This is a genomic window from uncultured Campylobacter sp. (assembly GCF_938039245.1).
Taxonomy (GTDB): Bacteria; Campylobacterota; Campylobacteria; order Campylobacterales; family Campylobacteraceae; genus Campylobacter_A.
The window spans coordinates 1-48,230 of the sequence record NZ_CALHVN010000067.1; the positions used below are offsets into that span (position 1 = coordinate 1).

Consider the following 48,230-nt stretch of genomic DNA (forward strand, 5'->3'; position numbering starts at 1 on the left):
CGAAGCGTCGCCCCTTCCACCCCCAAACCCCCACCAACCCCACTGCACGTGAGATGTTGCTGCGCTATGCGCATGTTTATTTGGCGCTATCGCGCTGCACGTTTTAAATTTACGACAGAATTAAATTTAGCGTCATCAGGTTGCGGGTCTCGGCGACTCAAATTTGAAAATTTAACTTCAAACTTGAACATAAAAAGTTAAGGCGCAGTATTTTGAGATGGATTTGAATATTGTGAAGCAAAAATGAGCAAGGCTAACCAAATAGGTTGCCGCAGCGATATTTTTGCAAACTCATTCAAAGACGCTCAAAAGACAAGCCGTTACTCGCCAAAATTATATAGGCAAGGCGTAGAAGCTAAACCCCTCCTGCTCAAACCCGCTCGCAAATACCTGAAATTCGTCAAATTCGGCGCCGTTAAACTCCGCCCGCCAGATCGCGCCCTCCTCGTTAAATTCTCGCTCAAAGCTTAAATTTCGCTTTTCAAAATAGTGCTCAAAGCGCGAGCCAAGCGCGTACGGCGTAAAAAACAGGCAAAGCGATTTTATCTCAAATTTAACTAATGCGCCGCAGCCAGCAGCCTCCTCTATCGCCGCATTTACCGCTGCGCCATAAGCTCTCACGAGTCCGCCCGTGCCTAGCTTTATCCCGCCAAAATACCGAACGATGAGCGCGCCCGCGTTTACAAGCTGGGCGCCTCTAAGCGCGTTTAGCGAGGGCTGCCCGCTCGTGCCCTTTGGCTCGCCGTCGTCGCTTTGATTTTCTACTATCTGGCCGTAGCCGTTTCGCTCGCGCAGCGCCCACACGACGTGCGCGGCCTTTGGATGCTCGGCCTTTAGGCGCTCGTGCAAGGCCTTAAACTCCGAAATAGGACACAAAAAGCATAAAAACGTCGATTTTTTGGCTTCAGTTTTGGTCGATACGACCCGCAAAACCGTTTGCAAATTTCTCCTTTAAATAAAGCCCGATTTTAGCGAAATTTTAAAAACATTCTTATAAAATGGCGGCTAAAATGAAATAAGCTCTCAAAAAAGAATGAAAATGTTTAAAAAAATCTCGAAAAAAACTTTTTGGCAAATCATCGCTATGATCGTATCTAGCGCCGTTTTTAGCGGCTCGGGGATCCTCATCCTAGCCTTTATCAACAAATACCTCTTAAATTTAAAAGAACAAGACGCTCAAATTTTGCTCACGTTTTTCGCACTTTTGATTTTGTTTTTGGGCTTTTCGGTGCTCTCGCGCATCGCTCTTAGCGTGATCGGCAACGATTTTGTCTACGAGCTGCGAACCAAAACGATAAAAAGGATCCTAGATACCGCAAATCAAAAAATCGTAGCCGCGGGCAAGTCGAATTTGATCGCCTCGCTCTCAAGCGACGTGCGTAGCCTAACCGACGGCTTTATGCAGGTGCCAAGCATCATCCAAGGCGTGCTCATCATCGGCGCGACGGGTGTTTACGTGCTTTATATCTCGGCCGAGATTTTTGCGTTTTTGGCGCTTTGGATGGGCGCTGCGACGTGGATTTGCCGATACTTCATAAAAAATATCCACAAATACTTCGAGCGATACCGCAAGTGCGAGGACGAGCTGTACCGCGACTATGAGACCTGTATCGAAGGGCATAGGGAGCTTAGCTTAAATTTAGCCCGCGCAAAGCGGCTTTTTTGGGACCGCTTTATCCCAAACGCAAAAAGCCTACGCGAAAATATCGTAAAAGCAGAGATCCACCAATCCTTTATGAGCAACTGGCTAAACGCGGTGGCGCTAGGCGCCGTAGGTATCGAGATATATTTTTGCCTAGCCTATGACGCCGCGAGCCTGCAAGATGCGATCACGGTTGCGCTAGCGATACTTTTTTTGCGAGCGCCTCTCATGATGCTGCTTTACTCCGTACCCGCCGCCTTTCGAGCGCGTATCGCGTACGAGCGGCTGAAAAAGCTAGACCTAGCGCCATTTGAGCCTGAATTTACGCTGGGCGAAACGGCTCCGCAAATTTGGCAAAAACTGCGCCTAAAAGATATAAATTTCGCCTACGACGAAGGGAGCGAATTTGCGCTAAAGGATATAAATTTAGAAATTAGGCGCGGCGAGACGGTGTTTTTGATCGGTAAAAACGGCAGCGGCAAAAGCACGCTATTTATGATCCTAGCGGGACTTCTAGCGCCAAAAAGCGGCGAGATGCTTGCAGATGACGTCAAAATCACAGAGTCAAATTTAAAAAGCTACGCAAACACGATTAGCGCGGTGTTTAGCGACTTTTATCTCTTTGACGAGGCAATGAGCGAGGATGAGGCGCTGATAGAGCGGCTGCTAAAAAAGATGTCGATAGAAAATAAAGTAAGCGTAAAGGACGGCAAATTTAGCACGCTAAATCTCTCTCAAGGTCAGAAAAAACGCCTCGCAATGGTCGCGACGCTGCTTGAAAAGCGTAAATTTTTGATCCTTGACGAGTGGGCAGCCGATCAAGACCCGGAGTTTAGACGGCATTTTTACGTAGAGTTTTTGCCGGAGCTTAAGGCGCAAGGATACACGATTTTTGCGATCAGCCACGACGATACGTATTTTGACGCGGCGGATAAAATTTACGAGATAAAAAACGGGCAAATCGCGCTTATTAAGGGCTAAAATTCAGCTTCAAACGGTTAAAATAACAAATATCATTTTTAACTAAGGAGATAATATGAAGCTGGACGAAGAAGCAAGAGAGGCCAAAGAAACGGCTCTTGGCATGATGAACGATAACTTCATCGGCATCACCGAGGATATGTGCGCGAGATTTGGCGGCTTTAAAAACCCGCAAAACGTCAAAATGACCGATATCACCGAGGACGGCATGCATATCGCCTGCGACGAGGGCGAGGTGTTCGTGCCGTTTGAGAAAAAGGCCGAGCTAACGGTCGAGAGTCTGCGCGACGAAGTCATAAATATAGTAAATAGTATGGAAAACTAGCGGCGGCGCGAAATGTTTGAAACCAGACAAAAGGGACACGCAGGACCGACGCGTCCCAAAAAAATAAAAATGGCGACTAACGCCGAGGTCGAGAAATTTTTAACCGAGGAGCTGCCGACGCAAAAGGACGGCGTGATCTATATCCACGTGCCTTTTTGCGATAATATCTGCTCGTTTTGCTCGATGAACCGCACGAAGCTAGAGGACGAGCTAGATAGCTACGCGCAGTATCTGCTGGGTGAGATAGAAAAATATGGTAAATTCCCGCATCTGCAAGCTAAAAATATCCGCAGCGTCTATTTTGGCGGCGGAACTCCGACGATACTAAAAGAAAAGCACCTAGAGCCCATTATCACGGCTCTGCGCTCGAGCTTTAATATCGCCGAGGACTGCGAATTTAGTCTAGAAACCACGCTGCATAATCTAAATTTAAGCAAAGTGCGCCTGCTAGAAAGCCTAGGCGTAAACCGCTTTAGTATCGGCGTGCAAACGTTTTCGGACAAAGGCCGCAAACTGCTAAACCGCGTCCACGACAAAAAAGGCGCGATAGAGCACCTAAAAATGATCAGGCAAAATTTTAGCGGCATGGTTTGCACGGACGTTATCTTTAACTACCCGGATCAAACTATAGACGAGGTGCTAGAAGACGCGCGCCTAGTCGATGAGCTAGAGATCGACAGCACGAGCTTTTATTCGCTTCAGCTTTTTGAGAAATCAGAGCTCGCAAAGACGGTCTCGCAGGACTACTACGACGTGAACTACGAGCACGAGCTACACAACGCTTTCTTTGAAAAGCTACTGGGCACGGGCAACTACGAGGTGCTCGAGCATACTAAATTTAACCGTATCGGCCGCGACCGCTATCAGTACATACGCCTAAGCCACGAGGGCGCCGATATCCTGCCGCTGGGAAGAGGCTCGGGCGGAAGGCTAGGCTACTACGACATCTATAACGCAAAAGAAAAAATGCGTATGATAAACAAAGTAGACGATAAACAGCGCGCCGAGGGACGGCTAAAAAGCCTCTTTATGTACCCAAAAATCGACCTCGCGCAGGTAAAAAACCTTGTTAGCGATGAGACATTTAGTGCGCTAATGGAGTTTTTCAAAAAATGCGAAAGCAAAGGCTATATGCGCATAGAAAACGGCTTTTTAAACTACACGACGGACGGCGTATTTTGGGGTATGTCGATCGGCACCGAAGTAGCAAATATCTCACAAAAGGACTTTGAATGAAAAAAATAGTTATCTACACGAGCGCGACTGGAAATACCGAGAAAGTCGGTCTTGCCATCGCAAACGAGCTTGGCTGCGAGGCGGTCAAATTTACCGAGGATCTGCACATAAATTTGGACGATTACGACTTTATCGCGCTTGGATTTTACGTCGATAAGGGCGACGCGGAGCCTAAATTTAAACGCTTTTTAAGCAAGATAAAGGGCAAGAAAACGGGCGTATTTATGACGCTAGGCATGGATCCCGAGCACGAGCACGCGATGAACTGCCTAGAAAAGGCAAAAGTCGTGCTACGCGAGGGCGAGAATGAAATTTTACGCGAGTTTTACTGTCAAGGCGCGATCGATCCAAAGGTCATCGAGCAACTACGCAAAATGGGCGAAGCAGCCCCTGACGACCCGCGCTACGCCGTGACTCCAGAGCGCGAAGCCAGATGGGCTAGAGCTGCAACCCACCCTGACGCAAACGACCTAGAAAACGCAAAAGCGGCGTTTAAAGGTATATAAATTTGCCGCCCTCCGGCGGTCAAATTTGCTAGATAAATTCGGCGCATTTTAACCTCATAAATTCGCGCCCTATTTTTGGCTTTATTTTAAATTTTACTCACCGAGACCCGCATCTTGAAAGTGCTAAATTTGAAATGTCGCTAATTTCAAAATTTACGGCGCGATAGCGCCAAATAAATCTGCGTGCAGTTCAGCAACCTCTCACGTCGTTAGGGGTTGGGAAATTTGTTAAGGAGCAATGGAGCTCTTTTGCTTCAGTTTTGCCCAGCAACTGCAAAGCAGAGCGTAATTCAAACCCCTCCCCTTAACAAGAAAGATCAAATTTAATTTAATTTACCGCTTTCAAGGTGCGGGTCTCGGCGAGTAAAAAATGCTATCAAGACAAGCTGCAAATTTCTGCCTTGATACTCCAAATTAGCCAAAACTCGCTATAATCTCCTAAAAAATCAAAAGGAAAATTATGATACAAACTTGTTTATTTCCGGCTGCGGGCTACGGCACGAGATTTTTGCCCGCGACTAAATCGCTACCAAAAGAGATGCTGCCGATCCTCACAAAACCGCTCATTCACTACGGCGTGGACGAGGCGCTGGAGGCCGGCATGAAAAACATGGCGTTTATAACCGGTCGCGGCAAACGCGCGCTGGAGGATTATTTTGATATCAGCTACGAGCTAGAGCATCAAATCTCTGGCACAAACAAAGAACACCTGCTAACCGAGATTAGAGAGCTAATGGCGCGTTGCACGTTTTCATTCACGCGCCAAGAGAGCATGAGAGGCCTAGGAAACGCCATCCACACGGGCAAAGTCCTCGTGCGAGACGAGCCTTTTGGCGTGGTGCTGGCTGATGATCTGTGCATCAACGAAGAGGGCGAAGGCGTGCTATCTCAAATGGTAAAAATATACGAGAAGTACCGCTGCAGCATCGTCGCGGTGATGGAAGTGCCGATCGAACAGAGCAAAAACTACGGCATCGTCACGGGTCGCGCGATCGAGGACGATCTGCTGATGGTTAGCGACATGGTTGAAAAACCGGATCCCAAGGAAGCTCCGAGCAACCTAGCCGTCATCGGCCGCTACATCCTGACGCCTGATATTTTCACGATCCTAGAGCGCACCAAGCCCGGTAAAAACGGCGAAGTGCAGATCACCGACGCGCTAAAAGAGCAAGCCAAAGACGGCATGGTGTTAGCATATAAATTTAAAGGCAAGCGCTTTGACTGCGGTAGCGTCGAGGGCTTCGTGCAGGCGACTAATTTCTTCTACGAGCTAGGCAAAAATGCTAAAAAATGAGCTATTTTTCGAGCGTACGCCGCTAAGCGCGATCGGCTCCTACGCCAAACGCATGAACGACGAGCTAAAAGGCGGCGAGATCGGCTACTATCACTTGCCCGAAATCGGCGCAAATTTACTAAGCCAAATCGCCGAGTTTGAAACGACGCTCGTACACGTAAAAAGCGTCGTGCTAGTAGGCATCGGCGGCAGCAGCCTAGGCGTCAAGGCGCTAAAAACGATGCTTTCAAGCGCAAAAAGGAGCCGCGAGCGTGAGCTTTATTTCCTTGATAACGTAGATGCTTTTAGCTTTGAGAGCGTTTGCGAGAGCATCAAATTTGACGAAACGCTTTTTATTATCTCGTCAAAATCGGGCACCACGATCGAGACGATCACTCTTTTTAAGTGCGTTTTGGAGCGCTTTAAACCCTCAAATTTGAGCGCAAACTTTATCGTCATCACCGACCCCGCCTCGCCGCTAGAAGCCTACGCCAAGCAAAACGGTATCAAATTTTTTAATATTCCTAAAAACGTCGGCGGCAGATTTAGCGTGCTTAGCGCGATCGGTCTGGTACCGCTAATGCTATGCGGATACGACGCAGCAGCGCTGCTAGAGGGCGCGCGTGCGTGTAAAAAGCGTTTTTTAGAGGACGGCGACGATACGCTGCTACAAAAAGCCTACCACTACGCGACGCACAAAAACGCCAAGATCAACGTGATATTTAGCTACGGCGATAGATTTTTGGAGTTTAACGACTGGTACGTGCAGCTGTGGGCGGAGAGCCTGGGCAAGAAAAAGGGCTACAAACGCTACGGACTCACGCCCGTCGAACTCATCGGCTCGCGCGATCAGCACAGCTTTTTGCAGCTCATCATGGACGGCGTGAAGGATAAAACGGTAAGCTTCATCAAGGTAGCCGCCGCGGACGCAAACACGGCGATACCGAGCATTAGCCTAAACGGCCTTGAGGGCTGCGACTTCGTAAACGGGCTAAATTTGAGCGAGCTAATCAACGCCCAGTGCAGCGCCACTATGCATGCGCTCGTGCAAGAAGGCATCAGCGTAGACGTCATCGAGCTTGAGCGACTAGATGAAGCGAGCGCGGGATTTTTGATTTATTATTTTGAGCTTCTCACGTCGGCTACGGGCATAATGCTAGGCATAAACACCTACGATCAGCCGGGCGTCGAGGTCGGCAAGCGCATACTAAAGACGATGCTAACGGCTGGAAAATAGCTCTCTAATCCCGGCTAAAACGGCTTTTGGCCGGGATTATAATTTTATCCGGGTCAGTTCTTGCGCCTGGACGCCGGATTTACGGTAAATTTAAAAAGTAAACTCAAGACCGATCCTTAAAAAGCCGAATTTATCAGACGATGCTAATCATCCGCCCCTTTCGCACGCTTTAAGCGATACAAAATAAAGCAAAAATAAAGGCAACTCAAGCTAAAAGCGTATGTTTGTTAAGTTGCTAATCCGTCGCCGTAAGCCAAAACCCTATCCCGCCAGTGTTTTGCGCGTACTACCGAAGCGGCTTAGATTTACGCGTAGCGACGCAAGTCAAAATAAATCAGGCCCATATAAACGTAACTTACAAGCACGGCTTATAACTCTCTAAAATTTTAAGCGAGTTAGCTTTAAATTTAGCGCACGAGCGAAGCGAACACCATTTAAAGGCGCTCGCCTAAATTTAGCCTTCGTAAAAACCGCTTAAGAAAAGCGATTTTAGTATTTTTTAGTTTTTAAATTTTAGCCCAAAAATTACGCACCTACGGTGCCGACTAAATTTATCCAAGAGGGCCTGACTAAATTTACCGGCCTGTTTTGCCGCGTCGGTCGCCTTTAAAAACGCACAAGACGGCAAAACGGCAAAAGTAAAAAGCGCGCAGTCAAGCTAGCGGCTTTTTCCAAGCTCCGCCGACGCAAATAACAAAAACTAAACCTCCTCAAGCCCCATCAAAAGCCTGATAGCAAGGTTTGCCTCGTGATTTGCGCAGATCGCCACGCGAGCGGCCATGAGCCCCTGCCCTACACCCGCAGCGTTTTGCAGATCGCCGCACAGATAGACGTTTCGCGCGAATTTGACCGTTTTTATGAGATTTGAGCTAAAGTACCCCGCCATGCCCGACGCGCCGACGATCTTTTTGTCCCGTAGACTTGCTCCGGCTTCGTTTACCATCATCGCCTTGCCCGCGACGTTGTCAAAGGCCTCGCAGATGATGCTGCACGGCGCGAAAATCTCAGCGACGTTGCTTGCGTCTAGCGCCACGTCGTGCGTCGCGACCTCGACGAATGGATTTACCTCAGCGATGAGCTCTTTTAGCGCGTCCGTCTTTTTCATACCGATGTGGCGGACGAAGTACTGCTGGCGATTTAGGTTGCTAGGCTCCACGACGTCAAAGTCGGCCAGCACGAGCTTGGCGACTCCCGTGCGGGCTAGGCTTAGCGCGATATTTGAGCCAAGACCGCCAAGTCCTGCCACTCCCACGCAGCCGCTAGCTAGCGCCGCATTTAGCTCGGGGCTGTTTCTGGAGGCGATCATAGCTTTTAGCACTTCGCGTCCAGGCATCGCGCCGCGCCTAATGAATACGACGTTTGAGCCGTCTTTTATCTCCAAATTTTCCTTCGTCGCAAAGCCGTCGAGGATAAAGATATCAGGCTCGCTCGCGTTAAATTCGGCTAGAAATTTATACATCTCGCCGTTTTTATCGCCCAGAGCCTCGTTTTTTAGCTCATCCATCGTATTTGCCGCGACTTTAAATTTTGCTCCGTTTAGCGTTATCTCTTTCATTTTTCTCCTTTAAATTTACAAAATCATAGCGCAAATTTATAAAATGTTTTGTTAAAAAGTCGGCATAGTCGCGTTTTTAAATATTTGCGTAATCTATCGTACGCAAAATATGAGCGCCAGCTTTATCTTAAATTTTAGGTTTTGCCGTTTGCTTTTTATATAAGATAAACGTAGCTATTAGCGGCATAAAAAACAAGATAAACACCGCAATAAACTCTAGCAAGCTTGTATGGTTTGACGCAAGCGCCATCGCACCGGCAAAAGCCAAAAATCCGCTGATCCCAAAAGCGATGCCGAAAATTATTTTTTTAAACAGCGACATAACGGCTTTATTGCACTCGCTTTTAATATCCTCATAGCTTTTTTGGTGTTTTTGAGCTATGGTCTGCAAGATAGCTTCATTAGGATTCGTTTCGGCGCAGGCCTTGCTTAAGATATCGCTAATTTCAAACGCCAAATCAGTCAGCCGTTCGCGCCTTTTAGCAGATAGTACTCCTGAAAAATTTATCTTTTGGATTTCGGCGCCTATTTCTTTTTGTATCTCTACGAGCCTATCAAACGACGCGCTATTTTCGCTTATTTTGAAAAAATCGGAACTATTTAAGCCAAAATCGTTATTTGCGGCGTACGTTATAGTTTTTACGTCATATCCGCATCTTTGCAAAAAATCGCCTAGGCAAAATTGGGAGACTTGAGCTACGTTTTTTAAAAATTGTTCCTTTTTGGCTGCGGCAATTTGCGCCTGCGTCATCTTTTTTGCCCCAAAGCTTTGACTTGAATAAATCCTAAATCCCCCGCCAAGATCTTTACTAAAACTCAATCGCATACAAATCTCCTCGTTTTATAAAATGCGCGCGTAACCAAATTTTGAAACGAATTTTATAAACTCCGCTCAAATTTATACCACCCGTAAACGTCGCCGCCAAGCTCGCCGTGAAATAGCGGCTTGAGTTTTAAATTTAGCCTTACCGCGGGCGCGTCCAAAAGCTCGCTCGAGCGGTAGAGTAGCAGCCATTTTACGCGTTCGTCTAGGGTTTTTAGCGCGTTTTCGCCGCCCTCAAACATCGTTAAGCGCGGCGCGAAAGCTTCATTTATGTCGCTTGTTACGCGCACGCCCCTACCAGCCACGCCAAAAAGCGGTATAGTCGCGTCAAACTCCCGCTCGCGCGAGTAGATCATCACGTTTGGATTTTTGCCGCCCTCTATCAGCCTGGCGTCAAGCCTCGGGCGGTCGGCTCGGACTGTGGCGCCGCCGATAACTAGCAGCTCGGCCGCGCTGCGAAGGCGGTGAGAGTGCGTGCGGCTGGCTAGATTTGAGATGATTTTACTCTGTGCGGTACCCGCTGCGACGCCGTTTGCGCTAAGAGCGAGCTTGAAAAAGCTAAAATTCCCCCTCTGCCACGCTAGAAACGGCTCAACCAGATCGTTCGCCTGCTGCCGTAGTACGTCAAATTTTACCGCTACGCCGCCGCTTTGCAAGATATGCGCGCCGCCGCTTGCTACGGCGTTTTCGTCGCCTCTAGCGATAACGACCTCGGCAAATTTTAGCCGCCTTAAAAGCTCGGCGCAAGGCGGAGTTTTGCCGCGGTGAGCGCAGGGCTCGAGCGTCACGTAGGCCTTGGCGCCTTTTAGCAGATCGCCGTGATTTTGCAGGATGTATTCATACGTGAAATTTGGCTCCAAGTCCGCATTTTCAAGCTCTGCGGCGCTTTCAAATTTGACGCCCAAAGCCGCATGATACTCGCGTAAAAAATCGCTCAAAAACGCCTCGCACTTTTGGCAGAGCGCCAATAAAATCGCGCTTGGCTCGGCGTGTAAAAAGCCCGCCTTTTTATGCGCGGCGACCGAGAGCAGTCTGCCGCCGGCATCTAAAACCGCGCAACCGACGGCGGGGTTTGGGTAGGTTAAAATCTGAAACTCCCAAGCCTTTTTTATGGCTAGAGACATGTAAAATTCGTCGTTTATCATCGCTTCCGCCTCGTTAAATTTGGGGTATTATACTAAAATTTGACCCGTAGCTTATAGGCGAGTTTGATTAAATTTATGGAGATATTTTAGTCGCTTTGCTCGGAGTTAAGGATATTTGGCACACGAACGCTACACGGACCAAATTGCAATTAATTATAATTGGTGGAAGCGAGGTTGTTCGATACTTATCTTTAAATACCGTATTCATCGCACTTCTCTAGAAAATAGAGTCAATTTTTACACACTTAAAAACATATTCGCGGCACTTTACGAAGTTGTTAAAAAGTTTAAGCTAATCGGCAGTAGAAAATCGGTAATGAAAAGTTTAGTTTTCAATACAAAAACGCAGGTATGCCCTAAAATAGGCACTTTGCGATTTAAGCATTTGCCGTTTTTAAGTTTTAAAAGCTTAAACGGCTAAATTTTCTTAAGAATCGGGTATGTTTCACGGATTTTTTGCTCGAAACTTAATTAAGGTTAAAATGTGAAACAAAAGCCGTTTTTATTAGTTTCACGCTTGCCACTCGTTTGAGCCGTAAATTCCCAAAACATAAATAACATCAGCCTCTATCGCATAAGGTATCACGTAGCTTTTAAAAATAAGGTCTCTGACGCGCCCATCGTCAAAGCTCGCGGACTTGCGATACATAAGAGGGCTGTCGCTTATTGTTTGTAGCTTTGCGATCAGCTTGTCTCTAAAATCTCGCGCTCTGCTCGGGCTATCTTTTGCGATAAAATCAAATACCGCCCTTAGCTCGCGGTTAAATCTAGCCGTGCGTCTAATTACCATTTTTCCATCTCGGCTTTTAACGTCTCTAGTGGATAGGTTTCAAGCTCGCCGCGCCTGATCGCCTCTATGTCGGCTTTGTAATCGGCTATCCTTTGCTCCATTGTCTTACCGTCGTCGTAGATCGGGTAATCCTCGTCTCGCTCCAGCGTCTCAAAGCTTTTATTGGCGCTATTTGCTAAAATCTTGCCTATCGCGACAAGCTGGTTTATTATGGTTTCATCTGCTCGTATGGTTAGAGTTTGCATATCCTAGCCTTTGTTTTAAAATCCTGTCTTATTTTAACCGCTCGGGGCTTAGGGTTTGTTAAATCGTTCATTATTGCGTTCGTTTCCGTAGCCGTTAAGCTATTTTGTGCCGATGATAGCGATATTTACTTATCGGCTAGGCGTTCGTTTTTTGCGCTCAAAAACGCGCTCAATTTTTCCGCCTAGTTTGGGATTGCTTCGATAAAATCGGGCTTTATTCGTCCACCCTGCGCTCATTTTTATCGCTTGACTTTATTCTCACTTGACTTTATTATTTTTGTAAAAACCCGGCGCGCAAAAAATGAAATGCACCCGGCCGATGTTTCGCCGTCTCGGTCGTAGAGATTTGACCTGCCCCTACGGCTTGACTACTTCGCAGACTTAGGATAAAATTGCGACTAGTCGCAAAACATTTCAAAGTCTGCAAAAATATTTAAAACCTGACGGTAGTAAAGAAAACGCGGCTACGCCGACCCCCACATCCTAGCCTTACTGCAAAGAACCTAAGAAAATCTACTTCAATAAAAAATGGAGGCGAAATAATTTCACTGTGACAACTTGTTACGGTGCGTCCTGGTCGTGCGATGTGCTACGGACAAATAGGGCGGGGGTGTCCTACTCTTTAATATTCGCTTTAGCTTCGGTCGCACGCGTTAAATATTCTTGCTATTTTTAACATATCGACTTAATGTGCTAAATTTTGAGCCGGTTTACCGGTTCGATAAAATAGACTTATTCAAGAGGGCTATTTAAAGCCCCCTTTGATAAGCCTATGCGCCTTTTAGATCGCTATGCCACGTGTAGCTACCTTTGGGCTCTAGTTTCGTTTCTAGCTCTTTGTTTAGCTCTCTAAGTAGCTTTATTCTCTCCTCTAGCTTTTCGCACTCTTTGGCATAATAATTAAATAATCGGTATGCTTGTAAGCCCGTTTCAAATAAAGCGTCCGCCATTCCCTTTGCTTCTCTCTTTGCTACCTCTGCTTGAAACGCTTCGCGAGCCTTGTCGCCTCTTGCTCTGCTTAGATTATTCATTGTCCGCGCCCCCTTTCGCTTAGCTCGTCTTGAAGTTCGTCGTTAATTTCGATTAGCTCTTTTATCCTGCTATGCAGCCTTTCGTTCTCGCTTTTTAGTATCATCTTATCGGCTAGCAAATTTAGGCGCGCATTCTCGCTTTCTTTTAGCCGTCTTAGCGCGTAAATATTGCTACAATAGACCAAATAGCCCACGTTGTATATTATTTGCTCGCTTACCTCATCGCTACCGCCGTTGTTTTGCCTGATAAGGGCGTTAAAGCCCTCTTTGGTAGTCGGTCTGTCCGGGTTAGTTAGTATTAGCATTTCTTTGTCTCCTCTTTTTGTTCGGCTATTTTCTTATCTGCGTAATCTCGCACCGCTTGGGCTACGTCGTCTATCGCCACGCTTAGGAAATAAGACGCGTTCGCCATTGCGGCGGCATTAGTTCCTACGCCTTTTTGCAAATACGGCAAAGCATACGCTAGCGTGCTAATAGCGTTTAGCGCGCTTGGTATCTCGTTGGTTAGGTCTAGCTCGTCGGCTATGTCAAATGTTAATTGCATTGGGTCTCCTTTTTAAAAACTCGGTCTTGCTTTTATCAATAGCTCTTTTTTACTTAGCCTATCTGTGCCGTAAAGCCTGATCGCTCTTTGCAAATCCTCGCGCTTTTCTTGTTCGGCTTTGTATTTAGCCTCTAGTATCTTATGATTGTTTGCTAAAGCTTCTAAAGCGCAGAATAGATCATAAGCGCAGTCAAGCACCTTGTAGCTCACATCCTCGTCGGTATCGTTTTGCTTAAATTGGTAGCTGGCTAGATACTCGGTAAATTTCTGTCTGGTTGGTTGCATTGGGTCTCCTTTGTGGTGAGTTACTTATTTAAGTATTAATATCGCATATTATACACTTAAATAAATATCTTGTCAAGTCTTTAAATACTTATTTAAATAGTTTTTGGTATAATTGCATAATCGAATAAGTATGAAAAGGCTACGGTATGGATAAAAAAGAGTTTAATAGCTTGCTTAAGCGCGCCAATCTCTCTAAAAAAGAGTTTGCCGAATTGGTCGGAGTTTTGCCAAGCTCGGTTAATAATTGGGGCGGTTCTCAAAATGTGCCGTATTGGGTCGAGAGCTGGCTTATTAACTACATTAAGGCTGGCAATTTCGACAAAATAGGCGAAATGTTTAAAAGCCTTGATATTGACGCCTAAACCCTACCGCTTTAAATCCCTCTCCGATAGCTACCTAAGTTAAATTTACCCAGCTACCGGTATTTAATTCCCCTAGCTCCGATCACGGCTCATAACTTCGATTTATTCAGGTTTTGCGGTCTATTTATGGCTAAAAATGCCGTATTCTGATCTCGACGCTTGGCGCAAAAATGCGTTTAGCTCTATGAATTAAACTTACCTAGCTTTTATGCTTGATTGTTTCTCGCCTGGCTTTAACGGGTCAAATATTCGGCTAGTTAGTTTTCTCCAAATTTGGCAAAAAGTCCGTTTTCATTTTTTCGTGAAATCAAAAAAGGGCGGATTGAATATCCCCCCTCTCTATCTCGGGCGGGGTGTCGGTAGTGGCTACGCCCTTTTACTTTGCGCCTATGGGCTAGATTAATCTATGCCATAAGCAGGCGTCGGACAAAGCTCGCATTTAAGGGGATTGCTACGTAAGCCGAAAATTAAGCAGAGTTAAAAAGCGTTTGAGTGGTTGGATATTCTGACGGCGGTCAAGATTAGTATGCCCTCGTCTATTTTGTAGATTAAGACCAAATCGGGCTTAACGTGGCAATCCCTTAGCCCTATTAGCTTACCTTTTAGGGCGTGGTCTTTGTGTCTAGGCTCTAAAGGCTCTCCGTCTATGAGTTTATTTAATACGGCGTCGGTTAAGTCTTTATCGCCGTTTGATAACTTTTTGTAGTCTTTTAAAAAGCTTTTTGAATATTTGAGCTTAAATTTCGCCATTGTCTACGGCTCGCCTGAAGTCTTTGACGCTCTTAAAAGTTTGAGGCTCTACCCCGTCAAGGTCTTTTAATATCTCGGCTTCAAATTTAGGCGAATAGCCGTTAATCGTTTTTTTTGTAAGCTCATAATCTAAGCTAGGTTGAGTTTTTAAAAACGCCGATAGCGCCTTAAATAGCGCAGGGTTTGCGTTTTTGATGTTTAGCGCGATTTGCATTTTAATCCTTTTGGGCTAAATTTTAACCGCCTTTGCTTTAAAACTAGCTTTATTTTTATACTTACTCGCTATCATAAGCTATCAGATAGATTTATTTTGTTTTAATGCTTCGCAGTGTAATATTAGGACGCAATAGGGTTAACCGCCCTCGCCCTCGAGGGGGCGTATGCTCTACTTAAAAATAACCTCATCGCTTTTAAACGCAAAATAAAGCCCTCTGTTTGATTTTAGCTCTTTTTGATGTCTTTGTATGTCCTGGAGGCTCTTTTTTGAGTGTAGCCCCTTTATTTTTATTCTATGGGCTACCGCTCGCTTGGATTGTTGGCTCTTTTTTGTTTGGGGGCGCGACTATGCTTTAAGCTTCTAGGCTTTGTTTTTTCAAAAAGGCGAGATTTTTGAGAGAGGAAAGGTAAATGCTACCCTACCTACTAAGGGGGTCTGAAACTTAAATTGCGTTTTTTTGCTCTCTATGCGAGTGCGAGCTAGCCCCGTGTGCGTGCTAGTTTGCGCTTTATCGAGGTGTCAAAATCCGTTTATTTTTCGTTATTGGAGTTGATAACGAGTGACAACAAGAAGCGATACACGTTTTAGCGTTTCTTAAAGTAAATGAAACGGGCAAAAAACGGCTTAAGGTTCAGGCGGGTTTGGGGCAAATTTTCGCTGTTTGGGTTTGCGATGAGGTTACAGGCGTTACAATGTAACGTTACGGCATTATTTAATACGCTCTCGCTACCATAAGTTATCATTTAAGATTATTTTTGCTTGACTTGTTTAAAAATGGGCTGTATAATACGCCCTACATTCAAGGGGCTCCTTGTGCCCCACCCTCTAAATACTCGATTAAGTCCTCATCAAAGCATTTTAAAATATCATTTAAAAAAGTTTCTATCTTTGACGGTTCTATGCCGACTATTATCTCTTTTAGCTTGGTTGATAGCCTAGGCGTGCCGTTTGCGTTAAGTTTGTAGAGGTTTTCAAAGTGAAAAGCGCGGTTTCTTATCGTGCGGATAATGCCGTAAACGATTTTTACTTTTTGATAATTGCGCCACTCAAATTTTATGTTCGTCCTCGCGTAAGCTCTGAAATCTATTTCACTAAAATTTGCTACCTTATTATGAATTCTCGCCTCATCCATTGCAGTAACCCAGTAGCCAAGCGTTTGCCGCGAAATAAAGACGCTATCGCTTAATCCAAGCGCATCCGCCGTCTTATTGCGCGTGATAATCTCAACTGCGCCTAGTTTATCGCTTATGCTTTTGATGAGTTTAAAATTTGCCCTGTGTTCGTCGTCGCTTGCGTAGCTCGCTAGCCTATCGGCTGAAAATAGCCCTATCAAGTCCATATTAGCCCTTTTGAAATTTACCGCGCTATTTTATGTAAAACGGGCTTAATAATACTTTCATAAGCTATCAGCGGTTATCACGCCCTTAGCTCTCTTTTGTTATTCTTTGCCTTGTATGCTAGCTTCGGCGGTTGCGCTTCGGTCGCTAGGTCGATTATTTGCGAGAAATCGCGCACGGCTTGGCGTAATTGTAGCTCCAGCCGCTCGGCTCTAGGTAGTAACGCAGGCTTGTTTAAATCAATTATCGGGGCGGTAGCTTCGGCGCGATACAGGGGCAAATTTAGATTATTCTTTTTGGCTTTGTCGTAAAAATAGACGCGCTCTAACGCCGTAAGCTCGGTTTTTAAATACGTTGTATCGCCTATTTGGATTTTGTCGAATGCGTCCAGGTTAAACGGCTCGGGGCGGTCGAAACATAAATCGATACTCGAGACGTTATTAACCGCGCCTAAAAGCTCCGCTACGAGGTCAAAGGGCGGGGCGGGCTTATGATACTGCTTTAACCCGTAAAACTCAATCACGGCGCGCTGACGGCATTCGTTCGGGGCTTTTGTAGCGGCGTAGAATATGCTTAGATTTTCGAGTTCGTAAAGCTCGGTTATCTTTAGCCCTCGAAACTCGTATCTATTGGATATTTTTATCTCTTTCGTATCTTGCATTTTATGCCATTTCAGCCCGTGATTTTTGGCTATGCTTTTAAGTAGCTCGATTTTGGTGTAGTGCTTGCGCGTTACTCTGTTTTTTAGGAAACTCGCGCGTATGGTGTCTATGGCTATACTGGGCGTTTCAGCTAGTATTTGGGTGATTTGGGGTAATATTTCCACGTTTTAACATCCAAAGGGCGGTTAAACTTCGCTTGGCTTGACCGCCCTAAAATTCTTTGATTTACGCTACTTTAACGCCTCGTGCTTTTAGCCACTCAATAGCCTTTTTTCTTTGCTCGTCGTCTTTAAAATAGGCTATTTTGTAGCCTTGCCCGTCGTGCCATTTACGGCTAATAATACCTGCGCGCTCTAGCTGTATCAAATAAACGTTTTGGTTACTAGCCGTGATATTGCACGCCCTTATCGGTTCATCTCTTGCTATCATCTTTTGTAAAATTTGCTTTTTTACCGTCTGCGCTCTCATCGGTTATTCTCCTCTCTTATGCCTAGCTTTATTTCTAGCTCTTTTATGCTCTTACTCTGTGTCTGCACGATATGAAACAAATCGTAAGCGCAATCAAGCAAAGGTTGGGCGACGCCGTCCAAACTCGCCACCTTGTAAGCGTGCAAATGCTTTTTAAAAGCCTTTAACATAACCTCATCGTCCGCGCTAAAGCAAAGTTTGCTAGGCGTAAATACTAGCTTATTCATCGTGCGCTCCTTTGAAAAAATCGCTCTCTTAGCCGTTGGTTTTCGGCTTGGAGTGCTTGGAGCTGGTCGCGTTGTTCGTGTAGGACTTGAAATAAATTAAAGGCTACTGCCAGCCCTTGATTTAATCCCTCTTTGTAGTCGCTAGGCTCGTCGCTTGTCGCAGATTTTAGGACGTCCGGATAAACTTCGCCTAGCATTCGCGCAAAATCCGAATAAAGCCCTTTTTCGGCTTCGTTTTCAAAGGCTTTCATCTTACGCTCTCCTATCTTGTAAATACGCGTCTAGCTCGCTTTTTAAAAAGCGGATAGTGCGCTCGGTTAGGCGTTTAGGCTTCGGGAAATCGTCGCGTTTCATAAACCGCCATAACGTAGCGGTCGAAATGCCTAAATACTGCGCCGTTTCTTTCGGGCTTAGCGTGTTGTTCTTTACGATTAATGGGTTCATAATAAAAACTCCTTACGAGTGATATTATTTATCCGCGTGCGCACTTGAATAAATATGAAGTGATTTTATCTGATAATAAATAGAGTGTAAAACTTTTAAAGCGGCAAAAAATGCGTATTTTAGGGGATTTGCATAAATGGCTAATCTTGCAAGATTAGCAAAAATAGCCATTTTTAAAATATTATTCTTTTGATAAAAGCTCGGCTATTTCTTTATTAAAAGCTTCGTGCGTAAATGCCGTTATTTTGTCTTTTAGCTTTGTAATTTCGCTTAGTAAAAATTTAATCTCGTCCGTCGCATTTAAGCCGTAATATGAATTTATCGAATAGAGAGCTTTTTCTAGTTCGCGTCTATCGTTTGGTATTTTGTAATATGCGTGCGCGTCTAATATTTCGGGGGTTTTGCGCCTTGATAAGCCTTTAATATCCGCTTCGATTTGGTTCAGTATTTTATTAAAAATTTGATATTCCTCTATTTTTTGCTTTAATTCGCGCACGTCCTCGCCACTTTCTCCAGCTTCTAAATAAAAACGAATAGATGTTTTTATGTCGATAATTCTTTTAAACTCGTCTATTGTTTGGGCGTCTTTGGCTATGTCTCTTTTGGCGTTTATTGGGGGCGTGGTTATGTTGTGCATTTCTTTGGTAACGTATGAAAAAAATAAAAATCCTAATGAGTAGGCTATTTCTCGATAATCAGGCTCTGTTTTTGCTAATGGCTCTAAAAATTCAAAGCAAGGTTTTAATACTTCGCAATCTTTTATTATTTGCGATTTTTGCTCTAGCTTGACGTCGTCGCGTTCTGTTCCTTCGGCGTCTGGGTCGTCCGTTTCGCAATGAAAAATAGAAAAATATACCGTGCAAAATGCGTAATAATAAAAAGCTTGTAAGAAATAAAAATAAAATTTATGCTCTTCTATGTCGCGCATAAGTAGTGTTCTGCTGTTTTGCTCGGCTAGCTCCTCGTGTTCATTGATTAGATCGAAATTTTGCACTATTGATAAAAAATATACATAATCCACTGGGTTCCCGTTAATGTCCTCGCCTGCAATAAAATTCTGATGGTCTGTAATGGATTTGCTTAATAAAAAATCTTGCTTTAGTTTATTTTTGCCCTTTGCTCTATTGCTTCGCGTTTTATTTGCCATTTATTCCCCCTTTCACTTCGTCTAAATAATCGCTCCACCACTGCATAAGCTCGGCGCGCTCGTCCAGTCTTTGGCTTCTATCGTAGATTGATTTTATTTTACTGCGCTCTCTATGGTCTAAGCAGAGTTCGATTATTTCCGCGTCTTTGCCGTGTCGTTTGATATTTTCGTTTAGTAGCGTCGAGGCGGTCGCCCTTAGCCCGTGAAAAACCGTCTCGTCGCCGAAGCCTAGCCGTTTAAGCGCATAATTGAGCGTGTTCTCGCTTAGGGGCTTTAGGCTCGTTATGTCGCTAGGAAATACGAAATCGCCCCGCCTTATCTCGTATTGAGCCTTTAAAAGCTCTTTTGTTTGCCTGCTTAACGGCACGGCGAAATCCGCTCGCATTTTCATTGTGTCCGCTGGAAATACGATGAGGTTTTTATCAAAACTCACGTATTGCCATTTTAGTTCCCTGACGTTTGCGCTACGCAAAAAGGTATGCGCGCCGAATACTAACGCCTGCTTAGTGCTGTTTGAGCCTCTAAAGCCGTCAATCGCCCTTAAAAGCTCGCCTAGCCTCTCGGGGTCGGTTATTGCTCTGAAGTTCTCGCATTTTGAGGTTTTAAAGGTATCGGTAAAGATTATGTCGCGCGTCGGGTTATGGTCTATGTAGCCTTTATTGACGGCTAGGTCTAAAATCTTACGAAGTAGTCTAAACGTGCGTTTGCTCGTGTCGTGGCTTATGCCTTTTTTGGTCTCGGTCTCTTGTATGCGCTCGATGACCTGCGCGTAGTCTCTGCGTGCTAGCGTTTTAACGTCGCCGTCTTTTAGATAGGGCATAAGATAATTATTTATCCGCCCCGTTTCTCTGCTTAGCGATGAGGTATTTTTAGCCCGCTCTTTTTCTATCCACTCGCGCGCCACGTCCGCAAATTTAACCGCCTTTTGAGCTATCACGGCTTTTTTGATGTCCTCGCCTCTCTCTTTTAGTCTTTTTAGCTCGGTAGCTTTGGCTCTTGCTTCGGCTAGCGTGATACTAGGATATTTGCCTATGATGATTTGATTGGTTTTGCGCTCCTCGTCGGCGTATCTAAAAATAAACGTCTTGCTTACGCCGTTTTTTGTCTGCGTCGCATAAACGTATAGGTATGGAGTTGAAATATCTTTTATCCACTCTCTAGCCTTGCCGTCTTTAAGCGCATAATTTTTTAGCTGACTATCTTTCGCAAATGTCGCCATTTTCTCGCCTTTTTAAGTCCTTTTTAAAAAGTGGGCTAGGGTTCGGTATCTCTTTAATTCTCCGCTTTAATAATGTCAAAGCGTGCGATTTTTAAGGGTTTTCACTTCGCCCGTTTTTTGAGTGTGTAAAAATTTAGAGTTTTGGTCGCGCACACTCAAAAACACACTTATTTTCTTGAAAATGTATGATATTGTATGAAATCTTATGAAATGCTAAAAGTGGTTTAAAGCTCGTATTTTAGGGGGTTTTGAGGGCTTTTGAAATCTAGTGAAAATGACACTTGGTGGAAGCGAGGGGGATCGAACCCCTGTCCAAAAACAAACCGATCACAGCCTCTACACGCTTAGCAAAAGTGAAAATTTCATCTAAAAAGGCTCACTTTCCAAAACCTTATTTTAGACTAAGACAAGATTTCGGCTAGCAGCTCGTCAGGCCGCCAACCTACGCTAGCTGGGGTTACTCGCCGTTATCTTAGCTAGTATCTGACTAGGCGAGGCTCAACTGAACTTACGCAGCTTTAGCGTAAGCAGGAGCGTAGTTAACGTTGTTTGCGTTTAAATTTAGTTGAGCTTTTTACGCTTTGCTCAAAGCGACGTGCCACCGTGACCGCTCTGCTCCTGTCGAAGCCAAGTCGCTCCCGTAAGAATAGGCTAAATTTAGCCTTGTTTTAAAGGTTGCGGATTATATTATTTTTTGTATTTTTTGTCAAACGCATAGTTTTTCAGGGATTTTTACGATATTTCCGTCTAGCGGGCTAAAAAACTCGGCATCGCTCTCAATGTCGTTCCTGTATCTATCAAACTGATCGCTAGCTATCAGCAGCCAGTCGACAAACTCGTCGCTAGCAGGTCCGCTCATCGCCCTGGCTTCTTCGCAAATTTCCTCGGCTAGCGTCGTTAATTTTAGTATCGGGTCTAGTCTCATAAAGCCGGCGGCAGACTTGATATTATGAAAAATTCTAAAAAGTTCGTTGATGCTGCCTGCGTATCTATCAGGTCTGCTTAGGCTTATTATGAGCGGCTCCATAAGATCGCACATCAAGGCGTAGTGCGATAAAAACTCCTCCGCGATATCATAGGAATAGTCTATTTCAAGGCTTTTTAGCAATCCCATTTGCCGTCCTTTAACGTAATTGCTTTCATTGTAACATTTTTTTGATAAAATTAAAAATAAAATACCGGAATTTAAAGGGAAATTTATGCTAGAAAATAACAAAAGAGTTACAATTTATGATATAATTAACAAAAAAAGCGTTCAGCCTATCGTGATGATAACCGCCTACGACGCGCTTTTTGCACGGTTTTTTGACGATTATGCCGACATTATCTTGGTGGGTGATAGCCTAAATATGAGCTTTAACGGCAAAAAAGATACACTTAGTCTAAAAATGAGCGACACGCTTTATCACGTTAAGGCCGTTTTACAGGGAGCAAAGCGCGCTTTTGTCGTGGCGGATATGCCTTTTGGTAGCTATTTTAGCGAAAAAGACGCGCTAAAAAACGCGGCCAAATTTATCAAAGCCGGCGCAGACGCGGTTAAATTTGAAGGCGGTCTAAAAGCCGCCCCTATCGTAAAAAGGCTTGCTAGCGAGGGTATAAACGTGATGGCTCACATCGGACTCATGCCTCAGTTCGTGCGAAACGAGGGCGGCTACAAGATAAAAGGGCACAGCGAGGCCGACGAGGCGCGCCTTATCGAAGAAGCGCAGGCTCTAGAGCATGCGGGGGCATTCTCCGCGGTGCTAGAGGGCACGGTTAGCAGCGTCGCCGCAAAGGTCGCAAAAAGCGTAAAAATGCCTATCATCGGCATCGGCGCAGGTGTCGACGTAGACGGACAGGTGCTCGTGTGGAGCGATATGCTCGGATTTTTTGACGAGTTTAAGCCAAAATTCGTCAAACGATACCTCGACGGCGCAAATTTGGTACGAACGGCGGTAGAAGCCTACGCCCGCGAAGTTAGAGAAAAGACCTTTCCTAGCGAGGAGTTTGAGTATAAAATTTAGCTTGTTTTTGCCAAATCTAGTCGGCGGGATAAATTTGAGCGCTTAGTAAGCGACGGCAATTTAGATTTTAAATCGACAAGTAAAATTCGGCTTAAATTTAAGGCCTAAATTTGCAATATCGTTTGCCAAATTTGGCGTACAAAATTTGCTATCAAAACAAGGCTAGACATAAAAATAAGGAGTAAGATTTGAAAATTTTATTGATTTTAGCGACGTTTTTTAGCGCGCTAGCGGCCTCAAATCCGCATTTTGGACTAGGCATCGATAGCCTTGGCGAACAAAGCGAGCAAACTCAAAGCCAAAAGAAGTTTTCTAAGCGCGAAGAGGCAGCAAGACAAGCGATCGAAAATGCCGATTATGACGCTGCTTTTAAGATTTTATCGCCGCTTTGCGAGGAGGGCGACGCGATGAGTTGCGCGGTGCTTGGTAGCATGCATTTTAGCGGGCTGGGAACGGATAAGAGCAGCGAAAAAGCCGAGCTTTACTTTGAAAAATCGTGCGAGCTTGGAAACGGTACGGGCTGCTTTGATCTAGCGCTTTTAAACGCCAAGGAAATTTTCGGTCCAAAAGATGAAAATAAAATATTTCGCCTCTACGAAAAAGGCTGCGAGCTGGGCTCTGAAGCGGCTTGCAACAACCTAGGCCTAATCTACGAATCGCGAAACGATCTCAAAAAATCCATAAATTTATACGGCAAGGCTTGCATCAAATTTGACGGCGCGGGATGCTACAACTACGGCAGGATGATGCATGAGGGTCTTGGCGCAAAGCGCGATTTTGCCAGCGCTTACAAGGCGTTTGACATCTCGTGCTACATGAAAAACGCGCTTGGCTGCTACGCTCTTGGCTACGTTTACGAACACGCGCAGGGCGTAGAGTTTGCGGTTTATGATGCGTATGACGGCTATTCGCGCGCTTGTAAGCTCGGCAACGACGACGGCTGCAAGGCTTTGGGATTTGAAAACTACGAAAAAAATATCGAAATTTATGAAAAATTCGAGTCCATCGCAGAAGGTTGTAAATTCGGCAACATAGACGACTGCGAGCTGCTAAAAGCAAAAATAGCGGAGTTTTAGGCTCTGACCGATTTGGTCGGCCATGATCTATATTTTTCGTCAAATTTAAGCTGATTTTGAGATTTATCCGCTTTGCTTAGCGGATAAATTTTATCTTTTATTTGCAAGCAAATTTTACTTTATACGATTTTAAAATCATTTACGGCGTCAAATTTGGCGCCTAAAGCGAAGCCTAGTTTCAACCGAGTCCAAAGCCAAAACTTACCCAAAATTTTGTAAAATGCGGCAAATTTACGAAAAACAGAGCCGAAAAAATGGATAGAATAGTCGAAATAGAAAAAATAAGCTTTGAAAACGATTTTGAGGTGTCGCTGCGCCCCACGCGCTTTGAGGACTACATCGGACAGGAAAAAATCAAGCAAAATTTAGGCGTATTTATAAAGGCCGCCAAAAAGCGCGGCGAGTGCCTGGATCACGTGCTTTTCTACGGGCCTCCGGGCCTTGGTAAGACGACGCTGGCGCACATCATCGCAAACGAAATGGGCGTGAGCATCAAGATGACGGCCGCGCCCATGATAGAAAAAAGCGGCGATCTAGCGGCGGTGCTAACAAATCTCCAAGAGGGCGACGTGCTGTTTATCGACGAGATACACCGCCTTAGCCCCGCGATCGAGGAGGTACTGTATCCGGCGATGGAGGACTTTCGCCTAGACATCATCATCGGCTCAGGGCCCGCCGCGCAGACTATCAAGATCGACCTGCCGAAATTTACGCTCATCGGCGCTACGACGCGCGCGGGTATGATTTCAGCGCCTCTTAGGGACCGCTTCGGGATGGATTTTAGGCTGCAGTTTTACACCAGAGAGGAGCTAGCTCGTATCGTGCAGATCGCCTCTGTAAAGCTTGGCAAAGAGTGCGAAAAAGCCGCCGCTCTCGAGGTCGCCGCTCGCTCGCGCGCCACGCCTAGGATCGCGCTACGGCTACTAAAGCGCATAAGGGACTTCGCCGAGGTAAACGACGAAGCGATCATCTCGCAACCTCGCGCCAAAGAGGCTCTGGACGCGCTTGGCGTAAACGATATCGGCTTTGACGAGATGGATATCAAGTACCTAGAAATCCTGCTCGCCGCCAAACGCCGCCCGATGGGTCTAAGCACGATCGCTGCGGCTTTGAGCGAAGACGAAGGCACGGTCGAGGACGTGATCGAGCCCTATCTGCTCGCTAACGGCTACATCGAGCGCACCGCCAAAGGCAGGCTGGCTAGCGCCAAAGCCTACGAGGTGTTTAAGCTAAAATTTGACGCAGATGCGCAAAGGGGACTGTTTGAGGAGTGAGGCGAATTCGGCTCGCTCGTAAAATTTAATCACCAAATTTTAGTCGCTTTTTGCTCGGGAAATTATCTTGGGTTTAAATTTGACGAACGTAAAAAAACGCCTTCGTTTACGCGCGGGTAAAATTTGATCGTATTTTTGTCGAAAATTAAGAGAGGCGTGAATTTAGCCGCTACGAAATTTTGTCAATTTTAAAACGAAAGTCGTAGGTTTGGTGAAATTTGAGCGAAAATTTAATTTTATTTACGGCTTGGAATCGTGCGACGACGGCGGTAAATTCGGCGCAAAAGCAAAAACCCAAAGCGCCAAAATTTTAAAGTTTTATCTAAAACTAAACGACCAAGTGCCTTTATTTGTCTCAATCTGCGTTTCTAGAGGATCGCAGTCTGCGCCAAAAACCACCTTATCTCCAAAGTTAAGCTCAAGCCTTTTATCCGCACCGTATTTATCGTAAAAATCTTCTAAAGATAGGGTTTCGCTTTCTTGTATATCTTTTAGGTTCGACACCTCTACGCTCTTTTTATCCTTTCTCATCCTAAACCAAAAACGATATTTGGAGTCTTTAGAGTAGAAATTCCAAGACGTACCGCAGTTTCCTCTGTTTACGACCACGCTATGTATCCTGAGTCCGTCTTCTAACGAGGTTATGATAACCGCTCCTCTTCTAGCTTGTACCTCAAGCGGCGCTTTATCAGTTGTCTTGTCTCCTTCGCTACCGCAGCCTATGAGTACCGCCGCGGCCAACGCCAAACTTAACTTTTTCATTTATTTTCTCCTTTTAGTTTTTTGATAGCTTCTTTTCTTTGCCCGTCTTTGGACTCGCCAAGGCTAGGTAAAATTTCTAAAAGCCCTGCAGCCAGCTCCTCGGAAATCAAAAAATAGCAAGGCTCGCCGCCTCTGGTAACGGGATAGCCGTTTTTGCCCTCTATAGAGCTTTCCCACCTCATACCTACGCGCCAGCCGCCCATACTACCGCTAAAACCGTAAACGACCTCAAAGTCGCCCTTTTCGTAAAACGTTTAGGGCTTAACGTCAAACGGATAAAAACCGCTCATAAATCTCCTTTAAATAAAATACAAAGGCATTCTACCCCCCCCCCCCTAAAAATCAATTAATCTTGCATTCAAATTTGCCTCCGAATTTTTACCTTAAGCTTGCCGTATCTGCCCAAAAATAGCGTTAAATTTGCCGTATGCGCTTAGATGGCTGCTGCTCGTCCTGCGCGCATCTAAATTTACGCTTGATTTACCCGCTCGCGCCAAAGCCGCTGCATCCACCGCCTGCTCGTCCGCAAAACCTCGCAAAATCTGATATAATAAGCCCCTAAAGGATAAAAATGAAAAACAACCGCATATTTTTCGGGCTTTTGATGCTGTGCGCGTTAGGACTGGTGGGCTATCTTTTTAAACCGTTTTTGCTAAATATCTTTATCGCCGCCTTGCTAGCCGTCGCTACCTCAAACGTAAACGTCAAATTTTTACAGCTAACCAAGGGCAAAAAGACGCTCTCGGCGGCTCTTACCACGCTTGCGCTGTTTTCGCTATTTATCGCGCCGCTTTTGTACGCCGTGATCGAGCTGGCTAAACACGCGGCAAGCTTTAACACCGGCTACATAACAAACACGCTAGATTATTTTCAAAGCGGCAAATTTCAGCTACCAGAACCGATCAAATTTCTAGAACCAAAAATCAAAGAGATAGTCGCCGATATCGACGTCAAGGCCATCTCGGCAAATCTCATTGCAAATTTAGCCGGCATCGGAAAATCAAGCGTAAATTTTCTCGTAGACGTGATTTTTATCCTCGTATTTTTCTTTTTCGCCCTACTTTACGGCAGCGAGCTTGTTGGCTACCTAAAAAACGCGCTTCCGATGAAGGAGAGCGAGAGCGAGTTTATCCTCAGCGAAGTGGCCAACGTCATGAGCGTCGTGCTTTATTCTATCGTGATAAACGCGATTTTGCAGGGTTGCCTCTTTGCCATCATCACGATTTCCTACGGCTACAACGGCTTTTTGATGGGCATACTCTTTGCCTTTACTTCGCTTGTCCCGGTCGTTGGTGGATTGCTCGCGTGGGGGCCGATTAGTCTTTACGAGTTTGCTAACGGCAATACCGCGGCTGCGATCGTCATCGCCGTCTATACTATCGTCGTGATCTCTATCGTCGCAGATACGTTTTTAAAGCCGATCGTGATTAAATTTATCAACGATAAGCTCGTAAAAATCCCGACCAAGATCAACGAGCTACTGCTGTTTTTCTCGATGATAGCGGGTATCTCGACGTTTGGCTTTTGGGGGCTTATCCTGGGGCCTGCGATCGTGACGTTTTTTATCTCGACGATTAAGCTTTATACATTGCTTAAAGAGCGCTCGGTCGTCTAAATTTGCCTAAATTTGGCGATATTTTTAGCAAATATCACAAATCTAACGCGAATTTTATTATTTTCTGTGCTATAATCCTTAAATAAAAAAATTAATGTTCCGCATTAAATTTGCGGAACGTAAATTTGCTAAATTTAACCAAGGAGTTTTTATGAAACTAGCAAAACTAAGTTTAGCCGCCGTTTTGGCGCTTGGCTTTTTGGGCGCCGCAAACGCAGCCGACACCTTTGAAGAGGCGTTTACCAAAGGAAAACTAGCGGGCAAGATCCAAGCCACGTACGCGGATCAAAAAGACGAACGCGCGCCGATACACGACGAGCAGCTGACGTCCATACAGCTTGAGCTTGGATACGTTACCGATCCGTTTTACGGCTTTAGACTCGGCGTTACGGGACAGGGTAATTTCCTACCGTTTAACAGCATGAGAAAAAGCGGCACTCTATACGACAAAGAGTGGAGAACGCAAGGCGCGGTAATGTCCGAAGCGTATCTGGGCTACGGTATAGGGCAGACCGATATAAAATTCGGCCGTCAATACGTAAATACTCCGCTAGTAGCGGGCAATCCGACGCGCGCGTTTAAAGAGGCGTTTGAGGGTCTAACGATCGTAAATAAAGACATACCAAACACCGCATTGATCGGCGGCTGGTATTATAAATTTCAAGGCAGAAGCGCCGTCGTAACGGGCGGCAAAGAGGGACGCGCTCCGCACTTTAAAGATAGAGTTATCGTCGGCGGCATGGGACCAGTGGCGCACGAGTTTGACAATATCTTTACCGGCGCGGTCATAAATCAAAGCATCCCGAATCTAAAACTAACCGGCGCATACGCTAGAGTGACCGACCTTAGGCGCGGCGCGCTGCAAGGCGATATCAACTTCTACCTAGCCGAGGCTAACTATAAAGTGCCCGTCGGCGACTTTAATCTCGGTTTTGACGCGATGTACAAAGGCTCTCGCACTACAAGAGGCCTGGAAGACCTAAACTACGACGGAAATATGATCGGCCTAAGGGCGGGGATTTATGATTTTGTTGGCTTTAGCGCCTCTTACGCCTATACGACCGTCGGCGACAACGACGCTTTGGCGTTTGGCCTAGGCAACGGCCCCGGCTCATACACGCTGCTTCCTATCCGCGGGCCTTTCGTGTTTACGGGCTATGCGGGTATGAATACGCATAAGCTTTTGTTTGAGTACGACTTTAAAGACGCGGGCGCCGAGGGCCTAAAAGCAAAACTACATCTAGTAAAAGGCAGGCAAGACGCCCCTCACCGTAACGCCGGTCCGACCGCGGCTAACACACACATGAACGTCCAAGGCTGGGCGGCGCAGGCTAGCTACGATATGCCGTGGGTCAAGGGGCTAAGCGCAAGCGTCACCTACACGGCTCTTGAGAGAAAGAATTTTGATGCCAGAGGAGCCGTTAGAAAGACCGATAACAACGAGCTTTGGTTACAAGTCGGATATAAATTTAACCTTCTAAACTAGCTTTTAGCCACGCGGACGCAAATTTGACGCGTCCGCTACCCTTTTATCTGATTTTTGCGTTTGGGGCGTAAATTTAGCCTCGCAAACCCGCATAAATTTGACGTAAGCCATAAATTTAATTTTGGAGTTTAAAACGCCTTTTCGTGGCGCTAAAATGTACACGTCCGCGGTTTATCCGCCGAAAATAAACTCAAATAGGACGCGACGCGAAGTTTTTGCTTCCGTTTAGTATTTTTGGGAGTATTTTTGAATGTATTTTAAATTTGCTCGTTTAATTTTATAAATTTATCTCGAGCTGTTTTTAGTTGCCACGAGTTTTGTTTAGAGCGCGGATTTATTCGGCATTTAAATTTACGAAAAACCAGAAATCTACCGAGCCATTTTTTGATACGTTTTTAAGGCGTTTCGCAAGCTACGCACCACAAACCGCTTCTTGTTCGTGCATTTTGTCGCATTAAATTTAAACAAACGCGAGCGCAAATCGAGTCAAATTTAACCCTCGCGCTGTATTTACGGGTTTAATTTTTGCGTTTTTCGGCGCGGATTTAGCCTTAAAAGATCCGTGCAAATTTAACGAGAGTGGCGAATTTACGTTTTGTTTTTCGGCGCTTAGGCTGCGAGTTTCGAGCAAATCTACCGTGCTCTTGCGACTATGGCTAAATTTGCTTTAAAGCTCGCCTGCGGTTTAAATTTATGTGCCCGGTTTAATCCGCTTGCGACGCTTATGGATTAAATTTATGCAAAACACGCGGTAAATTTAATATACGAATTCGCCCCATTTAGCTACGCTAAATTTATCGCTTAAAATTGATACAAAATCAAATTTACGCCGCAAATGCAGCAATCAAAATCCGCCCGCGCCCGCATAAATTTAATCCGTTTGCAAACGCGCGAAATTCGGTCTAAATTTAACTAAAGTCGCAAACTAATTTTCCAAACTTTTCTTATGTTTTCTTATCTTTTTTATCGCCCAGTCGTAGTGTGATGAGGTACTGCCGGTGACGTAGGCGGCGAGATTTAGCTTGCCGGTGAAATCAAAATGCCCGCGAGTAAAAAGCTCCTCGTCGCTAAAATTTGCCGTAAGCGCCGTTACTTTTTCGTGGGTTTGCGCTAGCAGCGCTTTAGCCTCGTAAAGCGGCGTATCTTGGTGCTCGCGCCAAATTTGCGCATTCATCTGCGGGTAGGTTTTCCAGTTGTACGGTTGCGGCAAAAACGCGCTGCGCTCGCCGCTTAAGTTTTTTTGGATGAAATTTATCAAAAGCAAGTGCCACTCGTAAAGATGCGCTAGCACATCGCGGACGCATTTATCTCTATCCTCGAAGTCAAATTTAGCCTCTTGCTGCGCCTCGCTCAAGCTCTCAACTAGCGACAAAAGTTTTTTAAAATTTGTCTCTGAAGCGTTTAGCAGGTCTATTTTATTTGTTGGTCGCGGCATGTTTTTCCTTTAAATTTGCCTTTGCGTAACTGCGGCAAATTAGCTAAATTTTACACCGAGTTTTTAAATTTGCCCTTAAAGACGCGGGGGTTGGCGAGTAAAATCGGCTACGTTTTTAGGCGTTAAATTTGCGCTAGCTAAAACGGCACGCGCTTTGTTAAATTCTTACCTAGCTTACGCTACCAGCGGCGATTATGCGTGCCTCGCGCAAAACCGCTTTGCGCGAGGCACGGTAGCAAAAAATGCGTAAATTTCTTTTTATACGTTAAAATTTAGCCGAGATTTAAGGCCGGGCTAGAACTCGCAATCACCGCATTTATCGCTAGCCGCAATGCAAACAAACCTTAGCGCTTCTCCTCGATTTTTAGGCTTCCGTCCTCTATCGCGCCTAAAATTTCTCGCGCAAATTTATCGTTTGGATAAAAATCTAAGTATTTTTGTAGATAAGACTTGGCGCAAATCTCGTCTTTTTGCATCAGACAAATCATCGCAAGTCCCATATTTGCGCGCTTTTGTCCTAGTTTTAAAGCGGTTTCAAACTCGCTTTTAGCCTCGCTTAGCCGCCCGCTATTTGCTAAAAAATCACCGAATTCGGCATGTATCTCGCCGTCGTTTGGACGATGCACCAATAAATTTTTATACGCCGCATCCGCCTTTTGCGCCGCGCCAGCGACGTCAAAGTTATGCTCCATCGTAAAAATCCTAGCCTGCGAAAGCTCAAAATACGCCCGTGCATCCTCGTCTAAATTTGCCGCCAAGCCCTGCTCTTTTAAAAATGCAAAGGCCTTATCTAGCGTCTGCAAATCGCTAGATGCGCGCTCCCGGTCGCTTTGCGAATCAAAAGCTAGCGGATACTGACGCGCATGCGCCCACAGCTCGTCCACCGCGCTAAAAATGCCGCCGGTGTCGATGCTTTGCTTGCCGCTAGCGTCCTTTTTTAGCATTGCCGCGTGGTCGTAAGGTTTATAAGGCGCGGCAAAACTCACGCTAGAAATGAGCGCCAGCACGCAGATAAATTTAAAAATCATTTTATTTCCTTTAAATCAAAATCAGGTATAGATTTTACGGTAAAAATACTTAAATTTTAGCCGCTTGCGCCTGCTCGGGCGGTTTTTGCAAAGGTTAGGCGCCGTAAATTTAGCCGCCTATCGCCAAGTCGGCAAACGAATAAATTTTATACGCCAGCTTACTAAAACCGCGCCAAGACGCAACATTTACTAGCCGTTCGTTTCGGGTTTCACGTTCTAGCAGTGTTTTGATTTTTACGCGCTTAAAGAGGTGCCGCGATCTCAAATCTACTAGACGGCACCTTGCGAGCGAGCATAGATAGCCGCGTTTTGCTCCGATTTGTTTACGGCACGCTGATAAACAGCAAAGCGTTCATAGCTAGCGATAACGTAGCGGCTAGTCGCGCCGCAGAGTCGCTTTTATCCGTAAACGTAGCCTTGGCCGCTTAAGCCTACATAGCGCAAGCATGCGGCTTTGTTTAGGCAAAATCTTTTTTAAACGCAAATAAAGGCTTATGATAGCGGCGCCGTTTTGCCGTACGAGCGCTACCGCTAAATCCCGTAGGATAAAAGATCAAATTAACCCAAAAGCCGTAATTTTTAAAAATTAATTTTGCCGAAATTTAAACAAATAGGGTTTATTTAAAATTTAACGCCATTTAATGAAAAAAGATGGCGGCGCGGTATAAATCTGGACGGTAGTCGCAAAGTCGTAAATTTAAAAAGCGGATAAAACTTGAATATTAAATCTAAAAGCTAAAAAGAGAAATTTAGGGGTCTTACGACCCCTTGGCTACTTTACCGCAGCCATCTTTCTGCGCATATACGCGATCCTGCTTTGTAACGGGAGGTGTTTAGGGCAGTTATCCTCGCAACCCAGCAGCGTCATACAGCCAAACACGCCGTCATCATCGCCGATAAGCTCGTAAAAGTCCTCGTCGGTTCGCTTGTCAAGCGCGTCGATTTTAAATCTAGCTACGCGGTTAAGTCCGACCGCACCGATGAAATCAGGCCTCATGATAGCCGTACCGCACGCAGCCACGCAGATACCGCACTCGATGCAGCGGTCAAGCTCAAATACTTCCTGTGCCACTTCAGGCTCAACCTTTTCCTCAAGCTTAGAGATATCGGTCTCGTGGTCAGTGTGTATCCAGCTCTCCACGCGCTTACTCATCGCGTTCATCCAGTTGCCCGTGTCTACGCTTAGGTCTTTTAAAAGCTTAAATACCGGCAAAGGCATAAGCTCGATCACGCCGTTTGGATAGTCTTTGGTTAGCGTACGGCAAGCAAGCTTTGGCGTACCGTTAACTAGCATACCGCAGCTGCCGCAGATACCGGCGCGGCAAACGAAGTCAAAGCTAAGATCCGGGTCAAATTTCTCGCGAATTTGATTTAACGCTATAAAAAGCGTCATGCCGTCGGTTTCTTCTAGCTCGTAGGTCGCAAAATGCGGCTTTGAAATTTTGCTTAACGGATTATATTTAAATGCTTTTATGGTTATTTTTCTACTCATATCCTATTCCTGCTCTTTCGTTTGGTGCTTTATATTTAGGCTGAAGATCATAGTGCATTAGCGCTTCTTGGATCTCGTATCTGCCTTTGCCTTCGGCTTCCATTTTGGCGCGGATCTCATCGACTTGCGCTTGGCGTACGGCGCTGTCGGGGTGCTCGATGATATTACCCTTAGCTCCGTATCCGCGGAATGCCGGCGGAATTTCCATTTTCATAATATCAAGCGGCTCATACACGATAGTCGGTAGCGTATCGCCCTCTTTCCAGCTAGTTAGAGTTCTGTTTAGCCAGTTTAGGTCGTCGCGTTTCGGATAGTCCTCGCGACAGTGCGCTCCGCGGCTCTCGGTGCGATCAAGCGCGCCTTTTGCGATGCAAAGGGCTAGTTTTAGCATCTTTGGTACGCGGTAGGCTTCCTCAAGCTCAGGGTTGCCAAATAGCGCCTTGTTTGTGACTTTGACATCTAAAGATTGCTTATAAAGCTCCTCTAGCTCTTTTACCGCTACGGCTAGACCTTCGCCCGTTCTAAAGATCGCTACGTGCTCCCACATGATGTCTTTCATCTTGTTTTTAATCTCAAATACGTTAAATTTGCCCTCTTTTTCGACAAGGCTCTTTAGATACTCTTCCTCTTTTTTAACGAATTTTTCGATATCGTTAGTGTTTATCTCGATCTCGTGTTTACCGCAGTAGTCGGCAAAATAATCGCCCACGATCATGCCTGCGACGACCGTTTCCGAAACGGAGTTGCCGCCTAGACGGTTAAATCCGTGCATATCCCAGCACGCAGCCTCGCCCGCGCTAAATAGACCCGCTAGCGTCGGGCTCTCGCCTGTAGGCTTAGTTTTTATGCCGCCCATAGAGTAGTGCTGCATAGGCAATATCGGCGCCCAGCCCTTGCCGCGCTGTCGTCCATTCTCGTCGGTATATACTTCGGTGTCGGCAGGATCGATACCATTAAAGATTTCGCAAATTTCTTGAACGTCGCGTAAGTTTTTCTCGATATGCTCGCGTCCTAGGATCGAGATATCTAGCCAAACGTGATATCCGTATGGACTAGGTACGCCCTTGCCTGCGCGGATATGCTCCATGATGCGGCGGCTTACGACGTCGCGGCTAGCTAGTTCTTTTTTCTCAGGTTCGTAGTCGGGCATAAAGCGATATCCATCCACGTCGCGTAAAATTCCGCCGTCGCCGCGGCAGCCTTCTGTTAAAAGAATGCCGGATGGAACGATCGGAGTCGGGTGAAACTGCACAGCTTCCATATTTCCTAGCTGAGCTACGCCCGTTTCAAGAGCGATGGCCGCACCTATACCCTCGCAAACTACGGCGTTTGTGGTGTGTTTATAAACCCTACCGTAGCCGCCCGTAGCGATTAGCGTGCCTTTTGCGACGTATGCCGTGATCTCGCCGTTAACTAGATCGCGAACAATCGCGCCGTAACAGCGGTTGTTTGCGTGGATTAGCGCGATAGCTTCTTTTCTGTCGTGGATTTCGACGTTATGTTTTAGAGCTTCGTTTGCTACGGCAAAAAGCATAGTGTGTCCGGTGGCGTCTGCCGTAAAGCATGTTCTCCATTTTTTAGTTCCGCCAAAGTCGCGAGAGTGGATGAGTCCGTGGACCTCTTCTTTTTCTACGATAGTGGTTTTTTGAGCGTTAATAATAGCGCTTCTCTCGCCTTTTGTTATACGAGTCCAAGGCACGCCCCAAGCCGCTAGCTCGCGGATCGCCTTAGGCGCTGTTTGACAAAACATACGCGCAACTTGCTGATCGCAGCCCCAGTCGCTACCTTTTACCGTATCGGCAAAGTGTACGTCCTCATTATCGCCTTCGCTCATTTTTGAATTTCCCAAAGAGGCTTGCATGCCGCCTTGTGCAGCCGCAGAGTGCGAGCGTTTAACGGGAATTAGGCTTAAAACTACCGTACTTAGCCCCTTTTCTCCAGCGGCAACGGCAGCGCGAAGCCCCGCTAGACCGCCTCCGATAACTAATGCATCATAATATTTTACGTTCATTTTTTAAAGCTCCTTTTCCTAAAGACTGATCCACACGAAATCAGCGATCAGCGCGATGACCGCGAGCACTCCAAAGACCGCAAATATCGCAGTTTTGGCTTTATTTCTTTTTGCGAACATCTCTTGTTTGTTTACTCCGTCGATGCTTATCCATTTTACGTATAGGCGGTACATTCCCACGCTAGCGTGAACGACCATAAAAACAAGTAGCGCGAAGTAAAAAATTTCTAATTGATGAAATGCAGCCGCTGATTTATCGGCAGTGATGTGTCCGCCAAATATTATATCGACTAGGTGCGCGCTGGCTGCGAAAAATAGAGCAAAACCGGTTAAAAACTGAAACCACCAAAGCGTAGTATCAAGGTGTTTCATACGGTCTTTATGACCTTTAAAGATAATGTATTGTCTGTAGTTTGCAGGGAATTTCCTCATCGCTAAAAACGCGTGAGCGATAAAAACGGCAAATATTATCGCAGCTATGACGTTAGTGATCCACCACGTGGCCTCGCCGAATAAAAATTTAGCCTCTGCAAACCCTACGACAGCGTTAAACGCGCCTTTACCAAACAAGATGGTAGAGGTAAAAATCATATGACATAAAATAAAACAGGCCAAAATTAGTCCCGTTATACTTTGCCATCTGTCCCAAACGGCAGGAGTACGACTTTTTTTCGTATCTGCTTGCCTACCCAAGAAACCCTCGATTAGCCCACTCATGAGCCCTCCTAAATTTGAAATGCGTTATCATAACTTAAAAATAATTTAAACCATGATACTAAAAAAACGATCTAATAGTAGCGTAAATTACTTTAAAAACTTTTTAAAGATTTGTATATTTTTTATTTAAGATTACATAAAGTAAAATACCGCAGGCAAGCATTAAAAGAGATAAAATTTGTCCCATTGATAAATTTAAAAATACGAAACCCAACCCGAAATCAGGCTCTCTAAAGAACTCGCAGATAAATCTAGCCAAAGTATAAAGCACGGCATAAAGCGCTATAAGCTCGCCGTCAAATTTCTTAAATCGTCTATAAATAAAAAGAATAGCAAAAACGACAAGACCCTCTAAAACGGCTTCGTAAATTTGCGAGGGATGGCGCATCCGTCCAGCAACGTTGATTGCCCATGAGACGTCCGTGATACGACCGAATAGTTCTTGGTTTAAAAAATTTCCGATACGACCGAAAAAATATCCAAGCGGGATGCTAAGGGCGACGAGGTCCAAAAGCTGCCACAAATTTTGCTTAAATTTACGGCAAAAAGCCCACGTCGCTATCAAAAATCCGACCACCGCACCGTGATAGCTCATGCCGCGGATACCGACGAATTCGCCGTTGTGAAAGGGGTTAAAAATCTGCCAAGGATGAGTGAGATAATAAGCGGTATTTGGATCGTAAATGACGATGTAGCCCAGCCTCGCGCCCAGTATAACGCCGATTTCCACCCAAAAGAAATAGTTATCAAGCAGCGAATTTGAAATTTGCATATTATCGCGCTTGACGATAAATTTAGCCACGCCGAGCGCCACCAAAAGCGCTAGGACGTACATTATCCCGTACCAGTGCACCTTGATGCCAAACAGCTCGAACGCGATGGGATTAAAATTGATATAAAAGTCGTTCCACCAACTCATCTAGGCACGACCCTGACTTTTAGCGTATTTTCGATGCTGCTCGCAAAATCCTCGAAAAGATACCCCATCGCGCGGTAAAATTTACTTTTTGCTTCATTTTGCAAAACGGGAGCTAGTTTTTTAGCGTAGGGTAGCAGATACGAGCTTAGCAAAACGCCTAAAATTTCCTTCGTTAGCTCGTCTTGTTTTAGCTCGACAATCCACGAAAAAAACGAAAGCTCGTTTGTTGCGCTATCAAGCGCGCTGACGTTTAAATTCGGGCTAAATTTGCACTTTTTATAAAAGCCTTCAAGGCGCGCCTTATCGCCTTCAAAAAAGAACTCCGCGTTAAAATATTTTTTCAAATTTGCAAAGTCTTTTGCGATCTCTTCTATGCTCTCGCCTTTTATCGACTCCTCGTATAGCGCGCGTCCTTTGGCGTTTGCTTCGCTATCGTTTGTTATTATCCATCTTGGATTTTTATTTAGCTCGTTAAAAAGCTTTGCACTCGGCGGCAGAGCGAAATTTAACGCAAATATCCTTGCGATCACGGCGTAAAATTTACCCAAATTCATCATTTTCCTTTGTGTTTTTTGCGGGATTTTACAAAATTTAGGCTAAATTTTAGATTTGCTTAAATCGTAATCTGATCGAATTTAACACGACAGTAACCGAGCTAAAGCACATCGCAGCAGCACCGTAAACAGGCGTTAGCATGAGTCCTAACGGCGCTAGAACTCCGGCCGCGACGGGGATGCAAACAGCGTTATAAACAAACGCCCAAAACAAATTTTGTTTTACCGTTTTCATCGTCTCGTTGGCCAAATTTATCGTAGATACCGCGCTTTTTAGATCGTTTTTTACTAGCACTACGTCGCCGGCCTCTTTTGCGATATCCGCGCCGCTACTCATCGCGATGCCCACATTTGCTTGCTTTAACGGGGCGGCATCGTTGATACCGTCGCCGACAAACAGCACCGCACCCTCTTCTTGCAAGCGTTTTATCGTTTCAAATTTTTCATTAGGCAGCATACCGGCAAAGACCTTTTCTATGCCCAGCTTGCCAGCCACGTTTTTAGCGGTGAAGGCGTTATCTCCCGTTAGCATCACGGGCGTTATACCGGCGTTTTTTAGGCTTTGGATAGCCTGCACGGCGTCGTCCTTTACCCTGTCGCTAAGCGCTATAAATCCAACGTAAATTTTATCCACGGCCGCAAGTATTACGCCATTTCCTTCGTTTTGCGTTTTGGCGATTTGCTCCTTGGCCTGCGCGCTTATCTGCACGCTAAGCTCGCTCAAAAATGCCTCGTTGCCTGCTATCACGCTATCATCGTCGCTCTTTACGCCGCGTCCGGCAATATTTTCAAAGCCCTTTTCATCGCCTAAAATTTTAAGCCCTAGCTCGTTTGCGTATCTAACGATCGCAGCAGATATCGGATGCGAGCTTTTGGCCTCTAGCGCGGCGATTTTGGCTAAATTTTCATCGTTTATATCGGTAAAATTTACCGAAATTTCGCCCTTGGTTAGCGTTCCGGTTTTATCAAATACCGCGTATTTTACGCCGCCAAGAACCTCTAAAACCTCGGGATTTTTAATTAGGATTCCGTTTTTAGCGCCTAGAGATAGCGAGGAGACGATAGCTATCGGGGTAGCTAACCCCAGCGCGCAAGGACACGAGATAATCAGCACGCAAACCGCGCTTAGCACGCCTTGAAGCGCATTTCCCGTAAGCGCAAACCACGCAAAAAACGTAACGACGGCGATAGCTATCACGATAGGCACGAAGATATTTGCCACGCGGTCGGCAAAGCGGCTAATAGTCATCTTTTTGCTCGACGCATCGCTTAAAAGCTCTAAAATTTGCGACAAAAGCGTTTGATTAGCGAGCTTTGTAACCTTTACGTTGATGTAGCCGTTTAAATTTATGGTCCCGGCATTGACCTCGTCGCCTTGTTTCTTGTAGACAGGGAGGCTCTCGCCCGTTAGCATCGAGGTATCGATCTCTGCGCCGCCGTTTATCACGACTCCGTCGCAAGGCACCGCGTAGCCACTCTTTACGACCGCGACGTCGCCTATTTTTAGGCTCACGGCATCCACTTCCAGCGCGCTACCGTCTTTTTGTAGTACGAGAGCAGTCTTTGGCGACATATTCATGAGCGATTTTATATAATCCCCAGCGCGAGCTTTTGAGCGCTCTTCTAAAAATTTACCCAGCAGCACGAAAGCCGTTATCATGGCTGCGCCAGAAACGTAGAGGTGGCGCATGTTTTCGGGTAGGTGCTCGCCCGCGATAAAAACTCCCAGCGAATACGCAAACGCCGTGCTTGTTCCCAGCGCGACGAGTACGTTCATATCGAAATTTTTATTTTTTAGCGCGCCGTAAGCATGGATGAAAAAATCCCGCCCGCACGTAGCTATCGTAATAAAGGCAAGCGCGAGCATAATAGCTGATTTTGCCACACTTGGCTGCTCGCTCATCTCAAGCGCCATAATCACCGCGCTAAAAGCTGCAGCGGCTAGGAAATTTCGGCGTAAATTTAAGATATGTTTCTCGCGCTTGGCTTCAAATTCCGCCAAATCTTTGGCCACGCCGTAGCCTAGTTTTTTTATTTTTTCCTCTATCGCGGCTTGTACTTCGGCGCTTTCTATGATAAATTCACCCGAGCCGTTTGCAAAGCTGACCTTCGCATCTATCACGCCAGAGATCTTTTTAGTTACGCGTTCGATGGCGTTTGAGCAGTTTACGCAGGTCATGCCCGCGTTGTTTAGTTTGATATTTTGCATCAAATTTTCCCTATGACGCTAAATCCCAAATCATCCAGCTCCTCTTTAAATTTCGCCTCGTCCTTGCCGTCTAAATTTACGCTCACGACCCTCGGCTCTACGCTAAGATCGACCTTTATCTCGCCGTATTCGTCCTCAAGAGCGTTTTTTATGGTGTTTGCGCAGTTTTCGCAGTGGATATTAGCAACCTTAAATTTAGTCATTTTATCTCCTTTGTCATATGATAGTATTTGTGAGAATTTATGATCATTTCGCAGTCGGCTTTAAAGCCCAAGCGCTCGTAAAAAGCCATGGTTTTAGGCTTTTTTTCATCGACGATGAGAGCTACTTTTTTGATATTTCGTTTAGGCGCGAGGGCAAAGATAAATTTGATCAGCTCTTTTGCGATACCTCGTCCGCGAAATCTCTCATCCACGGCAAGACTATCGATATATAGCTCATCCGCAAAGCACTCCGTCTGCGGAAATTTATTTAAACCAAGCTCTCGCAAATGCGTCCTAATGGGCCCATCTAGCGCATCGATCTCGCCTCCGTAGTAAGCGCAAATCGCCCCCGCGATCTCGCCGTCAAATTTGCAAACAAAAACGTTGTTGTAGCTTAGGCGGTTTATCTCGCTTCTAAAAAATTTATGCAAAATTTTATCGCTCTTAGCGGGATCGCTCACGCCGCTAAGCGTAAAAGCGATGTCCTCCATGGCTAAATTTAACAGCTCTATGCAGCGCGCGGCGTCATCTTTTTGGGCATTTAAAATCATACGAGGATTATAGGACTTAAAGCTAAATTTTTTGCTAATACGCTCAAAACCTCGCGTTTTTAAAAAAATGCAAAATTTTTTTAGATATAATTGGGCAAAAATTTTTAAAGGAACGAAATGGGACGAGCGTTTGAATATAGGCGCGCCGCTAAGGAAGCGCGCTGGGACAAGATGAGTAAGGTTTTTCCAAAACTCGCAAAAGCCATAACCGTGGCAGCTAAAGAGGGTGGCACAGAGCCCGACATGAACCCAAAACTTCGCGCCGCGATAGCAGCGGCCAAAGCGCAAAATATGCCAAAAGACAACATCGACGCGGCGATAAAACGCGCCAGCGGCAAGGATAGCGCGGATATCAAGACTATCTTTTACGACGGCAAAGGCGCTCACGGCGTGCAAATCATCGTCGAGTGCGCTACTGATAACCCGACTCGCACGGTCGCAAACGTCAAGGCGATATTTAGCAAAAACGGCGGCGAAATTTTGCCTAGCGGAAGCCTAAATTTCATGTTTACGAGAAAGAGCGTTTTTGAACTTGATATGCCCGCAAAAGAGCTTGACGAGATCGAGCTAGAGCTTATAGACTTCGGTCTAACCGAGATCGAGGAAGAAGACGGCGTGCTTTATATCTACGGAGATTACGCAAGCTTTGGCACGCTTAGCGAAGGTATCGAAAAGCTGGGGCTTGAAGCCAAAAAAGCAAGCCTGCAATACATCGCAAACTCGCCCGTAAGCCTAAATGAAGAGCAAATGAGCGAGCTAGAAAAGCTGCTCGATAAGCTCGAAGACGACGACGACGTGCAAGCGGTTTATACAAATATCGAATAAATTTAAGGAACGAAATGAGAAACGACAAACTAAAAATCTACGACATCGACCCGGCCGAGCTTGCTAAGCTCAAATTTGCCGTAATCCACACCGAAAAAGGCGATATGAAGCTCGAGCTTTACGGCGACGAAGCGCCGCAAGCGGTGACGAATTTCGCCCAGCTAGCCAAAAGCGGCTTTTACGATGGGCTAAATTTCCACCGCGTGATCCCAAATTTCGTGATCCAGGGCGGCTGCCCGCACGGTACGGGCACCGGAGGGCCGGGCTGGCGCATCAAATGCGAGTGCGTAGGCCAAAAACATAAGCACAAACGCGGAACGCTATCTATGGCGCACGCAGGTCGCGACACGGGCGGCAGTCAGTTTTTCGTCTGCCACAGCGCGCAGCCGCACCTTGACGGCGTGCATACGGTATTTGGACAGATCGTAGACGAAGCGAGCCTAAAGACTCTAGATAGCATCAAGCAAGGCGATAAGATAAACTCGATCGAAATTTTAGAGAGTTTGTAAATTTAATAAAAATCGGGCGGCAGTTTGAGCTCTGATAATCCGCGCGATTTCGTTTTATGCGATTTATTAAAATTGTAAAGGATATTTCTTGAATCAAAACGCTTCAATCGCGGCAAAACCGCAAAAGCCTTTTATAGTTAGACTATTTACCAATCTCGCGTTTTGGGTGATTTTCGGTATCGTCGCAGGTATCGCCGTGGGCGTATTTTTCCCGGATTTAGGCATACAGAGCAAGCCCGGTATCGATTACTTTATCAAAGCTCTAAAAGCGCTCATCGGTCCTATCATCTTTTTAACGATAGTCTCGGGCATCATAGGGCTTGAGAGTATGAAAGATCTAGGATCTATCGGGCTTAAGGGATTTATTTACTTTGAGGTCGTAAGCACTATCGCGCTAGCCGTAGGTATAATCTTTGGCGAAACGCTAAAGCCGGGGCATGATATGCACCTTGACTATACGCAGCTTGACGCCTCTAGCGTGGAGAAATTTACGAGTCAAGCCTCGAGCATAGACGCAAACAGCGGACTCATAGCTCATACGCTTCATATTTTGCGCGGCGCGGTGCCGGTAGACGGCATTTTCCCTTACGTGCATCTGCTTGATCCGTTTATCAAGTCAAATACGCTGCAAGTGCTATTTATGGCGATCGTAACGGCGGTTATTATATCTTTTTTAAAACACGATCATAAAAGTAAAATCCTAAAACCGCTTGAGATAATTCAGCACTGGGTGCTAAAACTACTTACGATTTTGATGCTATTTAGCCCCGTCGCAGCATTTTCTGCGATGGCGTATTTGATAGGTAAATTCGGCATCGGCTCGCTAATAGGCATGCTTGAGCTGCTTTTTGTTATGGCGCTTGCGAGCTGCTTTTTTATCTTCGTGGTTCTTGGCGCGATTTGCTATTTTGCGAAGGTCAATATCTTTAAATTTATGCGTTTCATTGCAAAAGAAGTCTTGATCGTATTTGCGACGAGTTCCTCGGAGACTGCGCTAGCTCCGCTCATGCAAAAGCTAGAAGCCGCGGGCATCCACAAAGGCGCGGTCGGGCTCATCATACCGACGGGATATTCGTTTAATCTTGATTGCACGAACATCTACCTGTCGCTTAGCGTCATTTTCCTCGCTCAAGCTTTCGGTATCCCGCTAAGCATCGAGCATCTGATACAAATTCTCATCATCTTGATGGTAACGAGCAAGGGTGCAGTAGGCGTCACGGGCTCAGGATTTATCGTGCTTGCCGGTACGCTTGCCGCGCTTCCAAGTGCCGGTATCCCCGTCGTCACGGTTGCGGTACTGCTCGGCGTGGATAAATTTATGTCCGAGATGCGCGCGGTCGGAAACCTCTGCGGTAACGCCGTAGGCTGCCTGATCATCTCGATCTGGGATAAAAAAGTAGATATGGAGAAATTTCACTACGCCCTCGATCATCCGGACGAGTTTCACTTCCATTCGTAAATTTAAGGCGGTGGGCTTTTAGCTCATCGCCTCGCTCAAACTAAAATTCGTATTTAAATTCCAAAATCCTACCCTTGTCGTCGAATTCGATCAAAAGCTCTTTGTCAAATTTAGCTACGATTTCGTCTTTTCCTTTTTTCAAAAATCCGCCCTTTTGGGTATTTTCGTCAAATTTGACTCCGTTAAATTCCAAAAAGCTTTTTATAAAAATTTTATGATCGACGTCATGATTTTGTATGCAGCCGCTTGCGATTTTAACAAACTCGTGCGCGCCAAGAGGCTCAAAAACCCAAGCCGGCGCATCCATGATCGCTACAAACGCGCAGCCCTTATCGTGCTCACAACCGTAGTAGCATAAATTTTCGCCCACCGCTCCGCACGCGGCTATGCAAAGCGTATGTCCGTTAAAGGTTTCATCCAACTCAAAGCTTGGTTCGCTAAAAGCCTGCAAGCCCCACTCTGTCCCTGCGCGCAACACCTCTGCAGAAAACCGCGTCGCCTCCTCGCCGAAGTTATTTACGTTCGCGTGTCCCCACAGCCACGTGTCGCTCACGTTTGACTCGCTGCCGATAAGCTGTATCTTGTAAATTTGATCGCCGAAAGCTATCTCGCAGCTGTCAAAATCCACGTTCCAGTCGAGGTTGCCGACGATACCCGCAAATCTACCTTGCACGGTCGCCATCTTGCCCAGCGTCGCCGAAAACACCTGATGAAAGTCCGAAAAGTCGCCTACGTAGCGTAAATTTCGCATTTTTGCTCCTTTAAATTTAGTTTGCGAATTATACCGATTAAATTTTAAACTTGCTCGAAAATATTAAAATTTTATTTTAAGCTTAATTAAAAGATAGTATAATTTCATAAATTTTATCTCAAATTTAGGAGCGAACATGGACATAGTCGAGAGATTTTTACGCTATACGAAGATCAACACCACCACAAACCGCGAAGCGGGCGCGGCGGGCATCATGCCTTCAAACCCAACAGAGCACGATCTAGCAAAGCTGATAGAAAGCGAGCTAAAGCAGCTCGGCCTGCAAAATATAAAAAGACGAGAAAACGCCATAACTACGGCCGTTTTGCCGTCAAATTCCGCTAAAAAGCTGCCGTCCGTGGCGTTTTTCGCGCACCTTGATACGAGCGCGGAGCAAAAAAACGATACGAAAGCGCAAATCGTGCGCTACGAGGGCGGCGACGTCACGCTAAATAAAGAGCTAGGCATAACGCTCAAACTTAGCGAATTCCCAGAGCTAACGAGCTACGTCGGAGACGATCTCATCGTAACCGACGGCACCAGCCTGCTAGGCGCGGATGACAAGGCCGCGATCGCCGCCATCGTAAACGCCGCGCAGTTTTTCATACAAAATCCGCAAATAAAGCACGGCGACGTGACGTTTGGCTTTTTACCCGACGAGGAGCAAGGCCTGCGCGGAGCCAAGGCGCTTGACGTCTCGGAGATCAAGGCCGACTTTGCCTACTGTCTTGATTGCTGCGGCATAGGCGAGCTGATTTATCAAAACTGGAACGCCGGCGACGCGGTCGTGACCTTCGTCGGGCAGTCCGCGCACCCGATGAATGCCAAGGGCAAGCTCGTAAATTCCTTGTTACTCGCGCACAAATTTATCTCGATGCTACCCGGCGGCGAAGCACCCGAGTACACGGACGGCGTCGAGGGCTACTACTGGGTTAAGGAGCTATCGGGCAACAGCGCAAAGACCGTGCTAAAGCTCGACGTTCGCGAATTTAACGAGGCAAAATACGCGCAGCGCATGGCATTTTTGCAAGATCTAGCCGACTCGTTTGCTAAAATTTACGGCGCGCACAGAATTCAAATCAGCCTAAAAGACCGCTATAAAAACGTATTTAACTACCTAGCTGACGGCGAAAACAGCCTGCCAGTCGTCGCGGCCAAGCAGGCCTACGCTCGGCTAAACATAGAGCCAAAAGTCATCCCGATGCGAGGCGGCTACGACGGCGCGGTCATCTCGGAAAAAGGCATACCGTGTCCGAATCTCTTTACCGGCGCGCACAACTTTCACTCCATCTACGAGTATCTGCCGGTAAAATCACTACGCGCGGCTAGCGACGTCGTCTGCGAGATCGTAAAAATCATAGCAGAGAAATAAATTCGGTCAAATTTGAGGGCGAATTCGCTCTCAAATTTGCTTGTTGCAGCTCTCATATCGCTATTTTTACGCCGTCAAGACCCGCCTCTTTACGGCGCTAACCCAAATTTACATCATATTTAACCCGCTCGCCCGAATTTAAGCTCGCTTTGCGTAAAATGCAAAAATCTATTTTAAATAGGAGCACATTTAATGAAAAAGATATTTTTACCGCTAATCGCGGCTGCGGTCTTATTAAACGGCGGCGATCTAGACGCGCTACAAAAAGAGTGCGACGCGGGCGACGGGACAAGCTGCGTAAAGCTTGGAATTTTATACGGCAAAGGACGAGAGATAAAGCAAGATTACAATAAGGCCGTGGAGTTGCTAGCTAAAGCTTGCGATTTAGGATTTGCAAAGGGATGCTCCAATCTTGGGGGATTATACGGCAGAGGAGAAGGCGTCAAGAAAGACTACGAAAAATCAAACAAACTATACGCTAAAGCTTGCGATTTGGACGATAATGTCGGATGCTTTATACTTGGGCTATCATACGATGAAGGCAAAGACGTAAAACGCGACGAACAAAAAGCAATTATGCTATATTCGAAATCTTGCGATTTAGGATTTGCAAAGGGATGTTATTACGGCGGATTTTTATACGAAAACAGCAAAGAAAACAATCAAAACTACATAAAAGCCCGCGAGTTATACATAAAAGGTTGTGACCTTAAGGATGGCGCAAGCTGTGGAAGCGCAGGGTATTTGTATAGATATGGCAAAGGAGTAGAAAAAAGTAATAAAACGGCTGAAAAGTACTTTAAAAAAGCGTGTGAGATAGATGCTTTAGATTGCGAAACATACGAAACGTTTAAAAAACTAGGATATTAAATTTAGATCTAAAATTTTTAGCCATTTTTTTGATAAATTTGACAACAAAATACCTCCAAAAACAAAAAGTCGGCAAGTCGCCGACTTTATCAAAATTTAGCTCCGTAAATTTAGAGCATAAAAAACGCTATAACGCACACGGCTATCGCCATCGCCGGAGCCGTTCGCTTAGCTATCTCGACCGGGCTAACCATCGCAAGACCGGCGCACACGATCGCTGCACCCGCGATAGGAGACGACGAGCGACCTAGCGCGCCCGAGATAGCAGCGGCCATGCCTAGTTTATCCTGCGCGAAGCCCAGATCTGCGGCGTGAACGGTGATAGCTTGATTAAACGCCATAGTAGCCGCATCCCCAGAGCCCGTAACCGTACCCATGAGATACGGCACGAAAGTACCGCCGTAGCGTACGAACTCCTGAGAGTGTTTTAGCCACTCGGTGACTGCGCCGATCGCGCCGCACGCCTGTAGACCCGCGACGAAAACGCCCGCAGCGATGATGATACCCATGACCTCGGCGTATGCGCTGCCCATACCGTTAAAAAACTCTTTGGTGATCTTCTCAGGGCTCGTCCACGTGATGAAAACCGCGATGATAGCGCCAAGGATCATAGCCTCGGCCACGCCCATATTCATCCAGCTAAAATACTTAATCGCCACAAAAAGGCCGTAATGATCGCCGAAAAATTTCTCGACGCTAACGCCCCGCGGATCGCCTAGTACCGCTACGATACTATTTAAATTCGTCAAGAAAAAATCTCTAGCGTAGCTACTTATTACCGCGCCGACGACTAGGATAACTAGCGGGATGAGAGGCGCTAGGGCAAAGAGCAAATTTACCTTCGTCTGCGTCGCTTCGCCCGCGCTACCTGTAGATTTAGGCGAGAAATCCTGTCCTTTTTGATAATCTTTAAAGATAATCGCCGTCAAGCTAATCACGATCAAAACGACGATGCCTGCGGCAAAGGCGTTTGGAAACTGCACGCCGATGACGTCTTGGACGGTGTATTTAGGCGCTGCTTGAGTAATCTTGCCTGCGGCAAGCAAAGCCTCGTTAGCTTTATTTACCATGTCGGTCACAAAGACGTTGTGCGCGGAGCCCGGGCTTAGTACGCCGCCAAACGTACCTGCAAACACCGCAGCTCCCGCCATCGCAGGACGTACGCCAGATGCCATCAAAAGCGGTATCATCGTAGCCCCGACCGCAGCCGAACAGCCCGCAGCTGACGGTATCGCGATGTTGATGAGATAGGTGAGCACGAAGGTAGCCGGAATCAGCAAAAATCCGATATTTTTCATCGGCTTGGTGAGTAGCAAAACTAGGTGCTGGTCGCACTTAGTCACCTTCATAACGTAGGCAAAGCCCATGCTGGCGCAAATCGCCTTGATAAGGCCGGCCGAAGTCATCGACTTCGTAAAGCTCTCAAGCGCTCCGAGCGGATTTAGACAGACGACGCACAGCACGAGTCCCACGCCGATGAGCACGGTTTTGGTCTCTCTTTTTTTGACCAATAAAAATACGACGGCGATCAAGCCTATGACCGCACAGATTAGCTTAGCAGTAGCCATTTTGTCCCCTTTCGTTTTGTGTTTTATACTTATTTCAAAATTTAGATCAAATTTGCGCCGCCTAAATTTTGCGCGCTAAATTTGAGTCAAATTTAATCTTTTCGTTTAAATTCGTCGACGGGCGTTTATCTAAAATTTGCGGGCCTCTAAAAAGTGCTCCTCAAATTTGAGATTTTCGCCAAATTTTGCTAAATCGAAACAAATATTTTAAAGAACGTTTTTGCCGATTTTAGCCCGCTCGTTAAATTTGATCGCGAGCCAAACGGCTAAAATTTAAAGCTCTCGCCGACTTTTATGAGCTCGGTTTCTTTTTGATACGCCATTTTTAAGACGCAGCTTTCATCCATGCCCATCACGGTTGCGTTTTCTCCCTTTATTCTTAGAGCCGTGCCTTCAGGCAGCGCGTATATCAGGCTTTTTTGATTTACTATCAAAAACTCCTCCAGCCTCTCCTCCCTACTTTCGCCGTTGTGTCCGGCGATTTTGCCGCTGATGAAATGCGGATTTATCTGATGCGGAAAGATATTTAACGCGTCAAAGCTTTTTGGCATAATGATAGGCATGTCGTTTGTCGTCATTATCGTGCTTCCGGCGACGTTTGCGCCAGCGCTCCAGCCAAAATACGGCACTCCAACCTCTACTCTTTGCTTAATTATTTCAATTAAATCGAATTTATAAAGATAGTAAAGCAACGCAAAGGTATTTCCGCCGCCTATACAGATGGCTTTAGCCTCGGCTACGGCGCGCTTTGGATCGCTAAATTTATGGATAGACGCGATATTTTTATATTTTAGTCGGTCGATGACTTTTTGCTCGTATTCGTCGTTTGTGCGCCTTACTCCGGCATACGGGATGAAAAGCACCTGCTCGCCGTAAACTCCGCACTCTTTTATAAAATCATGCACCCAGTTTTTGCAGTGTCTAAGATAGCCCGTATCTTTGTAGCTCGAACTGCTTAAAAGCAAGGCTTGCTTCATAATTTCCTCCTAAATTTAAAAATTTCGTCTAAACGAAAATAAAAAATGTAATTTAAAATATAAAAATAATATAAAATATTTTAAGGAGATGAAATAAAATGGCAGGAACTTTA

Annotated in this window: 53 protein-coding genes and 1 other RNA gene; 17 read left to right on the top strand and 37 right to left on the bottom strand. The window is 45.9% G+C overall.

Features of this window, described 5'->3' with window-relative positions; all coding sequences use genetic code 11:
- Positions 1–333: 333 nt before the first annotated feature.
- On the bottom strand, positions 334–942 hold the full coding sequence (locus Q0218_RS11580; protein WP_297969746.1) for a YigZ family protein: 609 nt from the start codon (positions 940–942) through the stop codon (positions 334–336).
- Positions 943–1,039: 97 nt separating this feature from the next.
- On the opposite strand from Q0218_RS11580, the gene Q0218_RS11585 reads away from it, so the two are divergent.
- The 6 genes from Q0218_RS11585 to Q0218_RS11610 all read left to right on the top strand — a co-directional run bounded on the left by Q0218_RS11585 (position 1,040) and on the right by Q0218_RS11610 (position 7,200).
- Entirely contained in the window at positions 1,040–2,623 is a 1,584-nt protein-coding gene (locus Q0218_RS11585; RefSeq protein WP_297969748.1) for a cyclic peptide export ABC transporter, read from the top strand.
- A 55-nt stretch (positions 2,624–2,678) separates the two neighbouring features.
- Positions 2,679–2,948, top strand: coding sequence for a DUF2470 domain-containing protein (locus tag Q0218_RS11590; protein ID WP_297969750.1), 270 nt, complete (start codon positions 2,679–2,681; stop codon positions 2,946–2,948).
- 12 nt (positions 2,949–2,960) lie between these two features.
- Entirely contained in the window at positions 2,961–4,184 is a 1,224-nt protein-coding gene (locus Q0218_RS11595) for a radical SAM protein (RefSeq protein ID WP_297969752.1), read from the top strand.
- Complete coding sequence (locus Q0218_RS11600; protein WP_297969754.1) at positions 4,181–4,690, top strand: flavodoxin family protein; 510 nt, start codon at positions 4,181–4,183, stop codon at positions 4,688–4,690. Before Q0218_RS11595 ends, Q0218_RS11600 begins: the two co-directional genes overlap by 4 nt.
- 460 nt (positions 4,691–5,150) lie before the next feature.
- On the top strand, positions 5,151–5,984 hold the full coding sequence (gene galU, locus Q0218_RS11605) for a UTP--glucose-1-phosphate uridylyltransferase GalU (protein ID WP_009492940.1): 834 nt from the start codon (positions 5,151–5,153) through the stop codon (positions 5,982–5,984).
- Positions 5,971–7,200: a glucose-6-phosphate isomerase gene (locus Q0218_RS11610; protein WP_297969756.1), complete on the top strand. Its 1,230-nt coding sequence runs from the start codon at positions 5,971–5,973 to the stop codon at positions 7,198–7,200. Before galU ends, Q0218_RS11610 begins: the two co-directional genes overlap by 14 nt.
- Positions 7,201–7,900: 700 nt before the next feature.
- On the opposite strand, the gene thiF is transcribed toward Q0218_RS11610, so the two are convergent.
- From thiF to Q0218_RS11655, 9 genes are all read right to left on the bottom strand, one after another.
- Positions 7,901–8,755, bottom strand: a complete 855-nt coding sequence (gene thiF / locus Q0218_RS11615; RefSeq protein ID WP_297969758.1) for a sulfur carrier protein ThiS adenylyltransferase ThiF — start codon at positions 8,753–8,755, stop codon at positions 7,901–7,903.
- A 127-nt stretch (positions 8,756–8,882) separates the two neighbouring features.
- Complete coding sequence (locus Q0218_RS11620; RefSeq protein ID WP_297969760.1) at positions 8,883–9,581, bottom strand: hypothetical protein; 699 nt, start codon at positions 9,579–9,581, stop codon at positions 8,883–8,885.
- 53 nt (positions 9,582–9,634) lie between these two features.
- The gene (gene ribD, locus Q0218_RS11625; RefSeq protein WP_297969762.1) at positions 9,635–10,723 is read right to left on the bottom strand and encodes a bifunctional diaminohydroxyphosphoribosylaminopyrimidine deaminase/5-amino-6-(5-phosphoribosylamino)uracil reductase RibD; all 1,089 of its coding nucleotides are present in this window, start codon (positions 10,721–10,723) and stop codon (positions 9,635–9,637) included.
- Between the two features lie 511 nt (positions 10,724–11,234).
- A complete protein-coding gene (locus tag Q0218_RS11630; protein WP_297969764.1) occupies positions 11,235–11,513 on the bottom strand; it encodes a type II toxin-antitoxin system RelE/ParE family toxin in 279 nt (92 codons plus the stop codon).
- Positions 11,507–11,758: a hypothetical protein gene (locus tag Q0218_RS11635; protein WP_297969766.1), complete on the bottom strand. Its 252-nt coding sequence runs from the start codon at positions 11,756–11,758 to the stop codon at positions 11,507–11,509. Before Q0218_RS11635 ends, Q0218_RS11630 begins: the two co-directional genes overlap by 7 nt.
- 770 nt (positions 11,759–12,528) lie before the next feature.
- Positions 12,529–12,789 carry a hypothetical protein gene (locus tag Q0218_RS11640; RefSeq protein ID WP_297969768.1) on the bottom strand — a complete coding sequence of 87 codons (261 nt, stop codon included), beginning with the start codon at positions 12,787–12,789 and terminating at the stop codon, positions 12,529–12,531.
- The gene (locus Q0218_RS11645; RefSeq protein ID WP_297969770.1) at positions 12,786–13,094 is read right to left on the bottom strand and encodes a hypothetical protein; all 309 of its coding nucleotides are present in this window, start codon (positions 13,092–13,094) and stop codon (positions 12,786–12,788) included. The genes Q0218_RS11640 and Q0218_RS11645 overlap by 4 nt, the downstream gene beginning before the upstream one ends.
- On the bottom strand, positions 13,088–13,333 hold the full coding sequence (locus tag Q0218_RS11650) for a hypothetical protein (RefSeq protein ID WP_297969772.1): 246 nt from the start codon (positions 13,331–13,333) through the stop codon (positions 13,088–13,090). The genes Q0218_RS11645 and Q0218_RS11650 overlap by 7 nt, the downstream gene beginning before the upstream one ends.
- A 12-nt stretch (positions 13,334–13,345) precedes the next feature.
- On the bottom strand, positions 13,346–13,618 hold the full coding sequence (locus Q0218_RS11655) for a hypothetical protein (protein WP_297969774.1): 273 nt from the start codon (positions 13,616–13,618) through the stop codon (positions 13,346–13,348).
- Positions 13,619–13,764: 146 nt separating this feature from the next.
- Here Q0218_RS11655 and Q0218_RS11660 point away from each other — a divergent pair, with 146 nt between their 5' ends.
- Positions 13,765–13,980, top strand: coding sequence for a helix-turn-helix transcriptional regulator (locus Q0218_RS11660; protein ID WP_002953083.1), 216 nt, complete (start codon positions 13,765–13,767; stop codon positions 13,978–13,980).
- 477 nt (positions 13,981–14,457) lie between these two features.
- Here the strand turns inward: Q0218_RS11660 and Q0218_RS11665 are convergent, their stop codons facing one another.
- From Q0218_RS11665 to Q0218_RS11720, 12 genes are all read right to left on the bottom strand, one after another.
- Positions 14,458–14,730 (bottom strand): type II toxin-antitoxin system YafQ family toxin, encoded by a 273-nt coding sequence (locus Q0218_RS11665; protein ID WP_297969776.1) that lies wholly within the window; start codon positions 14,728–14,730, stop codon positions 14,458–14,460.
- Positions 14,717–14,944, bottom strand: a complete 228-nt coding sequence (locus Q0218_RS11670) for a hypothetical protein (RefSeq protein ID WP_297969778.1) — start codon at positions 14,942–14,944, stop codon at positions 14,717–14,719. The genes Q0218_RS11665 and Q0218_RS11670 overlap by 14 nt, the downstream gene beginning before the upstream one ends.
- A gap of 802 nt (positions 14,945–15,746) precedes the next feature.
- On the bottom strand, positions 15,747–16,286 hold the full coding sequence (locus Q0218_RS11675) for an ATPase (protein WP_297969780.1): 540 nt from the start codon (positions 16,284–16,286) through the stop codon (positions 15,747–15,749).
- Positions 16,287–16,363: 77 nt separating this feature from the next.
- A complete protein-coding gene (locus Q0218_RS11680; RefSeq protein WP_297969781.1) occupies positions 16,364–17,110 on the bottom strand; it encodes an aspartate carbamoyltransferase in 747 nt (248 codons plus the stop codon).
- A gap of 61 nt (positions 17,111–17,171) precedes the next feature.
- Positions 17,172–17,414 carry a hypothetical protein gene (locus Q0218_RS11685; protein ID WP_295143757.1) on the bottom strand — a complete coding sequence of 81 codons (243 nt, stop codon included), beginning with the start codon at positions 17,412–17,414 and terminating at the stop codon, positions 17,172–17,174.
- Positions 17,411–17,641, bottom strand: coding sequence for a hypothetical protein (locus Q0218_RS11690; protein WP_295143754.1), 231 nt, complete (start codon positions 17,639–17,641; stop codon positions 17,411–17,413). Before Q0218_RS11690 ends, Q0218_RS11685 begins: the two co-directional genes overlap by 4 nt.
- Positions 17,638–17,892, bottom strand: coding sequence for a hypothetical protein (locus Q0218_RS11695; RefSeq protein ID WP_297969785.1), 255 nt, complete (start codon positions 17,890–17,892; stop codon positions 17,638–17,640). The genes Q0218_RS11690 and Q0218_RS11695 overlap by 4 nt, the downstream gene beginning before the upstream one ends.
- A 1-nt stretch (position 17,893) precedes the next feature.
- Positions 17,894–18,085 (bottom strand): helix-turn-helix domain-containing protein, encoded by a 192-nt coding sequence (locus tag Q0218_RS11700; protein ID WP_297969787.1) that lies wholly within the window; start codon positions 18,083–18,085, stop codon positions 17,894–17,896.
- A gap of 181 nt (positions 18,086–18,266) precedes the next feature.
- Positions 18,267–19,232, bottom strand: coding sequence for a hypothetical protein (locus tag Q0218_RS11705; RefSeq protein ID WP_297969789.1), 966 nt, complete (start codon positions 19,230–19,232; stop codon positions 18,267–18,269).
- Positions 19,222–20,451 carry a site-specific integrase gene (locus Q0218_RS11710; protein ID WP_297969791.1) on the bottom strand — a complete coding sequence of 410 codons (1,230 nt, stop codon included), beginning with the start codon at positions 20,449–20,451 and terminating at the stop codon, positions 19,222–19,224. Before Q0218_RS11710 ends, Q0218_RS11705 begins: the two co-directional genes overlap by 11 nt.
- Positions 20,452–20,733: 282 nt before the next feature.
- Positions 20,734–21,091: a transfer-messenger RNA gene (ssrA, locus tag Q0218_RS11715) on the bottom strand.
- Positions 21,092–21,157: 66 nt separating this feature from the next.
- Positions 21,158–21,565 carry an Hpt domain-containing protein gene (locus Q0218_RS11720; protein WP_297969793.1) on the bottom strand — a complete coding sequence of 136 codons (408 nt, stop codon included), beginning with the start codon at positions 21,563–21,565 and terminating at the stop codon, positions 21,158–21,160.
- An 85-nt stretch (positions 21,566–21,650) separates the two neighbouring features.
- Between Q0218_RS11720 and panB the strand changes: the two genes are divergently transcribed.
- The 3 genes from panB (at position 21,651) to ruvB (ending at position 24,804) form a co-directional block, all read left to right on the top strand.
- The gene (panB, locus tag Q0218_RS11725) at positions 21,651–22,454 is read left to right on the top strand and encodes a 3-methyl-2-oxobutanoate hydroxymethyltransferase (RefSeq protein ID WP_297969795.1); all 804 of its coding nucleotides are present in this window, start codon (positions 21,651–21,653) and stop codon (positions 22,452–22,454) included.
- A gap of 188 nt (positions 22,455–22,642) precedes the next feature.
- Positions 22,643–23,530, top strand: a complete 888-nt coding sequence (locus Q0218_RS11730; RefSeq protein ID WP_297969797.1) for a tetratricopeptide repeat protein — start codon at positions 22,643–22,645, stop codon at positions 23,528–23,530.
- A 254-nt stretch (positions 23,531–23,784) separates the two neighbouring features.
- Positions 23,785–24,804 carry a Holliday junction branch migration DNA helicase RuvB gene (gene ruvB, locus Q0218_RS11735; RefSeq protein ID WP_297969799.1) on the top strand — a complete coding sequence of 340 codons (1,020 nt, stop codon included), beginning with the start codon at positions 23,785–23,787 and terminating at the stop codon, positions 24,802–24,804.
- 318 nt (positions 24,805–25,122) lie between these two features.
- Here the strand turns inward: ruvB and Q0218_RS11740 are convergent, their stop codons facing one another.
- A complete protein-coding gene (locus tag Q0218_RS11740; protein WP_297969801.1) occupies positions 25,123–25,566 on the bottom strand; it encodes a hypothetical protein in 444 nt (147 codons plus the stop codon).
- The gene (locus Q0218_RS11745; RefSeq protein WP_297969803.1) at positions 25,563–25,769 is read right to left on the bottom strand and encodes a hypothetical protein; all 207 of its coding nucleotides are present in this window, start codon (positions 25,767–25,769) and stop codon (positions 25,563–25,565) included. The genes Q0218_RS11740 and Q0218_RS11745 overlap by 4 nt, the downstream gene beginning before the upstream one ends.
- A 368-nt stretch (positions 25,770–26,137) precedes the next feature.
- Between Q0218_RS11745 and Q0218_RS11750 the strand changes: the two genes are divergently transcribed.
- Both Q0218_RS11750 and Q0218_RS11755 read left to right on the top strand, forming a co-directional pair.
- Positions 26,138–27,181 carry an AI-2E family transporter gene (locus tag Q0218_RS11750; protein ID WP_297969805.1) on the top strand — a complete coding sequence of 348 codons (1,044 nt, stop codon included), beginning with the start codon at positions 26,138–26,140 and terminating at the stop codon, positions 27,179–27,181.
- A 151-nt stretch (positions 27,182–27,332) separates the two neighbouring features.
- Entirely contained in the window at positions 27,333–28,667 is a 1,335-nt protein-coding gene (locus tag Q0218_RS11755; RefSeq protein WP_297969807.1) for an OprD family outer membrane porin, read from the top strand.
- 925 nt (positions 28,668–29,592) lie between these two features.
- Here the strand turns inward: Q0218_RS11755 and Q0218_RS11760 are convergent.
- The 10 genes from Q0218_RS11760 to Q0218_RS11805 form a co-directional block, all read right to left on the bottom strand.
- A complete protein-coding gene (locus Q0218_RS11760) occupies positions 29,593–30,102 on the bottom strand; it encodes a ClbS/DfsB family four-helix bundle protein (RefSeq protein WP_297969809.1) in 510 nt (169 codons plus the stop codon).
- A 344-nt stretch (positions 30,103–30,446) separates the two neighbouring features.
- Positions 30,447–31,130: a hypothetical protein gene (locus Q0218_RS11765; protein WP_297969811.1), complete on the bottom strand. Its 684-nt coding sequence runs from the start codon at positions 31,128–31,130 to the stop codon at positions 30,447–30,449.
- Between the two features lie 772 nt (positions 31,131–31,902).
- The gene (locus Q0218_RS11770) at positions 31,903–32,622 is read right to left on the bottom strand and encodes a fumarate reductase iron-sulfur subunit (protein ID WP_295143712.1); all 720 of its coding nucleotides are present in this window, start codon (positions 32,620–32,622) and stop codon (positions 31,903–31,905) included.
- A complete protein-coding gene (locus Q0218_RS11775; RefSeq protein WP_297969812.1) occupies positions 32,615–34,633 on the bottom strand; it encodes a fumarate reductase flavoprotein subunit in 2,019 nt (672 codons plus the stop codon). Before Q0218_RS11775 ends, Q0218_RS11770 begins: the two co-directional genes overlap by 8 nt.
- 18 nt (positions 34,634–34,651) lie before the next feature.
- Complete coding sequence (locus tag Q0218_RS11780; protein ID WP_297969814.1) at positions 34,652–35,350, bottom strand: fumarate reductase cytochrome b subunit; 699 nt, start codon at positions 35,348–35,350, stop codon at positions 34,652–34,654.
- Positions 35,351–35,453: 103 nt separating this feature from the next.
- A complete protein-coding gene (gene lgt, locus Q0218_RS11785; RefSeq protein WP_297969816.1) occupies positions 35,454–36,269 on the bottom strand; it encodes a prolipoprotein diacylglyceryl transferase in 816 nt (271 codons plus the stop codon).
- The gene (locus Q0218_RS11790; protein ID WP_297969818.1) at positions 36,266–36,823 is read right to left on the bottom strand and encodes a hypothetical protein; all 558 of its coding nucleotides are present in this window, start codon (positions 36,821–36,823) and stop codon (positions 36,266–36,268) included. Before Q0218_RS11790 ends, lgt begins: the two co-directional genes overlap by 4 nt.
- Before the next feature lie 49 nt (positions 36,824–36,872).
- Positions 36,873–39,032 (bottom strand): heavy metal translocating P-type ATPase, encoded by a 2,160-nt coding sequence (locus Q0218_RS11795; protein WP_297969819.1) that lies wholly within the window; start codon positions 39,030–39,032, stop codon positions 36,873–36,875.
- Positions 39,032–39,235 carry a heavy-metal-associated domain-containing protein gene (locus Q0218_RS11800; RefSeq protein ID WP_297969821.1) on the bottom strand — a complete coding sequence of 68 codons (204 nt, stop codon included), beginning with the start codon at positions 39,233–39,235 and terminating at the stop codon, positions 39,032–39,034. Before Q0218_RS11800 ends, Q0218_RS11795 begins: the two co-directional genes overlap by 1 nt.
- Complete coding sequence (locus Q0218_RS11805) at positions 39,232–39,786, bottom strand: GNAT family N-acetyltransferase (protein WP_297969823.1); 555 nt, start codon at positions 39,784–39,786, stop codon at positions 39,232–39,234. The genes Q0218_RS11800 and Q0218_RS11805 overlap by 4 nt, the downstream gene beginning before the upstream one ends.
- A gap of 117 nt (positions 39,787–39,903) precedes the next feature.
- Here Q0218_RS11805 and Q0218_RS11810 point away from each other — a divergent pair, with 117 nt between their 5' ends.
- The 3 genes from Q0218_RS11810 to Q0218_RS11820 all read left to right on the top strand — a co-directional run bounded on the left by Q0218_RS11810 (position 39,904) and on the right by Q0218_RS11820 (position 42,579).
- Positions 39,904–40,611: a YebC/PmpR family DNA-binding transcriptional regulator gene (locus Q0218_RS11810; protein ID WP_297969825.1), complete on the top strand. Its 708-nt coding sequence runs from the start codon at positions 39,904–39,906 to the stop codon at positions 40,609–40,611.
- Between the two features lie 14 nt (positions 40,612–40,625).
- Entirely contained in the window at positions 40,626–41,120 is a 495-nt protein-coding gene (locus tag Q0218_RS11815; protein ID WP_297969827.1) for a peptidylprolyl isomerase, read from the top strand.
- An 88-nt stretch (positions 41,121–41,208) separates the two neighbouring features.
- Positions 41,209–42,579 (top strand): cation:dicarboxylase symporter family transporter, encoded by a 1,371-nt coding sequence (locus Q0218_RS11820; protein WP_297969829.1) that lies wholly within the window; start codon positions 41,209–41,211, stop codon positions 42,577–42,579.
- 40 nt (positions 42,580–42,619) lie between these two features.
- Here the strand turns inward: Q0218_RS11820 and Q0218_RS11825 are convergent, their stop codons facing one another.
- Positions 42,620–43,330, bottom strand: coding sequence for a DUF6882 domain-containing protein (locus Q0218_RS11825; RefSeq protein ID WP_297969830.1), 711 nt, complete (start codon positions 43,328–43,330; stop codon positions 42,620–42,622).
- A 136-nt stretch (positions 43,331–43,466) separates the two neighbouring features.
- On the opposite strand from Q0218_RS11825, the gene pepT reads away from it, so the two are divergent.
- Together pepT and Q0218_RS11835 are read left to right on the top strand one after the other, a co-directional pair.
- Positions 43,467–44,702, top strand: a complete 1,236-nt coding sequence (gene pepT / locus Q0218_RS11830) for a peptidase T (protein WP_297969832.1) — start codon at positions 43,467–43,469, stop codon at positions 44,700–44,702.
- A gap of 192 nt (positions 44,703–44,894) precedes the next feature.
- A complete protein-coding gene (locus tag Q0218_RS11835) occupies positions 44,895–45,572 on the top strand; it encodes a tetratricopeptide repeat protein (RefSeq protein ID WP_297969834.1) in 678 nt (225 codons plus the stop codon).
- Positions 45,573–45,682: 110 nt separating this feature from the next.
- On the opposite strand, the gene dcuC is transcribed toward Q0218_RS11835, so the two are convergent.
- Positions 45,683–47,140 (bottom strand): C4-dicarboxylate transporter DcuC, encoded by a 1,458-nt coding sequence (gene dcuC / locus Q0218_RS11840; protein ID WP_297969835.1) that lies wholly within the window; start codon positions 47,138–47,140, stop codon positions 45,683–45,685.
- Positions 47,141–47,406: 266 nt separating this feature from the next.
- On the bottom strand, positions 47,407–48,117 hold the full coding sequence (gene pepE, locus Q0218_RS11845; protein WP_297969837.1) for a dipeptidase PepE: 711 nt from the start codon (positions 48,115–48,117) through the stop codon (positions 47,407–47,409).
- Positions 48,118–48,230: the final 113 nt, after the last annotated feature.

Excerpts from the sequence above, each read along its gene's own strand:
- Q0218_RS11670 (WP_297969778.1), bottom strand. The coding sequence starts at position 14,944 with ATGCAAATCGCGCTAAACATCAAAAACGCAAACCCTGCGCTATTTAAG.
- dcuC (WP_297969835.1), bottom strand. The coding sequence starts at position 47,140 with ATGGCTACTGCTAAGCTAATCTGTGCGGTCATAGGCTTGATCGCCGTC.
- Q0218_RS11740 (WP_297969801.1), bottom strand. The coding sequence starts at position 25,566 with ATGAAAAAGTTAAGTTTGGCGTTGGCCGCGGCGGTACTCATAGGCTGC.
- Q0218_RS11710 (WP_297969791.1), bottom strand. The coding sequence starts at position 20,451 with ATGGCGACATTTGCGAAAGATAGTCAGCTAAAAAATTATGCGCTTAAA.
- Q0218_RS11595 (WP_297969752.1), top strand. The coding sequence starts at position 2,961 with ATGTTTGAAACCAGACAAAAGGGACACGCAGGACCGACGCGTCCCAAA.
- Q0218_RS11835 (WP_297969834.1), top strand. The coding sequence starts at position 44,895 with ATGAAAAAGATATTTTTACCGCTAATCGCGGCTGCGGTCTTATTAAAC.
- Q0218_RS11645 (WP_297969770.1), bottom strand. The coding sequence starts at position 13,094 with ATGCTAATACTAACTAACCCGGACAGACCGACTACCAAAGAGGGCTTT.
- Q0218_RS11795 (WP_297969819.1), bottom strand. The coding sequence starts at position 39,032 with ATGCAAAATATCAAACTAAACAACGCGGGCATGACCTGCGTAAACTGC.
- Q0218_RS11800 (WP_297969821.1), bottom strand. The coding sequence starts at position 39,235 with ATGACTAAATTTAAGGTTGCTAATATCCACTGCGAAAACTGCGCAAAC.
- Q0218_RS11705 (WP_297969789.1), bottom strand. The coding sequence starts at position 19,232 with ATGGCAAATAAAACGCGAAGCAATAGAGCAAAGGGCAAAAATAAACTA.
- Q0218_RS11790 (WP_297969818.1), bottom strand. The coding sequence starts at position 36,823 with ATGAATTTGGGTAAATTTTACGCCGTGATCGCAAGGATATTTGCGTTA.
- Q0218_RS11655 (WP_297969774.1), bottom strand. The coding sequence starts at position 13,618 with ATGCAACCAACCAGACAGAAATTTACCGAGTATCTAGCCAGCTACCAA.
- ribD (WP_297969762.1), bottom strand. The coding sequence starts at position 10,723 with ATGATAAACGACGAATTTTACATGTCTCTAGCCATAAAAAAGGCTTGG.
- Q0218_RS11810 (WP_297969825.1), top strand. The coding sequence starts at position 39,904 with ATGGGACGAGCGTTTGAATATAGGCGCGCCGCTAAGGAAGCGCGCTGG.
- Q0218_RS11630 (WP_297969764.1), bottom strand. The coding sequence starts at position 11,513 with ATGGTAATTAGACGCACGGCTAGATTTAACCGCGAGCTAAGGGCGGTA.
- ruvB (WP_297969799.1), top strand. The coding sequence starts at position 23,785 with ATGGATAGAATAGTCGAAATAGAAAAAATAAGCTTTGAAAACGATTTT.
- Q0218_RS11635 (WP_297969766.1), bottom strand. The coding sequence starts at position 11,758 with ATGCAAACTCTAACCATACGAGCAGATGAAACCATAATAAACCAGCTT.
- lgt (WP_297969816.1), bottom strand. The coding sequence starts at position 36,269 with ATGAGTTGGTGGAACGACTTTTATATCAATTTTAATCCCATCGCGTTC.
- Q0218_RS11760 (WP_297969809.1), bottom strand. The coding sequence starts at position 30,102 with ATGCCGCGACCAACAAATAAAATAGACCTGCTAAACGCTTCAGAGACA.
- Q0218_RS11640 (WP_297969768.1), bottom strand. The coding sequence starts at position 12,789 with ATGAATAATCTAAGCAGAGCAAGAGGCGACAAGGCTCGCGAAGCGTTT.
- Q0218_RS11665 (WP_297969776.1), bottom strand. The coding sequence starts at position 14,730 with ATGGCGAAATTTAAGCTCAAATATTCAAAAAGCTTTTTAAAAGACTAC.
- Q0218_RS11695 (WP_297969785.1), bottom strand. The coding sequence starts at position 17,892 with ATGAAAGCCTTTGAAAACGAAGCCGAAAAAGGGCTTTATTCGGATTTT.
- pepE (WP_297969837.1), bottom strand. The coding sequence starts at position 48,117 with ATGAAGCAAGCCTTGCTTTTAAGCAGTTCGAGCTACAAAGATACGGGC.
- Q0218_RS11690 (WP_295143754.1), bottom strand. The coding sequence starts at position 17,641 with ATGAATAAGCTAGTATTTACGCCTAGCAAACTTTGCTTTAGCGCGGAC.
- Q0218_RS11825 (WP_297969830.1), bottom strand. The coding sequence starts at position 43,330 with ATGCGAAATTTACGCTACGTAGGCGACTTTTCGGACTTTCATCAGGTG.
- panB (WP_297969795.1), top strand. The coding sequence starts at position 21,651 with ATGCTAGAAAATAACAAAAGAGTTACAATTTATGATATAATTAACAAA.
- Q0218_RS11775 (WP_297969812.1), bottom strand. The coding sequence starts at position 34,633 with ATGAACGTAAAATATTATGATGCATTAGTTATCGGAGGCGGTCTAGCG.
- galU (WP_009492940.1), top strand. The coding sequence starts at position 5,151 with ATGATACAAACTTGTTTATTTCCGGCTGCGGGCTACGGCACGAGATTT.
- Q0218_RS11600 (WP_297969754.1), top strand. The coding sequence starts at position 4,181 with ATGAAAAAAATAGTTATCTACACGAGCGCGACTGGAAATACCGAGAAA.
- Q0218_RS11755 (WP_297969807.1), top strand. The coding sequence starts at position 27,333 with ATGAAACTAGCAAAACTAAGTTTAGCCGCCGTTTTGGCGCTTGGCTTT.
- pepT (WP_297969832.1), top strand. The coding sequence starts at position 43,467 with ATGGACATAGTCGAGAGATTTTTACGCTATACGAAGATCAACACCACC.
- Q0218_RS11700 (WP_297969787.1), bottom strand. The coding sequence starts at position 18,085 with ATGAACCCATTAATCGTAAAGAACAACACGCTAAGCCCGAAAGAAACG.
- Q0218_RS11805 (WP_297969823.1), bottom strand. The coding sequence starts at position 39,786 with ATGATTTTAAATGCCCAAAAAGATGACGCCGCGCGCTGCATAGAGCTG.
- Q0218_RS11610 (WP_297969756.1), top strand. The coding sequence starts at position 5,971 with ATGCTAAAAAATGAGCTATTTTTCGAGCGTACGCCGCTAAGCGCGATC.
- Q0218_RS11750 (WP_297969805.1), top strand. The coding sequence starts at position 26,138 with ATGAAAAACAACCGCATATTTTTCGGGCTTTTGATGCTGTGCGCGTTA.
- Q0218_RS11765 (WP_297969811.1), bottom strand. The coding sequence starts at position 31,130 with ATGATTTTTAAATTTATCTGCGTGCTGGCGCTCATTTCTAGCGTGAGT.
- Q0218_RS11745 (WP_297969803.1), bottom strand. The coding sequence starts at position 25,769 with ATGGGCGGCTGGCGCGTAGGTATGAGGTGGGAAAGCTCTATAGAGGGC.
- Q0218_RS11660 (WP_002953083.1), top strand. The coding sequence starts at position 13,765 with ATGGATAAAAAAGAGTTTAATAGCTTGCTTAAGCGCGCCAATCTCTCT.
- Q0218_RS11770 (WP_295143712.1), bottom strand. The coding sequence starts at position 32,622 with ATGAGTAGAAAAATAACCATAAAAGCATTTAAATATAATCCGTTAAGC.
- Q0218_RS11815 (WP_297969827.1), top strand. The coding sequence starts at position 40,626 with ATGAGAAACGACAAACTAAAAATCTACGACATCGACCCGGCCGAGCTT.
- Q0218_RS11590 (WP_297969750.1), top strand. The coding sequence starts at position 2,679 with ATGAAGCTGGACGAAGAAGCAAGAGAGGCCAAAGAAACGGCTCTTGGC.
- Q0218_RS11720 (WP_297969793.1), bottom strand. The coding sequence starts at position 21,565 with ATGGGATTGCTAAAAAGCCTTGAAATAGACTATTCCTATGATATCGCG.
- Q0218_RS11650 (WP_297969772.1), bottom strand. The coding sequence starts at position 13,333 with ATGCAATTAACATTTGACATAGCCGACGAGCTAGACCTAACCAACGAG.
- thiF (WP_297969758.1), bottom strand. The coding sequence starts at position 8,755 with ATGAAAGAGATAACGCTAAACGGAGCAAAATTTAAAGTCGCGGCAAAT.
- Q0218_RS11780 (WP_297969814.1), bottom strand. The coding sequence starts at position 35,350 with ATGAGTGGGCTAATCGAGGGTTTCTTGGGTAGGCAAGCAGATACGAAA.
- Q0218_RS11585 (WP_297969748.1), top strand. The coding sequence starts at position 1,040 with ATGTTTAAAAAAATCTCGAAAAAAACTTTTTGGCAAATCATCGCTATG.
- Q0218_RS11685 (WP_295143757.1), bottom strand. The coding sequence starts at position 17,414 with ATGAGAGCGCAGACGGTAAAAAAGCAAATTTTACAAAAGATGATAGCA.
- Q0218_RS11675 (WP_297969780.1), bottom strand. The coding sequence starts at position 16,286 with ATGGACTTGATAGGGCTATTTTCAGCCGATAGGCTAGCGAGCTACGCA.
- Q0218_RS11620 (WP_297969760.1), bottom strand. The coding sequence starts at position 9,581 with ATGCGATTGAGTTTTAGTAAAGATCTTGGCGGGGGATTTAGGATTTAT.